Below are 57,671 nucleotides of genomic sequence, written 5' to 3' on the forward strand. Positions count from 1 at the left end.
ATACATCGTACTCAATACATCAGCTGTTTCTGCAAAGCGATCTTCTTCATAATGTACTAACCTTGTAGGATCATTTGCCTTGCACCAATAATAACATGCTTTAAAGTTACACCCGTATCCTGATTCATTTCCAAGAGACCACATGATTACAGATGGATGATTTTTATCTCTTAAAACCATGCGAGAAACTCTATCTACGTAAGATTTTTGCCATCTTATATCATCACTAATTCGATCACGATCTTTGATGTATCCTAGCTGATCACATTCAATATCTGCCTCTTCTATGACATAAAGTCCATACTTATCACATAGATCAAAAAAGTCTGGATGATTTGGATAATGTGCTGTTCTAACAGCATTAATATTGTGCTGCTTCATCATCTTTACTTCTTCTTCCATCCATTCATAGGTTACAGTTCTACCAGTTTCACAACACCAATCATGTCTATTAACACCTTTAAGCTTAATAGCCTTCCCATTAATAAGCATCAATCCATTTTCAATTTTAACCTCTCTAAAGCCAACCTTTATGGCTAAGTATTCATTAATGTTACCATTATTAAAAGTTAAAATAAGATCATATAGTTTTGGCTGCTCTGCTGACCACAAAACGGGATTTTCAACACTAAATTTTACCTGAATAATTTCTTCTTGTTGAGCTAAAAGAGAAGATATATCTACCTGCTGTTCATTAATCAAATTACCATCATCCTCTAGCCTTAACTGTATACAAGCTACGCTATTGTCTGAATCTAAATTCTCTACTTTTAGGCTTACATCTAGAATCCATTTATCTAACGTATCAAGTGGACTTGTTATAATAGTATAATCCTTAATTTGTACTCTAGGTCGTTCAATCATAGAAACCTCTCTAAAAATCCCACTCAGCCACCACATGTCTTGATTTTCAATGTAGCTCCCATCACAGAACTTATAGACTTTTACTGCTATTACGTTTTCTCCTCTTACCAAATAATTAGTAATATCGAATTCACTTGTTAGACGGCTTCCTTGGCTGTATCCTACCTCCATGCCATTTACCCATAGGTGAAATGCACTTTCTACACCATCAAATCTTAAAATAATTTGCTTATGTAATTGTTGTTCTGTTATCTCTATTTTTTTCCTGTATAAACCTGTAGGATTATGTGTTGGTAAAACAACTTCATCTAAAATAGGAAATATGGCAATAGCGTCTGTATAATGAGGTGCATCGTAACCTTGAAATTGCCATTCGCTTGGCACTTGTATCGTCTTCCACTGGCTGTCATCAAATACTTGCCCTTCGCATCCATTAGGGAAATGCCAAGGTGTTTTGCTGTAGTAAAATTTCCATTCACCATTAAGACTATGATATGCTTCTGAGTTACTGCGATTGAAAGTTAGTGCTTTCTCTTTTGTTTCATATGTTGTGTAGAAACACCTTGGTGATTGTCTATTTCGCTCTAATACTTCTAAATTCTCCCAATCATTTTTACTATTATTAAACAGACTCATATTTTATCCCCTTTCACTTTTAGCTTAACTTTTACAACTCTCTCTAATTATTAATTCTGTTGGAACAGATACTCGTACACCTAAACTTCTTGTATTTTCTATTCTATTTAACATCAGAACAATAGCCATTTCCCCTATCATTTGCATTGGAATTTTGATGGTTGTCAAGCTAGGCATAAGAAATTCTGACGTAGGTGTATCATTACAGCCAATAATGCCAATATCCTCAGGTACTCTAATATTTAATTCCCTTAACGCCTTTAATACACCTATAGCAACTGTATCTGTTACAACAAATAATACCTCTGGCAATCCCCCCTTATTTACTGCATTTTTTATAGCTTGATATCCTGCTTCACTTGAATATCCAGAACAATTGTAAAGATATTCACTCGAAAACTTCTTATGAGATTTTAAGATCTTTTCAAAATAGTATCCCCGTTCTTCACCTTCAATGTAATCTTTCATATTATCATAGGTAAAATTTGTATTTCCCAGATAACCAATCTTTTCATATCCTAATCCTAGTAAGTAATCTATTGCTTGATGCATAAGCTGTTTAAAATCTATTACAATGCAATCAGCCTCCCTGATATGAGGATCAAAATCTACAAATACTACCTTTGTAATCATTTGTTTATCTATCTCATACAACTCTTTTCTAAAGGCATCAGTTCCACCCAAAATCATAATACCATCATATCGTTCTAATACAGATTGAATATCTAATTGATCAGCATAATAAAAACATGTGATTGTACAATTCCTTTCCTGTGCCTCGTAAATCATACTATTTTTAACACCTAAATAATAAGAATCACTTAGTTCTTCAGCTTGAGAGTATAGATGGACAATAGCAAGTTCGTATTTACATTTTTTAATCGTTTCCTTTAATTTTCTTTCTTTAATTGTTTTGTATTGCAATTTATGTGCAACTTCTAATATTCTGCTGCGTGTTTCGTCTGAAATATTAAGGGTATTATCCCCATTGAGCAACCTAGAAACCGTGCTCATAGATACATTTGCTAATTCAGCGATTTCTCTAATTGTAGCCATTTCATACATCTTCTCCTTTATTAATAGTTGGTAAAATAATACTATCGTTAATTTTATAAACTAATCTCAAAAATATAATATTTAACTAAATCCTTTAATACTCATAATATAATTTTAGTAGTTTTACCAATTTTTGTCAATTAAATTTTCTTAATTTTATATTTAATTATATTCAATATTTAAATTTTAATACTAAAATAATAGTGTTATCTTTTTAACTATATAATCTCATCAAATTATCTATATTAGATCACTAAAAAAGGCCTAATCAAAATTCTTGATTAGGCCTTCTCTTTTATTAATCTTATCCCTTTTTCTTCTATACTTCCTACAGTAATTTTATCTTTATATAATTTTTTAACTATCTATAACTCTATTACACTTGCTTCTACTGGATTAATTAATCGAATGCTTATATTATAAATTTTTATAAATAGTTCTTCTTATTTTTCAGGAATGTTCTCTATATCCAAGTTCTCAATACATATATTCACTCATTTTATTTTTTCTGTATTAATCACTATTTAGATATCATCCTTTATAAACAAAAATAACTTCTAATCTTTTACATGATATGTAATCTCTTTATCTATAAATTCTACCTCTAGTTACTTTGCATATACTTTTAGAATTCTTACTGTTTCAATCTAAATAGGGTTTTCATATACTATAAATTTAGCTGAGTTTTCTACTAAATTTATCTAATGATTGGAATTCTAACGTTAATTGGTACAGATGAGTTTGTTGCATTGCCTTCAATTTTAAATTCGAAATGTGTTCTCCAAGATTCTACACCATTCATTGCTTGTACGCGCATTTTAACTTGATTTGGCTTAAGGCTATCACAGTATGCTACTGGATAAATATACATACCACATGAATTCATCATACTCACTCTGATGTAATTTCCAAAACATGTTGTATTAAATCTTGCATTGTTAATATTCATAACAAGGTCAAAGCCTTGTGTTAATTGTTGAACGGTAACACCTTTATCTACATTTGTTGTAATAGATGGTGTACCAACATGGGCTAAATCATTAATAACTTTAATCGTAATTGTTCTATCTGCGCCATCTGAAAATACAGAACCATCAATATTAATCACCCAATCTCCGTTGTATGCAATACCTGGATTTGACCAGTTTACATTCATTGAGAAGAGTTCTTTGTTGTAATGTACACCTTCTGATACGCTTACATCATAGTTATGTGTTACTGCATCACTAAACTTGTAAGGATCTGTTGTTGTTAATTTGACACCATTCAGTTTAAATTCGATATGAACAGCACCATCGCCTTTTACCATATCTGAATATCTAACTGTTGTAATATTAGGTGTAATACCTTGCATTCCTACATTTTGTTGATTAGTTACACTTGTTGCTTGTACAGGCGCTGCCATAACTGGTGTTGCACCTACACTCATTACAACTAATCCTACTGCTGCTAGTTTTTTCATCATTTTTTTCATTTCTTTCTTCCTTCCTATTCTTATAATTCTTATGAAATAGATAAGGACGCAAAAAAAGCCTATCCAATAGGAATAGACCACAGCGAATAAGGGTACAAATTGAATTTGTATCCTTAATAAAAGTTAATACTCAAATAAAAGCTTATATTAACTTTTAGCAACTGGCTGGTATAGCATATGCCTTAACCCCTATAGCTTTGCGTCGCAAGGTTTCCCTTGTTTTGCCTATTCATTTACACTAAAATTATAAACTATAGTATAATTTTAGTCAATAATTACTATTTGTTTTTTTAACGACTTCTTAATACTTAACTTTTTAATAAATATATAAATATTACCATAAGTGCAATAAAGTTCTACCTAAATGCCATTTACTGACAAATAAGTAGATCTTTATTCGCTATTCATTTTCACTTTTTTTATTTCATAAGATACATCTTATCAAACACAGCAAGAATTAATGCCTCCGGATAGCCACCTTCTTCTACTTTATTATGCTCAAAAAAGCAATAATAGTACTTTCCATCTGGTGAAATTGCAATATCTGCATACCCTGCGACTTCTGCAATCTTTTTACTATATTTCCATGTTTTTGCATTATCTTCGCTCATACGGACAGTTAAATTAATTCGTGGCGCCCAACCCCTTACATCGTTGTGTGCACAATTGACAAATAAAATGGTATCCTCTGCTTTTACAATACTTCCAAAACAAATAGGATCTGGTAAATTCATATCTGCAACAGGCTTAGAAAATTGATCTTTCCCATTAGGAGATATGGCAGTATAGCGATAATGTACTTTTCCATTGTGACGAATATTAAGCATTACACGGCCATCTGATAGCTCTACAGCTTGTGTTTCATTTGGCCAAACAAAGTCATCCTCTGTACAGTCACTCCCATAAATTATCTCACCACACTCCCATGTTTGCCCACCATCATCACTTATAATGGTACTCACCTGCGTAGGAAAATGATTATTCCCTTCTCCCCCTGCTAGCCAAATAGGCACAACTAACCTTCCATTTTGTAGTTCAATTCCATGCCCTGGACCTACTGCAAACAAAGACCAATTATATTCTTGTCTAAAAGCCTCTACACATTCTAAAATACTCACTGGCTCGGAAAAAGTAGCACCATCATCATAGCTTACTTGATAGAAAAGTTGCCTATAATCTTTTTGCCATAAAAAATGTACGTTTCCATCTTTTGATGCAATCATTACAGGATTATTGATGGCAATTTCATCATCATAGACCACCATCTGCCTTGCACCAAAAGTAGCACCTCCATCTATACTTCTTCGTACACCTATCCCACGTGTACTCCAATCACTTTCTCCCAATCTTGTTTCGTAATAGGTGATTATTGTACCTTTTGTTGTCACTACAATCCCTGGTATTCTATAAGCTTTAAACCCCTGTTCACCACTTGTTTCAACATTGACCCACTTTAATTCGCCCATCCTTATAGTCTCCACCTTTAAATATTTTTTAAGAACCCTACTTCTGTTACATAATACTTGTCTTTAATTTCTCTTAATACTTCTTTAAATGTATCTAACTCACTGTCTTTATAGTTAGTAAAAGGTCTACGTGAATACCCCGCATCAATACCTTGCCACTTAATCATATTTCTCATCAGTGCTATATAGTCATATTTTAATGCTGCAAGAATAATTTCTGTTGCAATTTTTTGTAGACGCACACCTTTGGTAAGTTCTCCATTTTGAACAGCTTGGTTAATCTCTTTGAATAATTCTGGCATTACATTATAAAATGAACCAATAATACCATCAGTTCCTAAAGAAAGCCCGGAAAATGACATTTCATCACATCCTGAATAAATCATAAACTTTTCACCCAAAATCTCTTTAAGATGTCCCATTTGATCGTGGTCTTTGCCTGTAAATTTCAAACCCTTTACATTCTCTAGTTGGGATAACTTTAAAATAAGTTCTGTTCCCATCAGGCCAGCTAATGGCACATTATAAATAATCATTGGAAGAGGTGTCGCCTCTGCAATATCTTTATAATAATTATAGATATTTTGTTCGCTAAACTTCCAGTAAAAAGGTGGCACAGAAGAAACTGCATCTGCCCCGACTTCATAAGCATGTTTTGCAAGATCTATAGATTTTTTAGTCCCAATATCCCCTATATGTACAATCACAGGTTTTCTTCCTGCTACTCTATGAACAACAGTTTCTACTACCTTTTTTCGCTCCTCCCCTGTCATTAAAAAGCCTTCTCCGGTACTTCCTGTAAGATAAAATCCATCTACATCTCTTTCTAATAAAAAGTCAACGAGTGCCTCTGTTCTTTTAACATCAACTTCTTCATTTTCATCAAATAATGTAAGCATTGCAGGAATAACACCGCTTATACTTTCAATATCAAACTGGCTCATTATATAATCTCCTATACATCTTTTTTGTTTATTTGTACTTTGTCCTACAAACTACTATTATAATACTTTAGTATAAATTTAAATGTCAATACGTTTGTTGACATTTAAATCAAACTTTAATACTATGTTCATGTACTTAATTTCAAAAAGCTACAAATATTTTAATAAAGGTTGTGTCTAATGTCTCATACAAAAGCACCTACTATGAAAAACTTAAAAAGTCGCAAACTCTATTTACAAGTTTACGACGAACTCAAAGATTATATTGTTCAAAATCAACTTAAACCAGGTGATAAACTTCCTACAGAAATGGAGATGTGTACCCTACTTGGTGTCAGTAGAAATGTATTAAGAGAAGCTATCAAATCTTTAGAAATCTCTGGAATCGTTAGCTCAAAACCAGGTGTTGGTATTATTATACAAGAGTTTAATACAGATTTTTTATTCCATAATTTACTCTATAATTTAGCCGGAGATAGCGAAAAACTTTTATCTCAGACTTTGGCCGTTAGGCGCACTTTAGAACTTGGTTTTCTTCAAGAAGCCTTTGATCATTTAACCCAAGAGGATCTCATTCTACTACAGAACCATCTAGAAATAATGCAAAATATTCAAAAGGAAAATAGTAAGCAAAAGAATCTTCAGCTTATCTTTGGAGCTGAATTTTATGAAGCTGATGCGAACTTCCATCAAACACTTTTTGCTTCTACAGGGAATACTATTTTATCTTCTATTATCCAAGCCGTTTGGGCATGTGATAAATATCATAAGCAACACATTCAGCCACCCTATATGGAACAAACTGTTGCTAAACATGAGAAAATCGTTGCAGCTCTTCTTGCCAAAGATTTTGAGGCCTTTAAGCAAGCGATGAACTATCATTTTAATGTGCATTATAAAACTTATGACTAAGCAAATAGTACAAAAATTTTTAGGTTACCTTAAAATTTTTGTACTATTTTATTTTTTTTATCAATACACTAGTAGTACAAATCATTTTATAAGGAGGAGTGTACATATGAATTGTAAAAAAGAAAATATGTATCAACTAGAAGGAAGTGTACCACTAAAAGATGCCATTCCACTAGGTATGCAACACATCCTGGCCATGTATGCTGGAAACTTGGCCCCATTACTTGTACTTGCAGGTGTATTAAGCATGAATATGGACATACGAATTATTCTACTCCAAAATGCAATGTTTGTTGCAGGTCTAATTACCCTCTTACAGCTCTATCCTATTTGGAAAGTAGGTTCTGGCCTCCCTGTTGTTATGGGCACCAGCTCCGGCTTCATTCCAGTAAGTATTGGTGTAGGTACACAGTTTGGCTATGGTGCTATTATGGGAGCTTCTCTCATTGGTGCATGCGTAGAGTTTTTACTCGGCTTTATCATCAAACCTCTTAGAAAACTTATTCCTCACGTTGTAAGCGGAACCGTTGTACTTATCCTTGGTATTTCCCTTATCCCTGTCGGTATTCAATTTATTGGTGGTGGTGTAGGTGCACAAAGCGATCCAAGCTTTGGTTCACTACAAAATCTCCTTCTAGGTATCATTGTTTTTGTAACCATTATTGCACTCAGACAATTTGGCAAAGGTTTCTTAAGTATTTCTTCTATTCTCATTGGTATTATCGTCGGTTATATTGTAGCCATCTTTATGGGTATCGTAGACTTTTCTGGTGTTGCAACTGCTCCATGGTTTGCTTTACCTAAACCAATCTTTATGATTGAAGGTCTTGAATACTCTTTCCATCTAGAAGCTATTATCCCATTTATTCTTGTATACTTAGCAACAACAGTTGAAACCATTGGTGACAATACAGGTATTGCTGTAGGTGGTCTAGGTCGTGATATTACAGACCGAGAACTTCAAGGTGCAGTTCATGCTGATGGTTTTGGAAGTGCCTTTGCAACCCTTTTTGGCGTTATGCCTAATACTTCTTTTAGTCAAAATGTAGGTCTTATTGGTATGACTAAAGTTGTTAACCGCTTCGTCCTTATGACTGGTGCAGTCTTCCTTATTCTTTGTGCACTTTTCCCTAAACTTGGTGCTATTGTCGCTTCTATTCCTAACCCAGTACTTGGTGGCGCTGTTATCCTTATGTTTGCTATGATCAGCATGAGTGGTCTCAATCTTCTTATTAATAACGGCAAAATTTCTGACCGCACAGGCCTTATTGTAGCTGCTTCTTGTGCTGTAGGTTTCGGACTTAGCAACTGTCCAGAAGTAATGCGTGCACTTCCAACACTTATACAAAATATGTTTAGTCAAGCCATCGTAGGTGGCTTCGTCACAGCACTTCTTCTTAATCTTATCCTCCCACATAAAGCTGATTAGTGTTAAATAAAAAGGATTTACTTGAATACCTCTACAATAGGTAAAATAAGTAAATCCTTTTTTCTTATCCGTTTCTCTCTATAACATCACAGATATATTCCTAAACTCCAAAATTTGAAATATATATTCTATTCCAATTGATATACTGTTATTACTTCATTAGTATAACCCTTCATATGAAATTTTTATAAGATGAATTAAAATTTTTAGTTCAGCACTTTCTTTAGTACCTAAATATATAAGTTATAAAGCTTAGCTTAACACACTCTTCTATATGTACATCACTTTCAGTAAACTTGATGTTCTCTACGATATTCATTAGGCGTCATGCCTTCTAGTTCTTTAAAAACTTTACTAAAATATTTTTCGTTATTAAATCCTACTTGCTCGGCAAGCATATATATCTTCATATCTTTAGTCCGTAAAAGCTCTTTAGCTTTCTCTATTCGAATATGCATAATATAATCGGTTAATTTTTCACCTGTAGTCTTTTTAAACAAATCTGAGATATAGGCGGGATGTAAATAAACTTGTTCTGCTATATCTTGTAAGCTAATTTTATCTTGATAATTAGTATGTACATAGCTCTTTATCTTTTGAACAATATGAATACTTCCACCTTTATCCTTATCATGGTCTAGCTGCTCGAGTAAAAGTTGAATATGATGTTTTATTGCTTCTTTATCTGTTAAAAGATCACTAGATATAAGTTTATCAAAAAACATTGTACTTTTTAATGCATTCTCTATTTTATTATTACATTTACATAAATGCATTTCTTTACAACTTAGTATACTAATTATCTTATTCTCTGCAGTAGTAATAAGAATGTTGCATTTTAAGGTACATGTCTTTTGAATAATTGTAGTTAATTCATTCTTTATATCATCTAACTTTTTATGACTTTTACCAGCTAGAATCCAATACTGATTTTTTAATTGTATTTTATTTAATGCAGCTTCAAGTTTTTCTTCACTTAAATAAGGTACGTGTAAAAGTTCATCTAAATACTTCATTTTAAGTTCTTCTAGACTTTCTAAACTTTTAAAATATTGTAAGTGATTTTGTTTAGCTTTTTCTAATACTTCTACTATTTTAGCTGGCATAATAGGTTTTAAAATATAGCCAATTACATTATAATGGATAGCTTGTTGTGCATACTCAAATTCGCCATAACCACTTGCTATAACAAATTGAATATGTGAACTTACTTCCTTTGCATGACTTATAAATTCAAGTCCACTCATATGTGGCATTTTTATATCTACAAATATAATATCTGGTATAATAGATTTCATTAATTCTAAAGCTAATAAACCATCTTCCGCTGTATATACATCCGCATCTTTTTCTACCGTCTTGATGAGTTTCTCCATACCTCTTCTAATTTTAGGCTCATCATCTATTATCAAGATTCTCATCTAAGTCATCCCTCCTTTCTAAAATAATACATATCGTTGTTCCTTCATCTACCTTACTCTTAATTTCCATACTACTTTTTTCGCCATAGGTTAGCTGAATACGTTGATTTACATTAGCAAGTCCGATATGTACTTTTTCATTCCCGTCTACTATTTTATCTGCTATTGCTATTTTTTGTCTTAATTTTTCAAGACGTTCTGGTTTAATTCCTAATCCATTATCTTTAATCTCAAAAATAAGTTTATCATCCTCTGCTCTCCCACTAATTCTTACAAAGCCCTCTTTTTGCCTATTTTCAACTCCATGAATTACCGCATTTTCTACAATGGGCTGTAGCAAAAGTTTTGGGATTTCATTTTCTAAAATATCAGGTTGTATTTGTATTTTATAGTTTAGCCGTTCTTCAAATCTACTTTTTTGGACAAGTAAATAATTTTGTATTTGTTGCAGTTCTTCTCTTACTTTAACTTGCTTTTTTGTATCATCAATGCTATACCTTAAAATATCTGATAATGCAATAACAATATGACTCATCTCAATATCTCCGTTTTCAATGAGGGCCCAATTAATCATATCTAATGCATTATATAAAAAATGAGGGCTAATTTGTGCTTGCAATGCTTTAAGTTGAGCATTTTTTTCACTAATCTCTAGCTTATAGGTTTTATCAATTAGATGACTAAGTTCTTCTTTCATTTCTTTAAAAGATTGGGTTAGGCTTCCTATTTCATCTTCTTTTTCCACTTCCACTTCAAAGTTAAACTCCCCTTGTCGAACCCTTTGAAAATGACTAATAAGTTTCCTTATACCTTGGATAAAATTATAAGAAACACCTATTGAAAAACAAATAGATAAAGTTATAATAATTAGATTCATTTTAATATATAAAGTATCTATTTTCTGAAGCTGTAAGTGTACTTGTAGTGCATCATTTGGGGTTAAAGTAGAAAGTATCATTTCAATAATGGTATTCATCTCATTATAAATAATAGCACCTGAAAATAAGCTAGGAATAGTTCCTAGTGCTAAAAATCCCCAAATAAGTTTGTTTTTAAGGCTCATATTGCCTATTTTCTTCCACATTCCTTAGCACTTCCTATCATAATCTCTAAGCCATGTGTAAGGGAAGGTAGAATAAAGCTTAAGTTCTCCTTAACAGCTTTGGGACTTCCAGGTAAATTAATAATAAGCGTTTGATTGCGAATACCAGCTACTGCACGACTTAGCATAGCCCTTGGTGTAATTTGCAGACTATAATATCGCATAGCCTCTACGATACCTGGCGTTTCTTTAGTGATCACTTTTTTTGTAGCCTCTGGCGTTACATCTCTTTTCGAAAAGCCTGTCCCCCCTGTTGTAACAAGTAAGTCTACATGATCTTCATCACACATCTTTATCATACTTGCTTCTAGTTGTTCTTCTTCATCCGCAACTATTTCATAAGTAACTACTTGATAACCAGCTTCTTCTAACAATGTACGTAATAGTGCACCACTCACATCTTCTCTTAATCCTTGTGAACCTTTATCACTTGCGGTAATAATACCTACTGTAAACATATATTCCTCCTTATCTAAAACCATATTTTTGCATTACTTGTCTACCTTGTTCAGAAAGAATAAAGTCATAAAGCTGTTCAGCTTCTTCTTGATGTTTGGTCTGTCTTAATTGACCTATCCAATATTGTGTTTCAACCTTTGCCTCTTCTGGAAGGGGTAGTACACGTACTTTGTCTCTCGTTTCACCCATTAAATCAGAATTATAGACAAATCCACAATCCCCTTCACCAAGTACTATTTTAGTAAGTACTTGCTTTACATTCGTTTCTTTTGAGACTACATTTTGTAAGCACTGCTCTTTAAATCCTTCACCATAACTAAGTTCTAACGCTTCCATAATCTGTTTAGCATATATGCTTATAGGTACACCTTCTTCTGCTAAAATAAGTTGACATCCCTCTTTTGCTAGATCTTCAATTTGATTGATTGTATTTTGTGATTCTAAAGAAGCTATAAGTACGACATCATTATGTGCTAAAATTTGTCCTTTCAAGAAGTATCCTTTTCCTTCTAACTCTTCATAAATATCTTTATTCGCTGATAAAAACAAGTCAACTTCTGCACCTTCTAGGATTTGCATTTTTAGTGTATTCGTACCCGCAAAATTTAATGTAATCTCAGCGTTTGGATGTTGTGCATTATACATATTTATGATCTCATTAAGTGGCTCCTTCAAAGAAGAGGCTGCTGAAACATTTAATGTGACTTGGTCTAAATTTTTCGGGCTACACCCTGATAATATAAACATAACTAAACTACTTAATAGTATAAAAAGTTTTCTATACTTCCACCACATATATTTCATCCCCTTCATTTAGTATACCACCTTCTAATACACGTGCAAAAATACCTTGTTTAGGCATAATACATTCTCCCATTTTATAATAGATTTGACAATGTTTATGACACTCTTTTCCTATTTGTGTAACTTGTAATAAAATATTACCAGAACGTAATAAAGTGCCTACTGGCAAGTTTACAAGGTCAATACCTGCCACAACTAAGTTTTCTCCAAAATCTCCATCCTTTACTTGTGCACCACGTGCTTTAAAATCTTCTATTTTTTCAAATGCTAATAAACTTACTTGGCGATGCCAATTCCCTGCATGTGCATCTTCTTTAAGCCCATGCTCACAAATAAGTTCACAACTTTTAACCGGCTGTTTTTGTGTACCTTTTTTCTCGCTCATACATATTGCCATAATTTTTCCCATGTTTTAACTCCTTTTCTTAGCCTCCTATTTGAGACATCATTTTATCTTCTAATTGTTGTACTTGTGTAACATGATTAAATTGATGTTGCTTAGGTTTATTTTGTATAGCTTGCCTCATCACTTCTTCTAATGTCTTTTCACTACTTGCTAAATAAGGTTTTAAATCAATACCCTTATTAGAGTGTAAACATAATTTTAAATAGCCCTCACAGGTAATCCTTACTCTGTTACAGGTGTTACAAAAATGTTGTGATACCGCATGGATAAATCCTATTTTTACATCCTTAGTTTGTAATGTATAATATTGTGCTGGCCCATTACCCAATGTATTATGATAGGGGATTAATGTTCCATAGTTTCTTTCTAAAATTTCTATAATTTCCTGTTTAGAAATCCCTAAAAAAGCTTTTCCTCCTCCAAAAGGCATCAGCTCAATAAATCGAAGAATAAGTTGTTCTTGTTTCGCAAATTGTACGAGTTCACTTATTTCTTGTTCATTCATATCTTTAAGAGGTACTGCATTTAATTTAATTTTTTTTAGACCTGCTTCTTTGAGTATGTGTATTCCTTTTAATACTTTTGAAAGACCATCGTAACCAGTAAGTGCAGCATACTTTTTTCTATTTAATGTATCTAAACTAATATTAACTGCATCAATACCTGCTTCTACTAAGGCTTTCCCATAAGTATCTAATAAAATTCCATTTGTAGTAAGGGTAACTTGTTGTATCCCTTCTATCTCTTTAATTCCTTTAACTAAGGCAACAATATCTTTTCGTAGTAAGGGTTCACCACCTGTTAGTTTCACTTTTGTTATACCTACAGAAGCTGCTACTTTAACGACTTTAAATAACTCTTCTTTTGTAAGGTATTCATTTTGCTTACAACAAGCTAAGGTAACCCCCTGTGGTATGCAATAAATACACCTTAAGTTACACCTATCTGTAATGGAGATACGTAAGTAATCTACTTCTCTACCTTCTAAATCATGCATCTTACTTGCTCCTTTTTAAATAATTCTCAATCACTCTTGCTAAAGCTTCTATATCCTGTAATTCATATTGCTGAATGGTTGTATCTAAAAGGTAGTCTGAGGCATAAGCCAGTACTGTTTCTGGGTTACATACAGGTGGAATATGGGTTGCTTCCCTTACGACTTCTATTTTAGGATAAACACTTTCTTTAAAACCTTCTAGTAATACTAAGTCCATCCCACTGAAATAAGCTAATAATGTTTCTATCCCTTGCTGTTGTTGATCTTTTACCAAACATAGCTTTTCAGTATCATAAACCAATGTTCTGGCTGCCCCAGCTTGCTTATGCCTATATGAGTCAGTCCCCTTTACATCTGCTTCAAACAAATGACCATCATGCTTAATGGTACCTACTTGTAGACCTTTGGCTGTAAAATAACCAATCAGGTTTGTCATTAACGTTGTCTTTCCAGAATTTTTACTTCCACTGATCGCTATATAGGAAGGACACTCTTTGGTTAGTGCCACATAATGTATAGGCGTATTAATATTCATAAAAATACGAGATGGATCAAAACAAGTATAGTTGAGATAAATTTTTTTAATATGTAAGGATTCTATAAAGTCTACCATTTTATATTTTTCCTGTTTAATGTACGTCTTAAGCTTAGGTAGTATCCTCTTATGATAAACACTCCCAAAAGGACTTATCTTTCCATCTGGCATACATATCACATAAGCATCATAAAGATCTTCTTCTACATAACTTAGTACATAGTTCATAAAGTCTTTACAATGATTTGGCATATCACATGCCCATAAATATACATAATCTTCTACTACAGATGCTAATGCAGTATACAATCCACCTATAGGCCCAATCTCTTTTATTAAATCGCTTAAGATAACTACCTCTTTCCTTACATAATCTTGCTGGTCGTTAAGTACAACATAAACGCTACTAGCAGGTTGTAAAGAATTAACAATTGTATCTATAAAGCTTTCTCCCTCATAAGTAAGATACATTTTATCTGTACCCATACGACTGCTTTTGCCACCTGCTACAATAACCCCTGCTACTTTTTTCATTTTTACCCTCCTTCATATTTTCAAGCTTCTTTTCTATGAGTTAAATACGTTACACTTATAGTCAAACCAAGTGCAAGTAAAAGGAGTATAAAGGCAATTAATAGGGCTTCACTCATACTACTTTCCATGGCACTATAAATGGCTAGAGGTAGTGTCTGAGTCTTTCCTTCTATATTACCTGCAAAAAGCATTGTTCCTCCAAACTCTGCTAAAACCCGTGAAGATGTCATCAAAAGTCCATTGATAATACCATATTTTACAAGGGGTAATAAAATATAATAAAATGCTTCTACCTTTGTGCAGCCCTCTAGTTGTGCACTTTCTAAAATTTCACTATCTACTGTATTAATATGCTCTTCTATTGTCTTTATAAAAAAGGGTAATCCAATAAAAATCTGAACCAGTATAACTGCACCAGATGAAAAAGTAAGTTGAATACCATAATCTGCAAGATATTTACCCACCATACCTTGTTTTCCAAATGTTAAAAGTAAAAAGATTCCTATTACTGCTGGGGGAAGCATAAGGGGGATGGCAAGTAACTGACTGACATATTTTTTCCACTTAAAATCATACATCGCTATACAATAACTTGTGCCTAAACCTACTAATATAATCACTATCATCGCCACAATACTGGTTGAAAGACTTACACCTAAAGCTGATGCGACTCTTTTGAAATGAATTAGCTCAATCTCTTTAACATATTTAGATGTAGCAACACCTATTAGAGGAAGAAGTACTATGCCTATGCTCATACCATATGTACCTAGCCCTACTACTTTCCAAAACTTATCTTTCATTTTTATACATACCACTTTTGCCACCCATTTTTTTTGCTAAGTAGATTGTTTCAATAGACATTCCTTTATCTAATGCTTTACACATATCATAAATGGTTAAAAGACTTGTACTTACACCCATAAGCGCTTCCATCTCTACCCCTGTTTTACCTGTTGTGCGTACTAAACAACTACAATGGATACTTCTTGTTTGTGCATCTAACTCAAAGTCTATTTGACATTTAGTCAGCATCAAGGGATGACACATGGGAATCATATTGCTTGTTTGCTTCGTTGCCATAATGCCTGCTACTCTTGCAACCCCTAATACATCTCCCTTTGTTACTGTACCTTCTTTAATGGCTAAAAATACGGCTTCATTAACCCTTATGCTTCCCTTTGCTAAGGCTTCTCTAGCTGTTTCTTCTTTTTTAGAAACATCTACCATAATGGCTTGTCCCTTTTCATCAAAATGCGTTAATCCTGTTTCCACAATATGCCTCCTATTAAACTATAGTTTAATTACTTTTACGTTAGTTCCTTCTAATATATTTGGGGTATCAGCTTCAATATCTATAAGACAATTACATCCAATCATACTACTTAATACACCGGATGCATGTTCATATGGAATGGTTACATCCCCCTCTTCATAAAGTCCTCTAATCATTCTTCTTTTCTTAGAAACTTTATTAAATGCGCCCTTTAAAACGCCTTCTGCCTTCACTGGATAGACATAGCTTTGACCACTCATCTTACCTAATACAGGCCTTGCAATGCATTCAAAGGTAGCTAATGCTGCAAAAGGATTCCCTGATAAACTAAGAATTAATTGTTTACCTAGTTCCATGGCTAATATAGGCGTTCCAGGCTGCATATTAACTTTCCAAAAAAGCCTTGTTGCTTGAAGTTTTAATATAACTTCATGCATAATATCTTTTTGTCCTACAGATACCCCACCTGTTGTTAAAAGAATATCTAATTGAGGCATCATCTCTTTAATCTTCCTTGCTACATGATCAGGATCATCTTGTTGTGCTTCTAAAATAAGAGGGATCATCCCTAATTCTTTTAATCTCGCTGCAAGTAATGTGGTATTCGCATTATAAATCTTACCTTCCTCAAGGGGTAAGCCTGGCTTTATCAGTTCATCGCCTGTACTCATAAGTCCTACCCTCAACTGTCTTCTAACGCGTACTTTGTTGCATCCCATACTCGCTAAAACACCTAGATGAATAGCTGTTAAAGTGGTACATTTTTCAATAAGCAACTGTCCTTTTTGGATATCTTCTCCTTTATAGCAATAATTGCTATAGGGACTCACACTTTTTTGTACCATTGCTTCCTCACCTTTAAAAACCACCTCTTCTTGACGTATCACTGCATCACTTCCCTCTGGGAGTGGTGCACCTGTCATAATGCGTACAGCTTCACCCATTCCTAGTCTTTTTTGAGAAGCCATCCCTGCAAAAACAGTTTCTATAATTTTAAAAGTCTTTGGATGATCTGTATTTGCCCCTACTGTATCTTGTGCTCGAACAGCAATCCCATCTAGAGGTGAACGATTAAACGGAGGTTGATAAATGGGTGCATAGAAATCTTCCACAAGGTTTCTTCCTAAGGCTTGCTCTAGTTCCACTTCCTCATAGTCCTCTATAAGATTGATCTTATTGCTTAATAATTCAACTGCCTGCTCTAATTCGATTCCTATCATACTTACACACCCTTTCCAAGGCTACAACTTGGGAAAGTACAAGTTGAACAGTTTAGGCATAATCCTCCATGGCCAAGGGCTGCTATATCTTTCTTTTCTAGACGTTCACCTGCTATAATACGTGGAAAGAGTAGGTCAAATACTGTACGTTTAGCATACATTACACAACCTGGCAAACCTAAAATAGGTATTTCTCCCTTATAAGAAAGTAAGAACATGGCACCAGGTAGCACAGGTGCACCATAACTTACAATCTTTCCACCTACTTGTCTAATTGCAGCTGGTGTAACATCATCTGGATCTACACTCATTCCCCCCGTACAAATGACCATTGTAGCCCCTTTTTGAATCCAAGCTTCAATAGCTTCTGTAATCTGATTTGCATCATCTGGTGCAAAAGTTTGACCACAACACTCTAGACCATATTCTTCTAACTTTCCTTTAATTACACTTCCAAAAGTATCCTTGATGCGTCCATAGTAGACTTCATTACCTGTTGTTACAATCCCTACACGATGTTTGGTATAAGGCTTAACACTTATAAGTGGCTTAGTACCAAAACGCTCTCTAATCTGTAACATTTTTTCTTGGTCAATTACTAAAGGAATAACACGCATCCCTGCTAATTTTTCACCCTTTTGAACTGGTGTATAACGATGTCTTGTTGCAACTACAATTTCTTCAATTCCATTAAGTTCAAGCAGGCGGTCAACATCTAAATCTAAAAGCCCTGAATACTTAGCAAAAAGTTCAATTTTACCTTCTTGAATGGACCCATTCGTGCAAGTACCTTCTCCAGCACATACCTCTTTTAAAATAAGAGCAGCTTCATTCTCATGCATTTTAGATGAATCATATTCCCATACATAGAGATGATCTTTTCCTACACTTAGAAGCTTTTCGATATCCTCTTCCTTAACTTGATGCCCTTTTTTAAAAAGTACGCCTTTCTTTTCATCCTTTATAATTTGAGTGATATCATGACATAAAATATGTCCTACAGCCTGTACTGTCTTTATTTTTCTCATGTTTGCAACCTCTTTCTGTTAGTTATCACTTAGAGAAATTTATGCTTATAATAAAAATGCCCAAATCTCCTTAATCTAGAGATTTGGGCACACAAAATAAACTCATAACGTTTATAATCCCCTTTACAAATAAGGAAGGTCAAGACGTTTCCAACTTGGCCCTGTGAACGACTCTCTAAGTGTTCAGTCTAATCTTTCATAGAATATTCCGTAGAAATATTAGATCGGAGACATTTGTTAAATGTACTTTATTTTAGCATGTACTTTCTATTCTATTAAGTATTTGCATAGGTATTCTAAAGCTTTTATACCTTATCTATAAATACTATACTTTTATTGAGATATTTTATATTTATTCTTCCACTCTCTTAAAATTAAGATAACACCTACAATAATAAGAACAGTACCAAAAATTTGATTTCCACCAATAACTCTTTTTCCTTCAATCCATACCAATGCAATATTAATAATAGGCCCTGCATTTAAAAATAGACTAATGCCTGTTGGACTTAACTTTCTTAGCGCAAAACTATTTAAAGTATACGCTATTGCCGACCCACCTATCCCTAAATATAATAGCTTCATAGTTAAAGACCAGTCTAATGGGATTAAAAAAGTTTCATCCATTAAAACACTTGGTAAAAATAGAAGTGTATTCAATAAGAATTGAAAAAAGATAATCGTTGTTGGGCGGTATTTAAGAACCAATGGTTTTTGGATAAAATAATAAATAGCCCATACAACGGTTGCAGAAACTTGTAGGATATACACTCCTAGTGTTTGATCTGTACTTATTGTATCAATTAAAAAAATACTGCCTATTACACTTAAGGCAATGCTAATACTTTCACGCTCTGTAAATAAGGTACCTATTATTAAGCATTCTATAAGCATCATTAAAACGGGCTGCATACCTGATACAATAGATAAATCGACTACTGGAAGTAAGGCAGTCGCTCTTCCACTTAAAATATAATAAAATGCTCCACCTAATAACCCTCCTACAATAAGCCTTCCCCTATCTTGTTTAGCAATCTTTTCTCTTTTTCCTATTGTAATCCACCAAGCACCTAGTACAACAGTAGCAATAAAAAAACGATTAAAAGTTAAGACTTGATAAGATATTTTTTCAAGTAAATCTTTTATAAGATAAAAAGATGTCCCCCACAAAAAAGCTGTGAAAGACATCCCTAATATAATCAATCTATAGATATTCATTCATAGTCCTCATCTCATATAGTATCTATGGTATTATATCTTTTTAACTACTCATTATCAACCTTGTTTCTAAATATAAAAATCCCCATATAAGCAAGTAAAATGGTAAGTAGCGGATTGACTAGATTAAAAAAAGCATAAGGTAAATAATCTAAAGTTGCTACACCTAATGTATTGCTAACAAAAGCTGCCGCCGCCGTCCACGGAATAAGTGGATTACAAAGTGCTACACCTTCTACAATCACTCGGCTTAGCATGCTTCTTTTCATATTTCTTTGATCATAGGCCTCTTTATATAAGCTACCACTTAAAATGACCGGCAAATACATATCTCCCATTATTGCATTGCTCATAATTCCTGTTCCAATCGTTGTTGTAATGAGTGTTGCATCTCTTTTAATAGGTTGAATAAGACGGTTAATGAGTACATTGAGTACACCTAACCCTTCTAACACTCCACCTAAATTTAAGGCTAAAAAACCTAAAGTAAAGGACCACATCATGCTTGAAATACCACCTCGCATAAGAAGTGTATCTACAATTTCATTCCCTGTCGGTGTTGTATAGCCTGCGTATAAACACATAAGTGCTTCATTGATAGGTGTTTTTTGTATAAGGATTGCTACAATTACAGCTACAAGACTTGAAATAGTAAGTGCTAATACGGCTGGTACTTTTTTAATAGACATGATCAAAAGAATGATCATAGGAAGTAAGGCCCAAATACTTATATGAAATACACTGTCTAACCCTTGCATTAGCTGCTCTATACCCTCTTGATTACCTACCCCACCAGAATACTTTAATCCAATTACTCCATACATGATTAAAGCTATAAAGAAAGCTGGGACTGTTGTATAACTCATAGTTTTAATATGGTCATAGAGGTCTGAACCTGTAGCTGCTGTTGCAATAACAGCAGTATCTGAAATAGGAGACATTTTATCTCCAAACCAAGCACCCGATACAATCATTCCTGCAATAAGTGGTTCAGGAATCCCCATATCCATACCAACACACATACTAAATACTGCAACACCTACCGTTGCTACTGTTCCCCAAGAAGTTCCCATAATAAAAGACGTTAAGCAACATACTACAAACCCTGCTGGCAAAATAATATCTGGATTTATTATTTGTAATCCATAATAAATGATAGCAGGTACAGTACCAGAGGTAATCCATGAACCTATTAAAGTTCCTATTAATAGGAAAATGATTAACCCTTCTGCTACTTTCCCCGTACTTGTAGCCATCCATTCAACAAGTGTTTTCCACTTATAACCTGCTAAATACGCTGCGCCCCAACTAAAAAGTAATGTGATAAATACAACCACTACAATATCTAATTTAAGCCAGAGAATACCCGTTGTTAAAATACCTATTATGCTTAATAATGTGATAACTGCAAAGTGAAAGCTCACTTTATTTGTTGTTTCTTGCATCTGTAGTCCTTCCTATCTAGCTCATTAAGAGATTTTTTCAATATTAACTTCTACAGATTTAAGCGCTGGGAATCCTGAGATTGGGTCACGTCTATCATCTGGCATAATAAGGTTAACATTGGCGTCTTTCCATCCATGGGTAATTTGTACAGAACCTGGATGTATTTCTTTTTCATGAAGTACCAATACTTTAATTTCAAGACTTCCAATTCTAGAAGTTACTCTTACACGGTCTCCTGTTACAACACCTAATGCTTGAGCGTCTACTGGATGCATTTCTATTTCAGCTTCTGGACAAGCTCTGTTAATTTGAGGAATATCTCTGTATCTTCCATGGAAATACATATGTTTACGTGCACCTGTCATAAGGAGGTATTTAAATGCATTATCTTCTGCTAAATATCTTGGACGTTTGTATACAGCTAATGCATCATAACCAAAACTTGCCACATAGTCTGAAGTAAATTCAATTTTACCACTTGGTGTATTGAAAGATTTTTCACCTTTTTGAGCTTTTACTTCATATTTTTTATAAGTTATTGGCTTATAGTTGTAGCCTCCTGGGTATTGTCTAATTGTTTCTAATGATACACCTGTTGGTTCTACTAACCATTCATTTAAGGCATGTTCATCTGCCCATGGGAAGTACTTGCCTGCTCCTAGACGTTCTGCCAGACCTTTAAGGAAGTCATATTCATTTTGTAGTCCAAAATCTACTACTTTCTTTGAAAGTGTAACACATTGGAAAGTACTTTGATAATGGAGTTCTTCTCTTTCTAAATAAGACGCTGCTGGTAATACATAGTCTGCAAGCTCAGCTGTTTCTGTCATCATAATATCCTTAACAACTAGTAAATCTAATTGTTTAAAAGCATCTATAACTTTGTCTGCACGTGCATTGGTTAAAACAGGGTTTGCTGCACTCAAAATTAAGCCTTTCATTGGATAAGGTTTTTCTGTTAAAATAGCATCCATTAGTGTAAGGGTATCACATTCACCACGCATATCATAAATAACTGGATGCTTATCTGCACCAATTGGTTCAAGATGTTTAAGTGGTATTTCATCATTTAATTCTAAGTGAGATGGACCAAATCCTTCAGTACAAAGCATACCACCTTTAATATCAATAGCCCCCATTAAGGCATCTATGTAAGTTGCAACACGTGTATTATTGACACCATTTTCTTGATGTTCAAGACCTGTTCCTACCCAGCTTGTAATATGAGGTGCTTGAGAAATAAATAATTCTACTAAAGCAAATAATTGCTCTTGTTTAATCCCTGTCTCAGCTTCTACAAATTCAGGTGTAAAGCTTTGTGCATAAGCTTTAAGGTCTTCATATCCTACTGTATATTTATTGATGAAGTCATGATTTACTGCATCTCTTACAATCAATTCACGAATAACCCCCCACGCTAGAGCACCATCTGTCCCTGGCTTTGGTTGTAAATAAAGATCTGAAATTCTTGCACTTTCGTTATACTTTGTATCGATTGTAACAAATTTCCCACCATTTGCACGTGCTTTATTCATTTGTTGTGTCCAGTCAGAATGTGCTACTGGTGCATTCGTTCCCCAGTTTACAATAAGTTTTGAATTGTCATAATCTGCAGCTGGCCAAGTTCCATATACTAAGTTAAAACCTATGTAACGTCCTGCATAGCACTGTGTATCATTTGAGAAGTAGTTTGGTGAGCCAATTGCATGGATAAATCTTCTATAAAGTTCTTCTTGTTGACAAAAACCAATCCCTTCTCCCTTCCAAACACCAATAGCTCTTTTGCCATACTGCTCCTGAATGGCTTGCATACGCTCAGCAATCTCATCCATTGCTTGCTCAAGCTCTATTTCTACAAAACCATTCTCTGTCTTTTTAAGTGGTTTTTTTAATCTTTGAGGTAAGTTAATCCATGTTGCACCAGAGCTTCCTTTAATACATGTTCTTCCTCTACTTGCAACATGTTCTTCCATACCTTCAATTTCTACTACTTTTCCATCTTCAACATGAACATCAATACCACAAATGGTACCACACATTCTACAATAAGTTTTTTCAATTTTTCTTTCACCCATTATTGTTCACCTCTACACTCTTTAGTCTTTTCTATAATTGCAGTATCTGCTTGTTGTCTTCTAAACTTAAAAGCTTCTTCTGATTCTACAAATTGAAGTGCACCACCAATACAATGTTTTACACATTTTGGATTTCCATTACATAAGTTACATTTGCGACTGACTAATTTCTCATGATCAAAATGGATATTTCCATATGGGCATGCAAGCATACACATTTTACAGCCTGCACAACGTGTTTGGTCAATAATAACAGCGTTTGTTTTTTCGTCTCTTGAAATAGCCCCTGCTGGACAAACATTTAAGCACCATGCATCTTCACAATGAAGGCATGTCATAGGAATTACAACACGTTCATCAATATAATGATTAACTTTAATATTGGATTGTGTTCTCTCACATGTATCGCCTGTTTTTGCAAAAGCACATGCTAACTCACAGTTTCTACATCCTACACAGTTATCAGGATTCATTGTTATCATTTTCATTTTTTAGTTCCTTCCTTCTATATGTTTAAGTTTCTAGCAGAATGAAATGCTTTAATTTGTAAAAACATCTCTAATTTCTCAGGTACTGTATCTACTTTCACCTTGTTACGAATAAGTGGTCTAAGTTTCCCTAATAATGAGACAGCTTCTGTACTTCCTACTAAACATGCACCAACAACATACTCACCTTCATAACATACTTTTAGGTAGCCGCGTTTGCCATCATCTTCAAAAATATGTATTGTTTCAACTTGATTGTCCGTAAACTTACCAATAGATGCTACTGTTTTATCGTACATTTGCGTTACATTCATATTAAGGCTACCTTCATATTGGTACTCTATTCCTAACATATTAAGTGCAGCTACTTTACCCATCTCAATTGCTGTTGGCCAAAGTGCATGTATCACATTTTTCTCTCCAAAAGTAGTTGGACCTTGTGCTACATCTCCTGCACTATAAATATCTGGTATATTCGTTTGCATGTAAGCATCTACTAAAATACCTCTATCTACTGCTACACCACTTTCACCTATAAGTTGGGTATTGGGACGAACCCCTGCACCTACAATGATAAAATCTACTTCTACTGCTTCTTGTTCTTTTAAATAAACTTTGAAAGTACCATCTGCTTGCTTTTCAATACGATCTGTCAAAGTACCTAATCTCAGGTCAACACCATTTTTACGAATACTTTCTGTAAGCACATTCGCTCCATGCTCATCTAGTACACTCGGCATAATACGGTCTGCTAGTTCAACTACTGTAACTTTAAGATCTTTTACAACAGCTGCCCACGCTGCTTGGAGGGATACAAATCCTGAACCAATAACAAGCACACGATTACCTGCTTTATAGTAAGGCTCTAATTGTTCTGCATCTGTTTTGGTCCACATATGGTAAATACCTTCTTGATTAATCCCTGGAATAGGTGGACTCATAGCTGAAGAGCCTGTAGCAATGAGCAACTTATCGTAAGCTACTTCATTTCCTCCTTCAAGGATGACATTTTTATTATGAGCATCAATCTGTGTAACGTTGCCTTCAATGTATTCTACTTTATTGTTTTCATAATACGCTTTATTGCGTATAAGTAATTTATCATGTGATAACTTCCCTCTTAAAAAATAAGGTAGAAGTACCCTTGAGTAAGCAAGTCCGCCTTCTTTTGAAATAATGGTTATTTTACTGGTTGAATCATATTTTCGAACGGTTTCTAATGCCGATAGTCCTGCTGCGCTATTCCCAATTATTACAATGTTCACGTTTCAATCACCTTCTTGTTATTTTTTTATCAGGGTAATTATAGCATTTTCTCTTTTTGTATCTTGCTAAATCAAAACATGTCCTAAATAAATTCTACTAAATATAAAAATTTTATCCCTTACGCCCATTGAGTAGAAAATAAAAAGACGTAGCTATTCTACGTCTTTTATTTTAGAATTTTTATTATTATGATTTTTTCTTAAAATCTACTGTAGCTAATGTAACACCTACTACTGTTAAAAGAATACCAATACCATTTGTAAGTGTTGGATATGTACCATAAAGCACAACACCTAGTACTGCCGTAATAATTGGTCCTGCATTTAAGAATAAAGAACTTGTTGTTGCACCGATTCTTGGAAGTGCAAAGTTGTAAAGTACAAAGCATAATCCTGAACAAACAAGTGCGAGGTAAACTAAGTTAAACCATTGAACACCAGTCATAGCTGACCAGTTGTTATTTTCTAAGAAAAATGATGGTGACATTACAAGTGTACCAATAGCAAATTGATATACATTCAGTGTAATAGGAGAGTATTTTTCATTCAATGGCTGTTGTAACACTGTATATCCACACCACATACATGTACTTATAAACATTAAGATATAACCTACAAAGCTACCACCTTGGCCGTCTATTACACCTACTGTTAATAAAGCCCCTACAACACTAAGGATAACAGCTATTGCATTTTTCTTTGTAATCGCTACTTTAATAACAACTGCCTCTAATATAATAATAATAATAGGTTGAATTGCTGAAAGTACTGATCCTGCAGATGCTGGAATTAAGTTGATTGCATACATACTCAATGGATAGTAAATTGCAATTCCAATTAATGCATTAATAAAAACTTTTTTTCTATCTTCTTTAGCAATCTTTTTATCTTGTTTTGAAGCAAAAAGAATAACTATAAAAGCTAATGTTGCAATACCAAAACGAGCAGTTGCTAACGTAAAGGGACCAATTGTAGTTCCAATTTCTTGAATACTATAAAATGATAATCCCCAGAAAAGTGCAACTAATGCCATAGATATAATACCCAGTATTTTTTGATTTTTCATAGTGCCTCCTTAAAATTCATGTATCTACATTGTTATTTTTTTAACTTCATCATTATAACAATATACCTATTATCATTCAGTCATTTAGGATAAACACTTAAATATTAAATACTAAATCTAAAATTATTATACCTTTTATTATTTTAAATAATATGATCTCTTAATCTCATCCTGCATAAAAAGCTGATTCATACCAAATAAAAAGGATTTACTTGAATACCTTCATAGTAGGTAAAATAAGTAAACCCTTTTTCTTATACTTTTTTTTATAACATTACATCTGCATCCCCACACTCCAAAAGCATATCGCTGCAACTAAAGATAATGGCGTCATTACATAGCGTTCCTTTTTGCTTTTTGAAGATAAATTCATAAGCGTATTCAAAGATAAATAGACTGCATAAAAAATACAAATCACCTGGGTTACTTTAGCTGATAACCATAAGTCCATATAACCACCTGCTTGTAACACAATGATAATGGCAAAGATTTGAATCACTAAAGAAACGACCGCCATTATTCTTAAAGCCTTTGGTAAAACTTTATATTGTCCTCCCATAGTAAACTCACCTAATGGTGCACCACATGCTACCAATACTGTCATGATCACAATTATTCCAAATAAAATAGCGCCTGTTATTGCCAACATCCATTCCCCTCCTTAGTTTTCTTTTTCTTTCTGAAGAATTCTTTCATAAAACACAATATCCTGTTCAAGACGTGCCAGCCCGTATTCTAAACTATACATCTGATAATCATAAATATTTTGTACTGCCTGATGAAGGGAATCTTGCTCAGAAATCATTAACAAATGATGTGTTAACTGCTCATCTTCTTTTATACGCTCTACGTTGACTTCAATCGCATGCGCTTTGTTCTCTTCTACATATGCTTGTATAGTACAAAGCTTCTCTTTTTCTTTTACCAAACTTTGAATATATCCCTCTAGAGATTGTATACGTACTTCTTTAGGTACCATCCCTAAGAAAAAGAATTTACCTTCCTCCATATTTTTAACTTTCTCAAGGTTCATAGGCACTTCTATCCATTCTCTAAACTGTTGTGTTCCTTTATCCGTTATAGAATACTCCTTTTTCAGTAAGTTATTTTCAATATACTCCCTAACCTCTACACACTCTTTACTTAATAACTTCTTAATCGCAGTCTGTATACTTCCTAAACTATCACTACATACTGTGGTTAAATTTTGCCCAATAAACATTTTGATTTCGTATACGGTCATGCTTTTTATTAAAAGTAAACTTAAAATAATATGCTCCATCTATTTTTTCCTCACTTTTACAGTGTATTTATATACCTAATAGTAATATTACTATTAGGTATATTTTTTGTCAACATTACCTGTAAGCACTTTTTATGATAAGAGTCAAAATGATAGTACATAATCATATCAATAAAAAAAGCTGGTCTATAACCGAAGTTATAGACCAGCTTTTGATAAAACCACTATAGGTTAATCTGTATGTTTGAACATCCTTTTGCTTGGCAATACGTAAGCCATTTTTGTTTTTCCTCTTTAGTAGGCTCTCTAAAAGTTTCTTGCCCCATTCCTACTTGTAGAGCTTTAGATACCCCTAATTTATGATAGGGTAGAAGCTCAATAGATTCTATATTGGTATAATGCTGCCCCATTTGTATGATCCCATCAAAGTGTGCTTCTGTATCATTAATCCCAGGAATGATGGGACATCTTAAGATAACTTTTTTACCTTTTTCCCTAAGGAAGTTCATGTTTTCATCAATCAGTTTCGGTGAGACACCTGTGTAAGCTAAATGGGCTACTTCACCTGTTATTTTGTAGTCTAATAAGAACAGGTCTACTTGATCTACAATACGTGCAAGATTTTCTCTTTTTCCAAATCCACTTGTTTCTACACATCTATGAATGCCTGCTTGGCCACAAGCTTCTAGTATTTCAAGGACAAAATCTGGATGGGACAGGGGTTCTCCACCTGAAAGGGTCACGCCACCTTTAGATTTTTTGTAAAAAGGTAAGTCCTCCTTAACAATCTTCATGACTTCTTCTACAGTCATGACTTTTCCAACTTGCTCTAACGCTCCCGTCGGACAAGCCTTGATGCATGCACCACACTGGATACACTGCCCATGTTCCACTTTATGTTGAAGTTTTCCCTCTTGGCTTATAAACTGATGAACCCCTTGTGTACAGGCAAGAGCACACTGTCTACAGTCTATACATTTTGCCTCCATATAACGGAGCTCGGGTAAGAAGCTTTGAGATTCTGGATTATGACACCACTTACACTTTAAGGGGCATCCTTTCAAAAAGATGCTTGTTCTAAGGCCTGGTCCATCATAAATGCTACAACGATTGATGTCGAGTATATAACTTGTCATAGTCCCTCCTAGTAAGCTGTTCGTGCTAAGATTTCTTGTTGTGTCTCTGGATCTAAGGTAATAAATCTCGCTGAGAATCCACCCACACGTACCATAAGATTTTGATACTTTTCTGGTTCTATAAGTGCTTGTTGCAAGTCTTGTTGGTTTACCACAGAAATATTACCTTGTTGACCGCCCAGTTCAAGGTAGGTTTCTAATAGGCATTTAAACTTTTCCCTTTCACCGTTAAATAACGCATTAGAGAATTTAAGATTGGTATTGGCACCTGCATGAATAGAAGTATCTAGTTTTACTAAGGATTGCATTAAGGCTGTAATTCCTTCTTTATCCATACCTGAATAAGCTGCATTTCCATTAGACAGATAAACACCATCCTTACGCCCGTCTGGTGTAGCACCCACCCGTTTACCCAGTAAGACATTCATATTATTATTAATCATGACCACAAGTAAAGAGTCTAGATTGGTCTTAAAGCGTTGATTGCGAATACTATGACAAACATGCTCATGGACTTCAACAGCCATCTCATCTGCTAAATCACTATTATTACCATACTTAGGTGCTGCTACAAGAAGCTGTCTTTCCTTTTCATATCCTTCAAAGTTTACTTGTATCATTTTTACAAGGTCTTTCATACTAAAGGCTTGATCTTCATAGACCACCTTTTTGATTGCGGCTAAGGAATCTGAAACCGTAATATTGCCATAAGTCTCTACAGTCCCTCCTAAGTGGTATAATCCCCCATTAAAAAGTCCTTTCCCACGTTTGATACAGTCATCATGTAAAATACTTAGAAGTAAGAAATTACTTTGTTCACGACATTTGTTATAAACAAGCTCTTGGACCTTCCCACAGTAGTCTGTAAAGAAATCTATCTGTGCTTTATAGCGGTCCATCATTTCTTCAAAAGTAGTCGTCTCAGTAATCGGTGGCATCTTTAGCCCTATTTGCTTACCACTTACTGGGTCCACACCTTCATTTAATACAAGTTCAAGCGCTTTTGGCATATTTAAACAGGTATTCGGTGTACCAATACTCTTATTGGCAAGCATATATTCACCACATCCAAAGAAAGCATATTGCTCAGCTACTTTTCTTGGAACATCCATAGCACGCATCGTACTTGGAATATTCAAATCATCATTGTACAGAATAGGGAATGTATTGCCTTTACCCAGTACATCTAAAGCTTTATTATAGACCTCTTCATTCATCCCTTTATAATATCTTAAGCTCACTTGAGGATATAAAATTTGTCTACCATCAATAGCCTCTAAAATAGCCAGTGCGAGTTGGTCAGCTGCCTCTTCATCTTCTCTGCCATAGCCTCCAATAATACAACGGGTATCACGTTGGAAGCTTTCTTCATAAATTGCAAAATAGTTGATGATATAGGCTTTTGCTTCTTCTTTCGTTAAGATCCCCTTTTGTAAATCGTTTACATAGAATGTGCCTAAATAGTCATCCATACGTGCAATTTCTGTTGTACCTGCACAAATACCATAAAGTAAACAAAGTTGCATCGCTTGATGGAAGGAATGAGGTTGTTTTTCACTAATATGTTCTAAGGAGTGAATAATCAGTGTTAAACGTTCTTTTTCTGTCTCATCACTTTGTAGAAGTTCTTGTTTGAGTAAATGAGCACGGGATTTAGCTAGTTGTTGCATGGCTTTTAAAACCTTTATCATACCTTCATATAACGCTAATGCCTCTTCATCTTTGGTACTCACTTTTGCCTTTTCAACTTCATCAATAAGTCCTTGCAAACCAAGTCGAGTAAGCTTTTTAAAATCTAAGTGTGCCCCTGCTATACGATACAATGGATAAACAGCGCCAATTGCGGTCATATAAGTATCTTCTGTTAAATGTTGGTGCCAGTCCTTAGGAAAAGCTTCTTTAATATGATGATAGGTTTCTTCTTGCTCCCAAAAGCGAATGGCATCTAACGCTTCTTGTATCTCTATTTCACTATATTCATTGGACGCTTTCATTTGTTCAACAATGGCATAAGAACCTTTAACATCACAACAATAGCATAATTTATCAAAGCCATCTGCAACACCCTGCCCAATGACAAGGGGATAAAAGCCTATGCGATTCCCTTTAAATCTTCCTCCAAAATAGTCCCCTTCTTTACGTGCCCCTAAAGTATAAGGCATTTGTACTTCCATACAAGCAGCCTCTCTTAATGCTTTAGGTGCTGCCTGATACTTTTGATACGCTTTTGTAAAAGCTAATTCGGCTTCAAATAGTCTTTCTTTTTGCATAGCTCTACTCCTTTTATTATGTAATCACCTCTAAATAACTGTCTTTATTATAGCTATAAAAAAAAGACATATCTCCCTCTTGGTTGATATGCCTTATACTATATTGATATTTCTTTAATAAAATGTTTTTCTATAACGTTCCCTGTATTGGGTAGGGGTAGAACCATATTTTTCTTTAAATCGTTTATTAAAATAGGCCACACTATTAAAACCACATTGATAAGCAATCTGGACAATAGATTCCTTGGTGGTGGTCAAAAGTGTACAACTGTATTTAAGTCTATGGGCATTGATCAGCTCTGTAGGCGTCATCTGGTAATACTGTTTAACCACACGGGTTACATGCTCTTGAGTTTTCCCGCAACTTGTAAGAAAAGCTTGAAGGCCTTCTTCCATAAGCTGTCCTTCTTCTAACTTCTTACAGGCTGCTTGTAGCCAACTTGGACCTTTTCTCTCTTCATCGCCCTCATAAAGTTTTTGAAGTAAAAGGTCCATCAGTAGACTTTCTACAACATAAGAGGCGAACTCCGCTTCATAATGTTGAATCAACTTCTGACTTTTACTTTCAAATTGTTCAAAAGCGCCTGTACCTAACTCATCTACCTCCCACATTTTCCTACCTATGAGTTTGGCAACAGGCTGAATAAGAGACTCAAAGTACTGCTTTTCTATAGCTATATTACGTAATCTATTAGGGGCCGTCTCAAGAGCATAAACACGGTGAAAACATTGTGGCTTTAATACTTGATACATTCCCTTACTCATTTGCTGCCTTTGCCCATCCCATTCATGAACAAAGATTCCTTCAAGAATGACAAAAAACTCATAAAAATCATGGTGATGTCCTAAAGTATAATCATGTGCTTCTAACACCAAATCGGCAATATGAATCTTACTACAATCTAGGCAAAAATCCTTGAAATATAATTGCATATTTACGTTCCTCAGTTTAAGATATTGTTTCATTTTTATATGAATACTTATTTATACACTTTAGCATGTTAAGTACTGGTTCATCAATAATAAACTCCAACTAAAAAAGATCTACTTAAATACCTACCAAACTAGGCAATATGAGTAGATCCCTTATAGATTATTGACGCCTTATGGGTTAATGGGCTCAGCCTCCAATTAAGAAGTCTAAGATATTCCATCCATCACTAGACTCGGCTTTGTAAAGCTCGGTATACCCACATCTGCTACAACTGATTGTGATGAACTTCTTATTTTGTACATCAAAAATCTTTGCAAAGTTACCACCTGTTGCTTGAAACTGATCAGATTCATAATGTTCATTCCCACACTTTGGACATATGTATTGCTTATTTTCCATATGTTTTCCTCCTTTCTTAATAGATACAGTACATCACATGAAATACTTACACCTTTTAATAGTACCATATTCTATTTTATTTAATCTTATTATACTCTATTTACACAATTTATTAAGTCCTTAATTTTTGCTTGATCACATACATCATAGGATTTTTCCATGGCTTCTAAGGCTTTTTGATCTGCTTCGGACTTATTCTTTTGCTTCTTAAGTATGGTCACAAAACATTTCATCATAAGCTTATCTTTAAAGCCCATTTTTTCATAGTTCAATCCACTTCTAAAATAGAAGAAAGGTATGTCTTGGTTTTGTGATAAGTTACTTGACTTTACACGTTCCACTTCTTCAGTCTGTTCTGATCCTGCACCTGTTGCAAAAACAATGAACTTTTTATTAGACCATTTGGCAAGGTACTTTTGCATCTTCTTTAGTCCATTGATCCTCCCCGCATAAATCCCACCACCAAATACAATCACCTCTGCTTGATCTATAGCTGCTTGATCTACCTTATCTAGTGGTATAGCCTGGCATTTTAGTCCCTTTGCAATCCACTCAGCATATTTTTTAGTAAAACCTGTTTTTGATGCATATAAAACAACTGTCCCCATTAGAATCATCTCCTTCTTGAGTAGTATATGCCCTATAATACCCTCTTTACCATTAAAATCTAGTTCTATAACTTATACTTCTTTTACTCTTCCTACAATGCCGCTCTCTAGCATTACCTTGATACCATGATGGTGTTCAGGAGAATTTGTAAGAATTCTCTTCACTATACCTTCTGTCAGTTTCCCTGTGCGTTGATCTTGCTTTTGAACAACTTGAACTGTTGCCCCTATTTTAATATGACTTCTTTTTGTTCCATCCATGTTATTGACCTCTCTTCTTTTACTCCTACTCACTATACAATAAACCTAATATTTACCACAAGGCATTTACAAATGAAAATAAAAAAAGTAAGGCTTAATACCTTTCTATTCATGAGAATGGATAAGTTTTAAGAACACTTGATCTAATGAAAGAGGCGAAATTTGAAGATCTAGTATACCCATTCCTTGCTTTTGCAATTGCATCATTAGGAGTGGTAGGTTTTTAGCAGGTTCATTACAGTTTGCCACTATTCTATGGTGATTGGATAGGGTTGGTTCAAAGGCTATAGGCAGCTGTCTTGTAAATATCTCTAAACTATTTCTTATGGATCCATCTATTAAAAGACTTATTTGATGAGTATAAGGTAGAAGCTGCTTGATTTTAGGAATACTCCCTTCTGCTAAAACCATACCCTTATTTAAAATTGTCGCATGATCACAAAGGAGTTCTACTTCTTCTAGATAGTGTGAAGTATATAAAATACTACAGCCTTGTCTATTTAAATCCTTGATTTGTTGTAAAAGATCATCTCTAGATACGGGATCTAGGCTAGCTGTTGGCTCATCCATAATAAGAAGTTTAGGCTCATGAACAATGGCACATGCAATATTAAGGCGCTTTTTCATTCCTCCTGAAAAAGTGTACGGAAAACCATTACGTACGTCCCATAAGTTAACCTTTTTCAGTGCATTTTCTACTTTTGCTTTAGCTTGCTTATAGTCTAGTCCATAAAGCCTGGCAAAAAGCATTACATTTTCTATAGCTTTTAAATCTTCATACAACGCATATTCTTGAGGAACAATACCCATTTGTTTTTGAATACACTGTCTATTGGTTTGAATAGGCATATCAAAAAGTCTACACGCTCCACTATCAAAAGGTAATAATCCACTTAATAAATGAATAAGTGTAGATTTGCCTGAACCATTAGGCCCTAGTAACCCATATAGACTACCTTTTTTAACTTGAAAGCTAATCTCTTTTAGAGCACAATGATGACCATAATACTTGGTTACTTTAGAAAGAGAAATAATATTATCCAAAATCTTTAACACCTTGCCTTTCTAGTGTCACTTTACCTATTGTAAATAGTATGATACATCCTATTAAAAGTAGTACCAAACTCTTTGTCCATGTACTATAAGGCTGATTCTGTTCAAGCTTAATGGCGATATCCATTAGATAATATTGAGGAAAGTACTTACCTACCTGCTCAAGTATAGGATGCATAGAATAGGTAGGCCAAAGACAACCTGATACCATGGCACTGGGTAAAATAATAAGCATATTTAAAAGGGCTAAGTGTTCTTGTGTGGTACTCAATGCAATAAGTACTACACCAAATGCCAAGGAAATCACTAACATTAATACCAGTAAGAAAACTAAATGTCCCAATGCTATAGGATAAGAAAGGGGAATAAGGCTACATAGTACTACTAATAAAATGATTTGAAACATACCTAGCCCACTTATCCATAGAAGATGCCCCTTTAAATAGGTAGAATAAGAAGTTGATGTACTCAAGATACGATGATAAATCAAATTTTTACGTTCTTCTATCATACCGCTTAATACCGTTGTAGTCATTAGGCTCATTAAAATCATAGTAAATCCTACATTCTTAGAAGGGATACTGGATTGATCATTGGTCTCATAAAGCTTAATTTTTTCACCATTAGAAAACAGAGCGGCTGTAGAGGTTAGCGTCCCTAGAATTTGCCCAACTAATACCTCTTCTACGCTCTCTTTAGTATAAAAAGTATGTAAAGATAAAGGTGTTTTTGATTGTAGTGAAACTTGAAAGTTTGCTGGAATATGTACGACTACTTGCACTTCTTCTGTAACCAGTGCCTTCTCTATCTGCTGGGAAGTTAAAGGCGTAATAAAAAAATGATAGTCTGTTTCAAGTCTTTTTATAAGTTGTTTAGAAGCTACTGAGCAATCTTGGTCCCAAACACCAATAGAGGTGATGTTAGATTTATTTAAATGCCCAAATAATAGAGGTAAATATAAGGCAATAACAGGTATAAAAACATAAATGAATAGGCGTATCTTATGATTTAAGGCCTTTTTAAAAAGATTGATAGCAAGAACAAATGCCTTCATCTTCTCACCTCCAATTCATAGCTGGTACGCCAAAGAAGTATGAAGCTTATAATACTTTGTATAAGGATTAATATCCATCCAAGTCTATACTCCTTTTCATAGATACTTGAAAATAAAGCTGTATTGGTATAGGTTAATGGAGATAAAAATGTAAGAGGATATAAGCTAAGCTGCTTCATCTGCCCCAAAGGAATAAAGGCCCCTCCTAAATATCCCCAAAACATAATCATGCCTAGGAGTATAAGCCAAGCACTTTTAGTATCTTTCAACCTATAACCCATCATTAAACCTAAGCTAATGGCAAAAAGTCCTTGACTACTTAAAATGAGTAGTGGCATCAACGGATAAACTCCCCAATTGATACCATATATCCTATGACTCAATGCCATGATACACAGAATTTCTAGAATAAGAAGAAGTCCACTTCCTATCCATTTCCCCATCACTATGTTCCTTGTAGAAAGACCTACACTTTCTAGCTGTTTGAAAGTTTTATCTGTACGTTCTTTAATCATACTATAGGCTCCTGTAACACTCCCAAACATAACAGTCAGTGTAATAAGTGTAATCCCATAATACTGAATAATCCCATCCCTCTGAGTTGGATAAAGTAAATGTTTTGAAATAGTAGATGTTGTATATGCATCTGTTTTTTCCTTTAATAAATTGATAAAACGAACAAGATCAAGAGTATCCTGTTTGAGTGTATTATTATAGTAAATAGAAAGTGCACCTTCTTGGTCAAATCTTAAAATAATATCTTCATAAGGATGATAGGTTGCTCTCTCAAAAGGTGTTACTTGATCATAAACTGATTTTAAACCTTCTACTAGATACGAAGCATTTGTATGCCAAACGGATTCTTCTACTGCATATTTTAGACTTACTGCGTCAAGCTTTTCAGACATAGGCTCCATATTTGAAAAGCTTAAATTCAAGATTCCTATAAAAAGGAGAGGCATTCCAAGCATAATGAGAATCGTTCGTGCATCTCTTACTCCTTGAATAACTTGCTTTTCTATAAGAATGATTAATCTTCTCATCATTCATTTAAACCCTTAAGGAGTGCATGGATAGGAACTGGATACTCTTGTGTGGAAGTAATACAACTTGACATACACTCACACTTTGAACAAGATAAGCATGGAAAGTGACCTTCTGGTAATTGTCTATATGCACCTACAAAGTTACCAACAGCCATTCTTCTTAAGATGCCACTAATAGGCATATGTATAGGACATCCTTGCTCACAGCTAGGCTGTTCACAAAATTGACATTTAAGAGCTAAATGGGCTAGGTCGTCTTCTTCTTTCACTGTACTCATATGAAGCTGTTCTTGTTTAAATGGGGGTGGAACAATTGTAACATAATTAGCTTTACAATCCTTACTACTATAGGGTTGGAGGCCTAATTGTTCCAGTATCACATGAGCTGCTCCAATCCCTGACACCGTAACAGCTGGTGTGCCTGTTCCCATTACCGTACCCTCCCCACAGCATACAAGCCCTTTAATAGACGTTAAGGTATGCTGGCGACGTAACATATGCTGTCCCAACATTTGCTTCGGACCTGCAACAGCACCTTCATGCTTAAGTATATAACGTTCTAAGGAAGATGGGGTTGCCAGTTCTAAATGACATAAATGCTTAGAAAAACCTGGAAAACGCTTCTCGAAAATTTGTAAGATACGCTCTATCTCTTCCTCTTTTTGTACTTCATAACTTGGAGAATGATAAGCAGACTCATCTGAATGCGGCCATTTTCTAAAGCTAGGTCCAATAGCAACAAGTACATGAGCGTCTGGTGGGCAAAGTGTTTCATCATCTAGACTTAAAAGATACATAGTAAGTTCACTCTCAGCAATATGACTTTTCTCTGTAATAAACATCTCAATAGGTAAGGTATCTTTGGGAATAACAGATTTTTCTACTTGTGCAAAAAATACAACAGAAGGATATGTAGGGGCTAAACTTTGTGCCCACTTCAATGTTTTAGGAGAAACTTCATCCTTTAATAAAGTATCGTAAAGTGACCATATGTTCCCACCATATACAATATGATTACTAAAGTAAGTCTCTCCCGTATGTGTGGTGACACCATAGGCGGCGCCTTCTTTAACTAAAATACGGGTAACTTTTTGGTTATAATAACAATCTCCCTTATTCGTCTCAATGACCTTTTCTAATTTCCCTACCAAATGAAGCGTTGAACCGCCTGGATAATAACTGCCACCATAGTGGTTATCTACAAACATGACTGATCCAAGCACAGCTGGCGCTTCCTCTACTGTAGCATAGCAATAGGTAGAGGTCATCTTATCAAAAAATTCTAGTATTTTTTCTCCCTTAAAGTATTTTCTTAAAAGGGACTTAACATTTTTATTAAGGTAACTTAAAAATTTAATGTAGCTAAAAGGATGTTGTTTAAATTGAGCAAAATTTTGTTCTTTAGGTACCACATCCGGGGGGATAAAACAAGGTGTTTGGGCAATCACCTTTTGATAAAGATCACCCATATCCTGATAAAAAGCGTGTAATCCTTTTTCCTCATCGGGAAATACGCGTACTAACTCTTTAATAAATGCATCCACATCCTCATGAAAGATAATACGCTCTGAACCAAAATGAACAGCATATAATGCCTTATGCTTAACCATTGTAATAGGTTCTTCTAATACATTAAATACAAAACGATGTGGATTAAAGCCTGTTTCGTTGAAACCATATAGCATTGCCGCACTTTGTTCAAAAATTGCACCATTTCGCTTAAAAATCCCACAAGAACCACCAGACTTAGAGTGGGCCTATAAGAGTGCTACTTTAAGGCCCCTTTTTGCTAAGAGTGCACCACATGTTAAACCTGATACCCCTGCCCCTATAATGATTGCATCATAATGTTCCATACAATCCCCCTTATATTAAGCTTGTCTTTTCTTGTAAGATATATGCCTTCGATATAATATTTNCTTAAAAATCCCACAAGAACCACCAGGCTTAGAGTGGGCCTCTAAGAGTGCTACTTTAAGGCCCCTTTTTGCTAAGAGTGCACCACATGTTAAACCTGATACCCCTGCCCCTATAATGATTGCATCATAATGTTCCATACAATCCCCCTTATATTAAGCTTGTCTTTTCTTGTAAGATATATGCCTTCGATATAATATTTATGAATAGCTTAATAAAATAAGTTACCTATAAGTATTTACGAAGATCTTTGCCTAACGTTTCTTCTATAGAAGCTAGTTGTATGCAAATATCCTGAGCTTTCTGATCAGCTGCTTTATACTGATTGAGATATTTATATAAGGATTTTACCCCCATATTGCATCCATCTGTAATAAGGTCTGCAACAGTAGCATCACTATTATCCATACTCATTTTCATGTTCGTTTTAATCCATGACATTCCCTTTGCAATACTATTAGGCTCTTTTTCTTGCCCTTTCTGTTTTGCCAATAATAGATGAATTTCATAATCTATCTTTTCATGATGGGCTTTACTTTCACTTAATAAGTGTTTCATCTGAGTATCTGTAACTTTCTCTAATATCTCATCAATTGAAGCAACTGCCATTTTAGTACCTGCATCACATTCTTGAAGTAGTTTTATTGTATCTAAATTTTCCATAGTCATTCTCCTTAATATTTTATTTCCACTTATAGGCTCTATTCTACTCGAACTAAAACATACCCCTACCATCAAACCTATCTATTCTGAATAAGTCTAAGTCATCATCCTTTTCACCTTTATAGAGCTTAGAGAGCATGAGCCCACCTAATATAGCAAATAAGATACCATTTGCTCCATATCCTAAGCAGTACCAAAGATGCTGATGTTTTGTATCTGGACCTATAAAACCTAAGTTGTCTTGAGTAGATGCAAATGCACCACAATAGGTATACTCTTTTTCAATATCCGGTATATTAGGGAACATCTCCTTTATCTTCTGTTCTAATCGATCATAACGTTCATCTGCTGCTTGTTCATCAAATATACCAGGATTAAAAGGTATATCCTCACCACCTGCTAAGATTCTATGGTCTTGTGTGGTGCGATAATAGTGATAAGGATCATTATTATCGCGAATGAGTACCTTATTCATCCATCCCTCTAAGGTACTTACTGGTTTTGTTGCTATATTGTACGTTACTGTCTTCGTACCAAAATTTCTATTACTAAACCTACCTGTATCATATCCTGTGGCTAAGATCACCTTCTTAGCTTTAACCTTGTGTCCATAAACTGTTTCTAGTTCCACCCCTTCTGCTAAATAGTTGATTTTAATAACCTCTGTGTTTTCATAAATGTTTAATCCTTTTTGAGCACTTACTTCTAGTAGTTGATGTGTATATTGATAGGGATCTAGCTGAGCCCCTCCTTCATGTGAATAAACACCTCCCTTTAATTCAAAACTAAAAGGATTATTTTCACTACCTATAAAATCTACTGGTAATCCAGCCTCCTTTCTCACCTTATACTCTTCTTCCATTTGTGCACTTTCTGCTTGTTTGTTGGTGTAAAGAAGTGTATCTCTTTTTGCATACTCACACTGATTCCCATAAACCTGAATAAAGTTATCAATCTCTTTTAGTGCTTTTAAGCCTAACTTATAAGAACGAACAACATTTTGTAGAGATGTGTATTGTTCTAGTTCTCTTGCATTACTATCTAACTCGTATTGCAACAAAGAAGTTGTAATACTGGTGCTTCCATGAGCAATACGTGATTTTTCTAACAACGTACATCTAATACCTGCTTCACTCATATAGTAGCTTACAATCGCACCTGTTACCCCGCCACCTATAACTACAACTTCTGTTTCTATATCTTCTGTTAGATAAGGATATTGCCGAGGTACTTGATTTACTTTTGTAAAAATAGCCTCTCCTTGTGCATAATGTAAGTCCATTATTATACGCCCTCTCTTTATATAATTGGTTTTATTTCTAAATCTATTATTTGTAAATGTTATATCTGTATGCTGTATAATAAAGGTAAAACTTTATAGTTTTTAAATAAAAATACCTCCAAGTTATCCATATACTTGGAGGTATTTCTATTATTATTTGTTAGGCAAAATAACTGCATCAATGACATGAACAATACCATTACTTGCCATAATATCTGTTGTAATAATTTGCGCATTGTCTATAAAAACTTTGCCATCTTTCACTTGTATCTTGGCTGGCTTTCCATTTACCATTTTAATTTCTTGGCCATTGAGTTTAGCTACTTGTTTGCTATCTATCTTGCCTGGTGTTACATGATAAGTTAAGATATCTACTAACATTTGTTTATTTTCAGGTTTTAACAAGGTATCTAATGTCCCTGCTGGTAACTTACTAAAAGCGTCATTAGTTGGTGCAAATACTGTAAATGGTCCAGCCCCTTGAAGTGTATCTACTAATCTAGCTGCCTGCAATGCTGTGACTATCGCATTATTATACATCTATTTGTAGTTGCCAATAGCTCCAAAATCGTAGGTTTTATCATACATTGGGTCATTAGAAATAAAATGAATCAATACCGGAGTACTATCAAGATTGGGGTCTATCTCAAATAAAAAGCGATCTGCCCGCCGTAGAGCCTGTAATGCTGTGGGCATTTCATTATAGAAGATTTTATTTCTAATGGCAGCATTTCCTTTTACACCATCACCAGATACTAATACAGATCCTATTAAAGTAAATCCCTCCCTATTCTTATTCCAAGCAATTCTTACCTCGTCACGCATGGAGGTGATTTGATCTTCTGCATAGTTTTCAGCTACAAAGACAAAAAGTTCGGCGGTAGTATCTGAGTGGGTAATCGTATACTTTCTATTTATAATAGGTTCATAGGGGCGTATAGTATCTCTATATTGTACAAATACCTTCTGAGGATTCAGTTTATCCACTTTTCATCACTCCTCTAAAATAATTACTTCTATTCTATTCGAGGAACGAAAAGGGTTATGCTACTATATAATATATTTAATTTGACCCTCTTTAAAAATATGCCCAATCTCCTCATTGAAAAATTCCTGGATCATCTTCATTTCATCTTTAGGATAAATCCATTTTCCATATCCAAATTGCCCATATTTAAATTTTCTTTCTTCATCATTCATAGGAAGAGTCGTTTCAGGGAATATCTCCAAAATACGATTTTTAGCTGTTGTCGTATAACGATGAGAAATAATTTCAAAGGTAATGGGATAGTCTAATGTATTAGGCAATTTTTCTTTTAAAGTGTGTAATACTTCTCTATACTCTTCTTGCCAGTTAGGATAAATAAAAACAGGGGCTATTAAAAAACCTACAGGATACCCTGATGCCATCATTTTGATACTTGCCTCTATGCGCTTATCCCATGAGGCAGTAAAATGTTCATATCCCTTAATAATGGTATCCGTATTAATACTAAACCTTACTTCTGTATGTCCATGATGCTCTAAATTGCAAAGGCTATCTACATCTGTATACTTGGTTACAAACCGAAATCTGTTATGCTCCTGCTCACCAAAATACTTTATGCACTCTGCTAAGGCGCCTGTATAGGGTTCCACAGGAATAGGATCTGAGGTGGCGGACCCTTCAAAAATAGTTATCTCGGGTAAACGCTCTACCGTATACTTCTTAGCTTGCTCCAAAATTTCTTCTATATTGACATGAACTTTTATAAAGGGTTTATCTCCTAATTGTGTATTCAAATAACAATATTCACACTGCCCCATACATCCTGATACCAAGGGTAATTGATAGTGGGCAGAAGGTTTACAAGTTTGAAATTTAAGACTCTTCTTTACACCTACTACCAAAGTCTTTTTACCACTTCGATATTGTTCATGTAGCGTATCTCCAGGAATATAAGATTTAATTTTGTTATTGCTCATTTCTAAAATCTCTATTTTAGGATTACTTTGAAAATAATCTTTAATCTTGTTCGCTCTTTCATACTCTAAAACACCTTTTTCAAAAATAATGCGTTCTGGCTTAAACATAATTTATAGAACTCCTCTAATCATACAGTTATTCGTGTTATAAATAGCTTTAGCGCAACATCTCTTTACTATTCTAAAAAACACAAAAAACTACTTATTTACCCATGATCAGGTAAATAAGTAGTTTTTTATCTAGCATTCATAAATTCTATAATGGCTTCTACTGCAATATCTTGTTGTTCTTCACTTGTTATGGTTGCTACAGGGTCGCCTTTTTGCTGTCCGTAATTTCCAAATTGTGCATGGTTTCCCCCTTCAATTTCTACGATGTTTTCTGTATAATCTATATATTTTTCTAAATCTGAGTTATATGTACCATAGATTGTAAGGGTTTGATCTGGTGGGTAATCCCCATAAATATAAGCCCCCAGTAATACCAACCCTTTAACTTTATCTCTATTTTTTGAAGCATAATCACTTGCCATTGCGCCACCCATAGAATGACCACCTATATACCAGTTTTTGATTTCTGGTAGCTTATCAAATACTTCTTCAGCAGCATCTGCATCAAATATTGCCATATTAAGAGGCATTTTAACTAAAACACAAGTGATTCCATTTTCAGTTAATTTCTCTAATAGTGGCAAATAGGCTATATTCTCTACTTTTGCACCTGGATAGAAAATAAATCCCACATCACTTTTTTCTGGTGGTGATACAATGGTTAGATTCTCATAAATTTCAACTCGGTCTTGCTGCTGCATGATTTGAATAGCGATTTCATCAGCTGGATAATAATCTGATGCGTAGATTAAAAAGCCTCCTATTGATAGTAAAATACCCATTACTAAAATGATTAAAATCGTTATTATATATTTTGTTTTTCTAGATTTGGTTTTTATCATATATTCTCCTTATAATATTCATTTATTAGGTACTTCTTTTAAATAAGATATATGATCATTGCTAAACTAAACATGATCATAAATCCAGCTATCATCAAGCTGAGCTTCTTAGAATAACCATATGGTGTTATTTTCCCCTTTTTGTCTAACCCCCTAATAATGGGATAGAGTTTCCAATAAAATGAACCAATAGATAGTATTAGAGCCACTACACTCAGTATCTTGGTGAGTGAACTTCCCGTAAATAATATGACAAGAAGTAACACAATAAAGATTAGCTTTGTCCCTGCTACCCAATAGACTAAATATTTAACAAACTCATGTATATCTTTATCCTTTTTAGATTCCTCCCATCCATTAAATACAGCAACTCCATTACCGAGTTTTGAGTCTGGCTTGAAATATAAAATGATTATATTGGATGTTTCTAATAGAATAAATACAATCATTACCAGTGATAAAATATCCATTTAATTTCTTCCCTTCATACCTATTTTTCGTTACACTTGTTCCTAATTTGACTGTATTATATAATTTAAAATAGCTGCAATCAATACTTTAAAGACTTGTGGTACAGGAGGATATAATATGTATCAGAAAAAGAGAGATAAACGGTCTATCCAGTCTAGTGATTGGATTTATGAAGCCTTAAAACAGCTTATGACTGAAAAAGACTACTCACAAATTACGATTACTGAAATTGTTAATACAGCTAATATTGGTAGAACCACCTTTTATCGAAACTTTGATTCCATAGACGATGTTTTAAGGCTCCGATGTCTAGATGCTTTTAGCCATTTCCGCGCTTACTGTATTGATTACTATCTTTTAAACCCTTTGGAGAGTAGAACTTTTCTTAAGCCTTTTCTCCAATACTGGTATGAGCATTCAGAGATTATAGAGCTCCTTGTAAAAGCCCATCGTGAAAACATCATTAAGGAATGCTTAGCTGCAGAAGTTGATTTTTTCATTCAATCTTCTACGATTAAAGAAAATGAAATTATTTGTACCCATCTCAATTATTTTATTGAAATGCGTATAGCAAATTGTATGAGTATTTTAACCGAGTGGATTAAAAATGGGAAAGATATTCTTCCTGATACATTAGCTGAAATCATCGAGTTACAAGTAAAAGAATCTCATAAATTCACCCTGTTTATATAATCTTTCTGACTTATATACTTGGTCTATGTCCTAAACCTTCCTTATTATATTATGTAATTTTCGATCATCTATCTTCTTATAGTTTGTACCATACAATAAGGACCTTCTACTGTATATATCCTGAGATATATTCAATAGAAGGTCCTTTATAAGTTATATTTAAATTGACATGTATAGGGTAACTAAATGAATCCCTCTATGACCGTTTCGTTTGAACTATAGGTAAATAAATGTTTCTTAATAATTCACCTTGATTAAATACATTAAAAAATGCATGTTCTACAAAATAGACTTTATCCTCAAAATCATACTGGTTTTCATATTTTTCCCATATATTTTTAACAATCTCTGGTACCTTATCCAATGATTCTAAAGTGGTTATAAGGAGTGCTTGAGGTAATATACATATAGACCCCTCTTCCATGGCATCATTTTCATTACATAAATGACCTATAATTAGATCTGATACATCTTCTCTATTTGTTAAAATCCAATTCTTCCCTACTATTTTTAGTTTGGAAATATGATAAGTTCCCGTAGGCGCATTTTTAGATGCTGCCATTTTTGTTATATCACCCTTTTCATAATCAAATTCCCCTTTATGAAATTTGAATTTAACATCTTTAACAAGTGTGATTGAATTAGGATTCTGTTTATAATTCTCTAATGCTTTTTGGAAATAACTAAGGAGCGTTTTTATATATGTCCAATAATTAATTCTTTGTGTTACTTTCTCAATTTGTTCATCTAAAAGTTCCCCATAAGAATCCATATCTTTGCATTGTAGAAATCTTGGAATTTCTTGAATAGGTACCTCTATTGCTCGTAAAAATAAAGTAACATTTAATATTTCAAGATCAGCAATAGAATAATATTTATAACCATTATGTTCATTTCTTTTGGGCACTATAATGCCACTACTTTCATAATATCTTAAAGCATCTTTAGTCGTACCTAAAGCCTTGCAAACCTCTCCTATTTTATATCGCGGCTTAAAAAAGTATTCCTCTCTATCTAAAATCATTTACTATCCCTCCCTTTAACATCTGCTTTCCCCATCCTAGTTCTAAGCATTCCTTCCTTGAGTTTGCTGGATAGTTATTAGTAAAGCTCTGCTTGACTTTTGCATATATAAAAATGATAAAGATTGCTTATTAATGCTCTAGATTCATCTAATTTAACTTCTATTTGCTTATCTTCCAAGATTTGATTATTCATTAGAAGTTTATCTTCAATCATTGAAGTGATAATTAATAGATTTTTAATACTATACTTACTTGCTTTCCCTTCCATTAGGGCTTGTGCTTCTTTTTTCATTTCATTAATTGTAGCTTGATACATATTAATAAGGTAGTTGTTATTATCTTCTAGATTATAATGTAAAATCAACTTATTAATAAGTGTTGCGATTATTAAACCTATTATAACAAAGAAGATCCTATTAATAGTAAGCACCTGTATTTCACCTGTTAAAGATGCGCCACCAATGGCTAGGGTGGTGAAAAAAATACTTGTATATCTATAGCGTGTAAAGTACATATTAATATATCCTATAAGTAATAGGAGTACAGCTTTGGTTAAAGTATCTGTAAAAATGCTAAATATAATAAGTGCCAAAATACATCCTGTAATTGTTGCAATGACTCTATCTTTAGATTTTTGTTTAGACACTTCATAAATAGGAACAACTAGTGCAAGTATAGTAAATACCATCCATTTACCTTGTGCTAAATTAAAATACTGACTAATAAAGGTTGTGAGTGTAATTCCAATAGCTAAACGTATAGCAAATGAAAACTTGACTGTATCTATCTTGATATATTTTTTGTTAAATAAGCACTGGTATCTTGTAGAAACCTCTTCCACATTCTTGACCAAGTTATATTTATCTTTGTCTAACATATGCAGTTCTTGTAACGAGTCATTTAAAAAGGCTATGTTATAGCCCATCTCTACTACAACCTGATCAGATACTTTTTCTTTATCATATTTACTTACTAAGTTTTTACCCAAATGATTGATTTGTTCTATTTTAGTTTTATCTTTAAAGACATCTTTTGCTAAATCTAAAAACTGATAGACATCTTCTACACATTCTTTTTGTAAATCTATATAATCCATCTTTTCTAAACTAAGAGCTATTTTTTCTAAGGCAACAGATAAACTAAGCTTAATTCTTGCTTCTTCTGTCAGATGCAGTTCATCTTTCCTTCTATCAGATATCATTTTTCTAAGCTCTCGCAATAACCCTGAGATTTCGTTTTTGCTATCTGATATCCCTATTCTCATATCTTCGATTTTCTTCATAAGTATTTGAATAACTTGCTCTACAAGTTTATCTCCTGATTGAGATAATTTATTTTTATTAACAAGTATCTGTACAAACATAATGGCTAATGCACCTACAACAAGAGCAAGTAACCTGTTTGGTAATTGACTAAGGGTGATAGGTGTAAATAAAATGAATAAATACTGTAATATAAAAGGCATATATATTGGTTTTCTCAAATCATAGAGTAATGAATGCCCTAGTATAAAAATTAATACCAAGTTAATTGGTATGGCTAACCATAAATTACTTGTAGCAACAAATGCAGCGATTCCTATTACCAAATTAAGTCCTACTAATTGTAAAGTATGTTTAACAGGATGTACGGTCAAGTCTCTTTCTAAAAGCATCAACATTAACGCAACAGACATGACACCAATTAATAAATTTTCATCTCCAAATATGCCATTAAAGAGCATGATAAGGACGACGATTCCAATAAATGTTACTGTTTTGGATATAATATATTTTATATTCAAGTATCTGCACTCCTTTTCTATTCTTTCTATATTTTACACATTAAACACCATCATACACCAGGGTGTTGCCCCCTAGTCAATCCGCCTTAAAAATTTCTTTTTATTTTAAAATAATATAGATAATCAAGGATTAATCATTCTTTATATTTCTCTCTTGACAATTAATTTTTATAAGAGTAGTATGACTCACTGATAAACGACGTTGCTTATATGCTTCTATATCTTTTTTAGAATCCAATGAAGCCGCATAATATCTTGAACTACAACAAAAAAACGTATAGCGCTAGATCAAATCTCTAGCGCTATACGTTTTTTGTCTATCTCTATCAACTCATGGTATCATGAGCTACCTTTTTATCTTTGTACATATTATCATCAGCCTTTTTTAATAGCTCTCGCAGTGTACATCCTGGATAATCTCTATCTAAGGCATATCCACTTGCATAACTTATAGCTATTCTAGAATCTTTTTCATTATATTTTGCTACAGCTTGTGCAATATCATGTAAGGCTTGATCTATAGATTGCTTATTTTCCTCTTTGATAACAGCAATAAATTCATCTCCACCATACCGGCCTACAAAATTCCGACTGGCTATATTGCTTCTTACAATATGAGCAAATTCTGCAATTAATAGATCACCTGTTTCGTGTCCCAATAGATCATTGGCTTGCTTGAGTCCATTCAAGTCAAACATAATAATTCCAAGTGGCCCTTGTATCACTTCATTTTCTTCTAGTATCTCATTACAACGACTTTTATTAAATAGCCCTGTATGCATATCTATATTAGCTTTTTGATTGATTTCATTAATAGAGATATAACCCATAGTAATAATATAAATCAAAACTGCTATAAGCGCACATAAAATGCCAGAGGAATTCCCCTGAATATAATAAACTAACAGATCTAGAATTGCACCTACTGCACATAGTAAAAGACATGCATAGAGTATTTTTGCTTTTTTAGTTATGCGTACTCTTTTCCCTTCATAGATAGCCGCTCCCACAATGGTTACGACAATCACCCCAACGACTATATGAGTAATCCACAGCGTTTCTCGTAAATCTGCAATATTTGCCATTTGTAGTATCATAATAATCAGTGCCGTTGTGCATGCAAGTACACTAATCCATTCTAATAAACTATAAGATTTCTTTAAAAATTGCTTTTTGATACTTAGCATCCACGGTGCCACACCCACCACGAGCATGCTTATAGAAATATAAGATAACGCTAGAGGATTTTGAGGAAACATTAGTGAGGCAAAACGTATATCTGTCAGCTTCCAAAGTCCTATAGCAAAAGAAAAGATACCTAAATAAGTCAAGTTTGCATTCTCTTTTCCTCTATATTTATGAAACATGGAAATAATAATAAAAACACTTCCTATTCCTATTGCAAGCAGACTTAATATAATCTGTGGGAGATCATTTTTCAACTGGTCAAAATATATCCTAAATTTAGAGCCTACATAAAAGTTTACCGGTCTATTGCGAACAACCTCATAAGCCGGCGTAATCTTTACACATATTTCTTTTCCCTCATCCTCTGGATAAAGCGGTATCATAATCCAGTTACTTGCTGTTGTTTTCCCTACTTTATTATCGTCTCTTAACTTCAGATGATACATCAACTCTCCATCAAAATAAACTTCTACATATTGATGGACGACATAAAATGCCAAGTAATTTTCACTTGGTGAAATGGCTCCTTGCACCCATCTATACTCCCTCTTCATTCCTAGAGGAGTATCTTCATCTATCACCATACGACTTTCGGTCTCTTGCATAACTGCATAGTCAGCATTAGGCCTTGCCGTATACACATCTATATTCTGAGAAATTGATATACCTATTAAAAAGAGCACTGTGATCCCTATCACTGTAGCATAAAGTACTCTGGCGATCTTATCTGGTCCCACTTGACCTATCTTTCCATTTAGTCCTTTTCTTTTCATAGTTTTAGTTATATGTACACCTTTCTATATTAGTATAATTTTTTCTCTTCTAGTTTATCAGAAATTTCCCAAAAAGCAACTAAGCTTCGACAAGATATACCCAATTAATATTAATCCCCTCTTTATCCTTGCATTTTAAAGATTTTCAAAATATCTTGCCCGTACTTATTTACTTTCACTTCACCAAAGCCACTCACTTGTTGAATTTCCTCCAATGTTTTGGGAGCCTTCCAAATCAGATCCTCTAATTGAGCATTGTTGTAAATAAAGTAGGGCTTAATGCCCTCTTCTCTACTCTTTTCCAGACGATATTGCTTAAGTGCTTGATAAACTTTTATTTGAGCACTATCATCTTCTTGAATCCTTTCTTTCTTATCCCTACATACTTCTTTGCTTTCTATTTTGTATGGCTCATATTTGCCTGTATACGTTTTTAGCTTGTCTTGATGAAATCTCAGATAAGAATTTGCACATTCAAAGAGCTGTGTCTCTGAGATTTCAGGTTCCTTTGAGGCTTTATAGGCTTCTTTTATATAGGTTATTAATTGATCTAAGCGTATGACTTGTTCTTTAACTTCTTTTTTGGCATATCTATTGTTTAAAACTGTTTTAGGATTTGCCAGTACCACTATAGATTTGTTAACGCTTTCAAAATACTTTTCTGCTAATTTTCTCATCACAATATTTTTCTGTCTATCACTTTTTAGCTTTTTTAGTAGTTCTAAATGCCTTTGATTTTGGGTGACAGGTGAATAAATCCCCTCTTTTTTCTTCTTCCCACCAAAGTCCATTGTACGTATAAAGTCTCCTGCTGCATTAATCTCTATGTCGCCATACAAGTTTTTACATTCTACTATAAAATTGATTTTCCTTGTAATGATTAAAAAATCGATTTGTGCACTGAGTTCACCATCTTCTAAGTATAGGTCTTGTAAGATATACATAGGCATATGACTATGCTTGAGCTCAAATACAATATTCTGCTCACCCAACAAACCATATTCTAGACATTTTATATCTTGTCTAAGAAGTGCTTGTCCCTCTGCATTCAACATGGATTCTAATGCTCTAATCTCTTCAAGTTGACTCCTTAGACTGCTTCCCTCCTTTAAGAAAATTGGTTCTTTCATCTTATCAAATATCCCCATCCTTAATTCCCCCTTAAAATAATAAAAACTTACGACCGACTTGGCATTTTAGCTTGTTCAAGTCAGTAGTAAGTTCAGTATGCTATCATTCTATTCCTAATTATAGTATATCAAATTTTATACTATAATACTACGTTTATAAAGTTTATTCTTGAATGTTCTTCCACTCTTTCTATAAATCCATCTTATTCAACATTTCTTTAAGCTGTACAAGCTCTTCTTTACTAAATGTTACACCTTTCCCCATTTTCTCATGTGCTGGATCCCATTCACGAATATCATATTTCGGTTCTTTGTCATTCCAAGAGATTAGGTTAAGTTCCTTTTTCCATCCTTTTGAACCCTCTGCTAAAACACCTATTGTTTCTTTGATTTCATATTTGATTCCTGCCATAATTATACGCTCCCTTTTGTTTCTTATTTGCCTAAAAAAGGCCTCATGCCTCAGTATTCCATTTAATCCTATTATATCAAACTTTGCCCTCTTTATGTTATTCTATTCTTCACAAATCCTTACTTTCTAATGCACGCCTTCTCAATGAAAAAGTAACATCTGAAGTGATTTATCTTGGCAATCAACATACCCCCAAAAGAGAACTTTAAAAATATCTACTTATTATTCTTTGACTACTTCATAGGGCCAGTCAACAATGCCACCAAAGTCATACACCTTTGTGTAACCCATCTCCACTAGCACTTTTGCTGCTGCTTCGCTTCTACGACCACTTCTGCAGTACACAAGAATGACTTCTTCCTTGTCATATAATGTGATTTCTGCCTTATTCTTAATCTCATTATCCGGTAATAGGGTTGCGCCTTCTATATGGCCTTCATTATACTCCTCTAGAGTACGTACATCTAGAATCACACCATACTCACCCTTGTCTATCATTTCCTTAGCTTGTTGAGCAGATATCTTTTCATAGGCTGCATCCATGACTTCTACTTCTATGGCTGTTACTTGTACAGGATAAGTTTCTCTAATCTCTGGATGGATTGTGACCGTAACGTTCCCCCCTACTACTAAATCACCTTTTATTTTAGCCGTGCTCAGTCCAACACTTGCCTTATCAAAACCTATGTCTCCACTGGTGGTTACCATCATACTCTGGTCACTCACAGATTCTATTTGTGCCTCAAAAGTTACGTTTTTTTGTTTTGTACAGCCCGTTAATACAAAGAGTAATATGACCAGCATTAAAATAAGCTTTTTCATTTCTATCGTCCTCTCTCTTTATCACTTTCTTATGTATTCTTGGTTTTGACCTTATTGTACACTAAACTTATTCGAATTTGAATGACTTGAGTTAGTCGTTTGCCTGCTTTATGTGATTCTATTCTACAAATCCCTTACTTTCTAATGCATGCCTATTCATTATCCGATACCCTTTCCCCTCTTTTTGTAGTATCTTTTCTTCACATAATACTTTTAGTATCCTTAATAGATGTCTGTAGCTCATCCCTATTGCACTGGCTACATTGGTTAGGGTTTCATCTAGTCTATCATCAGGTGTCACTTGTAAAAGATATGTACACAATCGTTTTTCACCATCATGTAGTGCAGTTGCTACACCTTTATTAGAGCATCTGATAAGTTTTGCAGCAAGCTCACGCCCAATGTGATTGAGAAAGGTAACATTCGTTTTTAGTCGTTCTGACCAGCTCTTAAAGGGCAGGGCTATACAGACAAAATCGGTTAAGGCAATCATAGTTGTACTTGCAATATATTGATCGCTCATCAACTCTACGTCTCCTACAATACCATCTGCTACATAATAGCTCAGTAACAAGTCACGCCCATTAGCAGCACTGGCATATACCTTTGCTTTTCCTGCTACTACAACCAATAGATACGCCATAGGGAACCCTTCTCTTAAAACCTCTTCACCCTTTTTATAGGTGAATAACCTTATCTCAGATTCATCCTCTATGGTTATGCCATAAGTTAATAATTTTTCTATATGTCTAAGCTGAACTTTTTCTTTTTTCATCCCTATCACCTCTTATTTATCTCAGTGTGACATCTGTCATACTCGATTGTCAATTTATTTTGTTATACTCGACGAGGAGGTGATTGAATGTATACTTTTTTATCCTTATTTGTGGGAATGATTATTGCTATTATGGTAGCCATTAATGGTGAATTGACTGCTTACTACGGTATGTTTATGGCAGCTATCATCATTCATATTGTAGGTTCACTCTTTGCTTATCTAACGATGAAACTTACAAAACAAAACTTACAGCTTAATCAAAGGATTCCACTTTGGTTTTATCTAGGAGGTGCTTTAGGCGTTGTGACCACTTTTTGTAACAACTTTGCCTTTGGAAAGATTAGTTTAACCAGTATTATCGCGATTGGCTTACTGGGTCAAACCCTTACCTCACTACTCATTGATTCCTTTGGATTGTTTGGCATGAAGAAGTACCCTTTTCAAAAATATACACTTATAGGACTTAGCTTAGCACTACTGGGTATGATGATGATGTTAGATTCCTCTACCACAAGTGGATTACTTGCGGTGCTTCTTTCCTTTATTGCTGGTCTATCTATTGTTACATCTCGTACCTGTAATGCTAGGCTAGCGCATCATATTGGCATCTTACCAAGTTCTTTAGTCAATCATTTAGTAGGGCTTCCTCTATGCATTGTACTCTTTCTAGCCTTAGATACCAGTAAGCTCTCTAGCCTTGTCCCTTTTGCACATGGGCCTTGGATCTATCTTGGTGGCGTACTCGGCGTTGCTACAGTACTCTTATTTAACCTTTTGGTCCCTAAAGTTGCCGCGCTTCCTTTAACCATTCTCTCCTTTATCGGTCAAATTTTTACGAGCATGGTGCTGGATTTAGTCTTATTACATACCTATGACCCTACTACTTTTGTAGCTAGTTTAGTGATTGCTTTAGGAATCGTAATCAATATGTTTCTTACTTTATTTTTATCTACTAAACAAAAAAATTAGCGCTTTTTAATATGAAGAATCTCCTATTCCATTAGACATAGCGAAAAAGTTTTGTATAAACAGATTGAACTTTAAAGATAAGTTCGATAAAATAAGTGAATAGTAGCTTATACTTGGATAAATAGTTTTAAAATAGGAGATTACTCATGAAACGTACTAAAAGCCAATCATGGAAGCGACTAGATAATGCAGCCAAAATTTTCCCACCTAATAGTAATCGACACGACACAAAAGTCTTTCGCTTTTCATGTGGTTTAAAAGAGACAATTAATGCGGATGCGCTACAAATAGCTTTAGATAAAACTATTGTGGACTTCCCGCTCTATACATCTATTATTAGAAAAGGCCTTTTTTGGTATTACTTTGAGACGACACATCTAAAACCAGAAGTCAAACCTGAAAGTAAACCGCCTTGCAGTGTTATCTATGATGAAAATATAAAGTCACTTCTTTTTGAAGTCACTTATTACAAAAATCGTATTAATCTAGAAATCTACCACGCCTTAACCGATGGTGCTGGTGCCTTACAGTTTTTGCGTACTTTGGTACTACACTACCTAGTTTTACAACACCAGGAAGATTTTGCTGATCATTTACCTAGCATTGATTACGATGCTTCACAGACTCAAAGAGAAGCGGATAGCTTTAAAAAATATTTTGATACAGGAGAAATCCTAAAAAAGAAACCCATCAAAAAAGCTTACAAAATACATGGGGAAAAGCATGAAGGCTATAAACTACAAGTGATTAATGGGTCAGCTTCTGTTAAAGATGTCTTAAGAGAAGCTCACAAGTATAACACCACACTAACCATCTTCTTATGTAGTATCCTTATTTGTGCCATAGGAAAAGAAATGTCCATAAGAGATAGGAAATACCCTATTGTACTTTCAGTCCCTGTCAATCTACGTACTTATTTCCAATCTGCTTCAGCTAGAAACTTCTTTAGTGTTATTAATATCTCACATTCTTTTAAAGATGACGAAATGAGTCTAGCCCAAGTCATCCAGCATTTAAATGAGATGTTTAAACAGGAATTAACGACCAAACATCTTCAAGCAAGACTGAACAAACTCGTTTCCCTAGAACGTAATTATGCAACACGGGTTGTTCCATTATTCCTAAAAAAACCTACGTTACGTATTGCCCATCGTTTAACGAATAAAGAAATTACAAGTGTCCTTTCTAATATTGGCCAGGTACGTATGCCGAAAGAGGTAGAAGACTATATTGATTCCTTCGATGTATGCGTCAGTACGAACAATATACAAGTTTGTGTATGCTCCTACAAGGACAAACTCTCTATGAGCTTTACTTCTCCTTTTATAAGTACAGAAGTACAAAAAAACTTTTTTAGAGAACTGATTGCTATGGGCATTGACGTTACAATAGCCACCAATATAGGAAATGAAGCAAAGGATCAAGAAGGGTGATAATCTATGAAGTATTGTGAAAAGTGCAAGGCAAATGTAGTAGGAACCGCTACCTACTGCCCTTTATGCCAAAACAAATTAGTCCTAACAGAGATTAAAGATGATGAGATTTTTCCAGTTTTACCACCCACTAAGGATAGGTACTCTCTTCTTTTTAAAGTACTAACCTTTTTCTCTTTGGCAGTCTCTATTCTTTCTATAACATTAAATTTCCTTCAACCACGAGAAGGTTGGTGGTCCATTCTAGTGGTTGGAACCCTGGGATGTGTCTGGTTAAGTGTGGTCGTTGCCATCATCAAGCATCGTAACATCTTGAAATACCTATTATATCAAATTCTCATCATCCTTCTCTTTACCATCTTTGTGGACTACCGTATAGGTTGGTATGGCTGGTCCATTACGTATGTCTTACCTATTATCTTTACAGGCGCCATGATTGTTATGTATAGCTTATCGAAGATTTTAAAGCTAGAAACAGGAGATTATATGATTTATCTCTTGCTAGATGCCCTGTTTGGGATTATTCCCATCATCTTTATTGGCTCAGACATTGTACAAACAGATCTTCCTTCTATGATTTGTATCATTGTAAGTCTTGTGTCTGTTACAGCTTTGATCGTCTTTGAAGGGCGCAATATGTATAATGAATTAAAGAGAAGATTACATGTCTAAAATATAACAGATAAAGACCTACTTAAATGCCTCTTGCTAGACAAATAAGTAGGTCTTTATCTGTTATAAAACCTTTACCGTCGCATACGACCTAAGTCCTATGCGACTTACGTGTTAATTAGCTCACCCTGGGATAATCCCAATTATTAAGGCTCCAAAAAGATTATCTCTTCATAACATTTTAAAAGTTTCTTCATTGGTCTTTACTTCACACGCTCTAGTATTTAGTCCTTTTTAATTATTTTCTCTTAAAGATGAATGATTTAGGTAACTGTATAGTATATTTTATCTATATATCTTTTTAAACATCTATATTTAGGTAGGGAGGATAAGCTATGAATCCATCTAGAAAGCCATCTACTAGAAATCCAAATGCCCCGAATATCCCTAGTAGGGATACTCACAATGACTGCCCATCTGAACAGCTAAATTTAAATATCCTGAGTGAAAATTCATCTTTAAGCAATCCTATGAGCCCAGACTTTAATTATGCTGAAGCATTTAATCGATTACCTCTTAATAAAGTAAAGGAAGATCTATACCATTTAATCACTACTTCACAAGATTGGTGGCCAGCGGATTATGGCAGCTACGCACCATTTTTAATCCGTATGGCTTGGCATAGTGCCGGGACCTATCGTGTAAGTGATGGTAGAGGTGGGTCAAGTAGAGGCACTCAACGTTTTTCTCCTCTAGATAGTTGGCCCGATAATGCCAATCTTGATAAAGCACGTAGACTCCTATGGCCTATCAAGCAAAAGTACGGTAATCGTATCTCTTGGGCAGATTTAATGATTTTAGCTGGTAACAGTGCACTAGAATCTATGGGATTTAAAACCTTGGGATTTGCTGGTGGACGAGAAGATGTGTGGGAGCCTCAAATAGACGTTTACTGGGGAACTGAAAAATCTGGTGCAAATGCTGACATGAAGCCTGCACCGGGACAGCTAGAAAATCCTCTTGCTGCTGTTCAGATGGGGCTTATTTATGTGAATCCTGAAGGACATAATGGCGTACCCGACCCCCTCAAGTCTGCTGAAGATGTCCGTGCTACATTTTCAAATATGGCAATGAATGATGAAGAAACGGTTGCACTCATTGCCGGAGGGCATACATTTGGTAAAGCTCATGGTGCTGCACCAGCAACTTTTCTTGGGCCACCACCTGAAGCAGCACCTATTGAGGAGCAGGGACTTGGCTGGAAAAATAGCTTTGGTACCGGAAATGCTGATGACACCATTACGAGTGGCATTGAAGGTGCTTGGAAGCCCCATCCTATCAAATGGGATATGGGCTATTTAACAACTTTATTTAAATATGAATGGGAGCTTGTAAAAAGCCCTGCTGGTGCTTATCAGTGGTTGGCTAAGGATGTTGAGCCTGATGATATGGTGGAAGATGCACATGATCCGACAAAGAAACATCGTCCGATGATGACTACTGCTGATTTGGCACTTCGTGCGGACCCTATTTATGAATCTATTGCGAGAAACTTTCTAAACAACCCCAAACAATTCCAAGACCAATTTGCACGTGCATGGTTTAAATTAACCCATCGTGATATGGGGCCTGTTTCTAGATATCTCGGACCAGAAGTCCCCAAAGAACAATTTATTTGGCAAGACCCTCTTCCAAGTCCTACTTATCCTATGATTAACCAAAAAGATATCGCTCAACTCAAAAAAATGATTATGCATTCAGAATTAACCATTCCTCAACTCGTAAAAACAGCTTGGGCATCTGCTTCTACCTTTAGAGGATCAGATAGACGTGGTGGAGCAAACGGTGCCAGATTACGCCTTCATCCCCAGATTGGATGGGAAGTAAATGAACCTGATGAGCTTTTACCTGTATTAAAACAATTAGAAGCTATTCAATCACGTTTTAATCATTTTAGTAAGTATAGAAAGGTTTCGATGGCAGATTTAATTGTATTAGGTGGCGCTGTTGGTATAGAAAAAGCGCTTAAACAGGCTGGTTACACGATGGAGGTTCCATTTACTCCAGGCCGCACCGATGCCTCACAAGATCAAACAGATAGTGCTTCATTTGCTGTATTAGAGCCTAAAGTAGATGGTTTTAGAAATTATGCCCAAGAATCGTATAAAGACTGTATCTCTTACATGCTTATCGACAAAGCACAATTACTAACCCTTACCGCACCTGAAATGACTGCCTTATTAGGAGGGCTACGTGTATTAGATGTGAATTATAACGGCAACCAAGCAGGCGTTTTTACTCATAGAAAAACAGCTCTAACAAACGACTTTTTCGTTAACCTACTCGATATGAATACGATTTGGAAACCATCCATAAATAACAGCAATCTTTATGTAGGCTATGACAGAACCACAGGAAAGCCTTTGTGGACAGCTACAGAAGCTGATCTTATCTTCGGCTCCAATTCACAACTTAGAGCCATTTCAGAAGTTTATGCTTCTAACGGCAATGAAAAGAAATTTTTACAAGATTTTATAAATGCGTGGAATAAAGTGATGAATGCAGACCGATTTGATATCAAATAGCTTTTTTAATGTATTGAACTCAGGCACAGATAATCTTTTATTATCTGTGCCTGAGTTTTGTAGGAGGATTTTTGCATAACAAAAGACCTACT

General features: G+C 34.5%; 57 protein-coding genes and 2 riboswitches (1 of these 59 cut by a window edge). Of the genes, 7 read left to right on the forward strand and 50 right to left on the reverse strand.

Annotated features, from left to right (window positions below; all coding sequences use genetic code 11):
- From BN2390_RS06890 to BN2390_RS06910, 5 genes are all read right to left on the reverse strand, one after another.
- Positions 1 to 1,500, reverse strand: the beginning of a protein-coding gene (locus BN2390_RS06890) for a glycoside hydrolase family 2 TIM barrel-domain containing protein (protein ID WP_053983621.1). It extends 1,581 nt beyond the left edge of the window; the window shows 1,500 of its 3,081 coding nt (coding positions 1–1,500); its start codon is at positions 1,498 to 1,500; the stop codon falls past the left edge of the window.
- Between the two features lie 24 nt (positions 1,501 to 1,524).
- Entirely contained in the window at positions 1,525 to 2,556 is a 1,032-nt protein-coding gene (locus BN2390_RS06895; protein ID WP_053983622.1) for a LacI family DNA-binding transcriptional regulator, read from the reverse strand.
- Positions 2,557 to 3,253: 697 nt separating this feature from the next.
- Positions 3,254 to 4,030, reverse strand: a complete 777-nt coding sequence (locus BN2390_RS06900) for a hypothetical protein (RefSeq protein WP_053983623.1) — start codon at positions 4,028 to 4,030, stop codon at positions 3,254 to 3,256.
- Between the two features lie 153 nt (positions 4,031 to 4,183).
- Positions 4,184 to 4,266, reverse strand: a riboswitch (cyclic di-GMP riboswitch).
- A 183-nt stretch (positions 4,267 to 4,449) separates the two neighbouring features.
- A complete protein-coding gene (locus BN2390_RS06905; protein ID WP_053983624.1) occupies positions 4,450 to 5,496 on the reverse strand; it encodes a sialidase family protein in 1,047 nt (348 codons plus the stop codon).
- A 17-nt stretch (positions 5,497 to 5,513) separates the two neighbouring features.
- Positions 5,514 to 6,440 carry a dihydrodipicolinate synthase family protein gene (locus tag BN2390_RS06910; RefSeq protein ID WP_053983625.1) on the reverse strand — a complete coding sequence of 309 codons (927 nt, stop codon included), beginning with the start codon at positions 6,438 to 6,440 and terminating at the stop codon, positions 5,514 to 5,516.
- Positions 6,441 to 6,620: 180 nt separating this feature from the next.
- Here BN2390_RS06910 and BN2390_RS06915 point away from each other — a divergent pair, with 180 nt between their 5' ends.
- Positions 6,621 to 7,352 (forward strand): FadR/GntR family transcriptional regulator, encoded by a 732-nt coding sequence (locus BN2390_RS06915; protein WP_053983626.1) that lies wholly within the window; start codon positions 6,621 to 6,623, stop codon positions 7,350 to 7,352.
- A gap of 106 nt (positions 7,353 to 7,458) precedes the next feature.
- A complete protein-coding gene (locus BN2390_RS06920) occupies positions 7,459 to 8,781 on the forward strand; it encodes a uracil-xanthine permease family protein (protein WP_053983627.1) in 1,323 nt (440 codons plus the stop codon).
- Between the two features lie 287 nt (positions 8,782 to 9,068).
- On the opposite strand, the gene BN2390_RS06925 is transcribed toward BN2390_RS06920, so the two are convergent.
- The 38 genes from BN2390_RS06925 to BN2390_RS07105 form a co-directional block, all read right to left on the reverse strand.
- Positions 9,069 to 10,202: a response regulator transcription factor gene (locus tag BN2390_RS06925; protein WP_053983628.1), complete on the reverse strand. Its 1,134-nt coding sequence runs from the start codon at positions 10,200 to 10,202 to the stop codon at positions 9,069 to 9,071.
- Positions 10,180 to 11,286 (reverse strand): sensor histidine kinase, encoded by a 1,107-nt coding sequence (locus tag BN2390_RS06930; RefSeq protein WP_053983629.1) that lies wholly within the window; start codon positions 11,284 to 11,286, stop codon positions 10,180 to 10,182. Before BN2390_RS06930 ends, BN2390_RS06925 begins: the two co-directional genes overlap by 23 nt.
- A complete protein-coding gene (locus BN2390_RS06935; RefSeq protein WP_053983630.1) occupies positions 11,271 to 11,762 on the reverse strand; it encodes a MogA/MoaB family molybdenum cofactor biosynthesis protein in 492 nt (163 codons plus the stop codon). The genes BN2390_RS06930 and BN2390_RS06935 overlap by 16 nt, the downstream gene beginning before the upstream one ends.
- 10 nt (positions 11,763 to 11,772) lie before the next feature.
- Entirely contained in the window at positions 11,773 to 12,576 is an 804-nt protein-coding gene (gene modA, locus BN2390_RS06940; protein WP_082238651.1) for a molybdate ABC transporter substrate-binding protein, read from the reverse strand.
- Positions 12,542 to 12,976, reverse strand: a complete 435-nt coding sequence (locus BN2390_RS06945; protein WP_053983632.1) for an MOSC domain-containing protein — start codon at positions 12,974 to 12,976, stop codon at positions 12,542 to 12,544. The genes modA and BN2390_RS06945 overlap by 35 nt, the downstream gene beginning before the upstream one ends.
- 16 nt (positions 12,977 to 12,992) lie before the next feature.
- Positions 12,993 to 13,970: a GTP 3',8-cyclase MoaA gene (gene moaA, locus BN2390_RS06950; protein WP_053983633.1), complete on the reverse strand. Its 978-nt coding sequence runs from the start codon at positions 13,968 to 13,970 to the stop codon at positions 12,993 to 12,995.
- 1 nt (position 13,971) lies between these two features.
- A complete protein-coding gene (gene mobB / locus BN2390_RS06955; protein ID WP_053983634.1) occupies positions 13,972 to 15,039 on the reverse strand; it encodes a molybdopterin-guanine dinucleotide biosynthesis protein B in 1,068 nt (355 codons plus the stop codon).
- A 20-nt stretch (positions 15,040 to 15,059) separates the two neighbouring features.
- Positions 15,060 to 15,842: a molybdate ABC transporter permease subunit gene (gene modB / locus BN2390_RS06960; protein WP_154668792.1), complete on the reverse strand. Its 783-nt coding sequence runs from the start codon at positions 15,840 to 15,842 to the stop codon at positions 15,060 to 15,062.
- Positions 15,832 to 16,314, reverse strand: a complete 483-nt coding sequence (gene moaC / locus BN2390_RS06965; protein WP_053983636.1) for a cyclic pyranopterin monophosphate synthase MoaC — start codon at positions 16,312 to 16,314, stop codon at positions 15,832 to 15,834. The genes modB and moaC overlap by 11 nt, the downstream gene beginning before the upstream one ends.
- 18 nt (positions 16,315 to 16,332) lie before the next feature.
- Complete coding sequence (locus BN2390_RS06970) at positions 16,333 to 17,535, reverse strand: molybdopterin molybdotransferase MoeA (protein ID WP_053983637.1); 1,203 nt, start codon at positions 17,533 to 17,535, stop codon at positions 16,333 to 16,335.
- A gap of 2 nt (positions 17,536 to 17,537) precedes the next feature.
- A complete protein-coding gene (locus tag BN2390_RS06975) occupies positions 17,538 to 18,563 on the reverse strand; it encodes a molybdopterin-binding protein (protein WP_053983638.1) in 1,026 nt (341 codons plus the stop codon).
- A 102-nt stretch (positions 18,564 to 18,665) separates the two neighbouring features.
- A riboswitch (molybdenum cofactor riboswitch) is annotated at positions 18,666 to 18,805 on the reverse strand.
- Positions 18,806 to 18,896: 91 nt separating this feature from the next.
- Positions 18,897 to 19,781, reverse strand: a complete 885-nt coding sequence (locus BN2390_RS06980; protein WP_053983639.1) for a DMT family transporter — start codon at positions 19,779 to 19,781, stop codon at positions 18,897 to 18,899.
- Between the two features lie 47 nt (positions 19,782 to 19,828).
- A complete protein-coding gene (gene nhaC, locus BN2390_RS06985) occupies positions 19,829 to 21,226 on the reverse strand; it encodes a Na+/H+ antiporter NhaC (RefSeq protein ID WP_053983640.1) in 1,398 nt (465 codons plus the stop codon).
- A gap of 24 nt (positions 21,227 to 21,250) precedes the next feature.
- Complete coding sequence (locus BN2390_RS06990) at positions 21,251 to 23,302, reverse strand: molybdopterin-containing oxidoreductase family protein (protein WP_053983641.1); 2,052 nt, start codon at positions 23,300 to 23,302, stop codon at positions 21,251 to 21,253.
- Positions 23,302 to 23,790, reverse strand: coding sequence for a 4Fe-4S dicluster domain-containing protein (locus BN2390_RS06995; protein WP_053983642.1), 489 nt, complete (start codon positions 23,788 to 23,790; stop codon positions 23,302 to 23,304). Before BN2390_RS06995 ends, BN2390_RS06990 begins: the two co-directional genes overlap by 1 nt.
- 17 nt (positions 23,791 to 23,807) lie before the next feature.
- A complete protein-coding gene (locus tag BN2390_RS07000; protein WP_053983643.1) occupies positions 23,808 to 25,055 on the reverse strand; it encodes an NAD(P)/FAD-dependent oxidoreductase in 1,248 nt (415 codons plus the stop codon).
- Positions 25,056 to 25,242: 187 nt separating this feature from the next.
- Positions 25,243 to 26,121: a DMT family transporter gene (locus BN2390_RS07005; protein ID WP_053983644.1), complete on the reverse strand. Its 879-nt coding sequence runs from the start codon at positions 26,119 to 26,121 to the stop codon at positions 25,243 to 25,245.
- 274 nt (positions 26,122 to 26,395) lie between these two features.
- A complete protein-coding gene (locus BN2390_RS07010; protein WP_053983645.1) occupies positions 26,396 to 26,770 on the reverse strand; it encodes a hypothetical protein in 375 nt (124 codons plus the stop codon).
- Positions 26,771 to 26,782: 12 nt separating this feature from the next.
- Complete coding sequence (locus BN2390_RS07015) at positions 26,783 to 27,403, reverse strand: PadR family transcriptional regulator (RefSeq protein ID WP_053983646.1); 621 nt, start codon at positions 27,401 to 27,403, stop codon at positions 26,783 to 26,785.
- A gap of 185 nt (positions 27,404 to 27,588) precedes the next feature.
- A complete protein-coding gene (locus tag BN2390_RS07020) occupies positions 27,589 to 28,500 on the reverse strand; it encodes a glycyl-radical enzyme activating protein (protein ID WP_053983647.1) in 912 nt (303 codons plus the stop codon).
- 8 nt (positions 28,501 to 28,508) lie between these two features.
- Positions 28,509 to 30,770: a pyruvate formate lyase family protein gene (locus tag BN2390_RS07025; protein ID WP_053983648.1), complete on the reverse strand. Its 2,262-nt coding sequence runs from the start codon at positions 30,768 to 30,770 to the stop codon at positions 28,509 to 28,511.
- A gap of 114 nt (positions 30,771 to 30,884) precedes the next feature.
- Positions 30,885 to 31,703 (reverse strand): helix-turn-helix domain-containing protein, encoded by an 819-nt coding sequence (locus tag BN2390_RS07030; RefSeq protein WP_053983649.1) that lies wholly within the window; start codon positions 31,701 to 31,703, stop codon positions 30,885 to 30,887.
- 187 nt (positions 31,704 to 31,890) lie between these two features.
- Positions 31,891 to 32,103: a zinc ribbon domain-containing protein gene (locus BN2390_RS07035; protein WP_053983650.1), complete on the reverse strand. Its 213-nt coding sequence runs from the start codon at positions 32,101 to 32,103 to the stop codon at positions 31,891 to 31,893.
- 89 nt (positions 32,104 to 32,192) lie between these two features.
- Positions 32,193 to 32,711 carry a flavodoxin domain-containing protein gene (locus BN2390_RS07040; RefSeq protein WP_053983651.1) on the reverse strand — a complete coding sequence of 173 codons (519 nt, stop codon included), beginning with the start codon at positions 32,709 to 32,711 and terminating at the stop codon, positions 32,193 to 32,195.
- A gap of 72 nt (positions 32,712 to 32,783) precedes the next feature.
- Positions 32,784 to 32,972 carry a YwbE family protein gene (locus BN2390_RS07045; RefSeq protein WP_053983652.1) on the reverse strand — a complete coding sequence of 63 codons (189 nt, stop codon included), beginning with the start codon at positions 32,970 to 32,972 and terminating at the stop codon, positions 32,784 to 32,786.
- A gap of 105 nt (positions 32,973 to 33,077) precedes the next feature.
- Positions 33,078 to 34,016, reverse strand: coding sequence for an ABC transporter ATP-binding protein (locus BN2390_RS07050; RefSeq protein ID WP_053983653.1), 939 nt, complete (start codon positions 34,014 to 34,016; stop codon positions 33,078 to 33,080).
- Positions 34,009 to 35,079, reverse strand: coding sequence for an ABC transporter permease (locus tag BN2390_RS07055; protein WP_053983654.1), 1,071 nt, complete (start codon positions 35,077 to 35,079; stop codon positions 34,009 to 34,011). Before BN2390_RS07055 ends, BN2390_RS07050 begins: the two co-directional genes overlap by 8 nt.
- Positions 35,076 to 36,125, reverse strand: coding sequence for an ABC transporter permease (locus BN2390_RS07060; RefSeq protein WP_053983655.1), 1,050 nt, complete (start codon positions 36,123 to 36,125; stop codon positions 35,076 to 35,078). The genes BN2390_RS07055 and BN2390_RS07060 overlap by 4 nt, the downstream gene beginning before the upstream one ends.
- The gene (locus BN2390_RS07065) at positions 36,122 to 37,810 is read right to left on the reverse strand and encodes a phytoene desaturase family protein (protein WP_053983656.1); all 1,689 of its coding nucleotides are present in this window, start codon (positions 37,808 to 37,810) and stop codon (positions 36,122 to 36,124) included. Before BN2390_RS07065 ends, BN2390_RS07060 begins: the two co-directional genes overlap by 4 nt.
- 72 nt (positions 37,811 to 37,882) lie before the next feature.
- Entirely contained in the window at positions 37,883 to 37,981 is a 99-nt protein-coding gene (locus BN2390_RS21355; protein WP_082238659.1) for an NAD(P)-binding protein, read from the reverse strand.
- A gap of 15 nt (positions 37,982 to 37,996) precedes the next feature.
- Entirely contained in the window at positions 37,997 to 38,182 is a 186-nt protein-coding gene (locus BN2390_RS07070) for an FAD-dependent oxidoreductase (RefSeq protein ID WP_053983657.1), read from the reverse strand.
- Positions 38,183 to 38,270: 88 nt separating this feature from the next.
- Complete coding sequence (locus BN2390_RS07075; protein ID WP_053983658.1) at positions 38,271 to 38,705, reverse strand: hypothetical protein; 435 nt, start codon at positions 38,703 to 38,705, stop codon at positions 38,271 to 38,273.
- A gap of 52 nt (positions 38,706 to 38,757) precedes the next feature.
- Positions 38,758 to 39,987 carry an NAD(P)/FAD-dependent oxidoreductase gene (locus tag BN2390_RS07080; RefSeq protein WP_053983659.1) on the reverse strand — a complete coding sequence of 410 codons (1,230 nt, stop codon included), beginning with the start codon at positions 39,985 to 39,987 and terminating at the stop codon, positions 38,758 to 38,760.
- A 153-nt stretch (positions 39,988 to 40,140) separates the two neighbouring features.
- Positions 40,141 to 40,527, reverse strand: a complete 387-nt coding sequence (locus BN2390_RS07085; RefSeq protein WP_082238661.1) for a fasciclin domain-containing protein — start codon at positions 40,525 to 40,527, stop codon at positions 40,141 to 40,143.
- Positions 40,528 to 40,974 carry a staygreen family protein gene (locus BN2390_RS07090; protein ID WP_053983660.1) on the reverse strand — a complete coding sequence of 149 codons (447 nt, stop codon included), beginning with the start codon at positions 40,972 to 40,974 and terminating at the stop codon, positions 40,528 to 40,530. It lies immediately after the preceding gene.
- A 63-nt stretch (positions 40,975 to 41,037) separates the two neighbouring features.
- Positions 41,038 to 42,060 (reverse strand): spore photoproduct lyase, encoded by a 1,023-nt coding sequence (gene splB / locus BN2390_RS07095; protein WP_053983661.1) that lies wholly within the window; start codon positions 42,058 to 42,060, stop codon positions 41,038 to 41,040.
- A 128-nt stretch (positions 42,061 to 42,188) separates the two neighbouring features.
- Positions 42,189 to 42,905, reverse strand: coding sequence for an alpha/beta fold hydrolase (locus tag BN2390_RS07100; protein ID WP_053983662.1), 717 nt, complete (start codon positions 42,903 to 42,905; stop codon positions 42,189 to 42,191).
- Positions 42,906 to 42,943: 38 nt separating this feature from the next.
- Positions 42,944 to 43,375: a hypothetical protein gene (locus BN2390_RS07105; RefSeq protein ID WP_053983663.1), complete on the reverse strand. Its 432-nt coding sequence runs from the start codon at positions 43,373 to 43,375 to the stop codon at positions 42,944 to 42,946.
- A 118-nt stretch (positions 43,376 to 43,493) separates the two neighbouring features.
- Here BN2390_RS07105 and BN2390_RS07110 point away from each other — a divergent pair, with 118 nt between their 5' ends.
- Positions 43,494 to 44,069, forward strand: a complete 576-nt coding sequence (locus BN2390_RS07110) for a TetR/AcrR family transcriptional regulator (protein ID WP_053983664.1) — start codon at positions 43,494 to 43,496, stop codon at positions 44,067 to 44,069.
- A 196-nt stretch (positions 44,070 to 44,265) separates the two neighbouring features.
- Here the strand turns inward: BN2390_RS07110 and BN2390_RS07115 are convergent, their stop codons facing one another.
- From BN2390_RS07115 to BN2390_RS07145, 7 genes are all read right to left on the reverse strand, one after another.
- Positions 44,266 to 45,093, reverse strand: a complete 828-nt coding sequence (locus tag BN2390_RS07115) for a MerR family transcriptional regulator (protein WP_053983665.1) — start codon at positions 45,091 to 45,093, stop codon at positions 44,266 to 44,268.
- Positions 45,094 to 45,170: 77 nt separating this feature from the next.
- On the reverse strand, positions 45,171 to 46,877 hold the full coding sequence (locus BN2390_RS07120; protein WP_053983666.1) for an FUSC family protein: 1,707 nt from the start codon (positions 46,875 to 46,877) through the stop codon (positions 45,171 to 45,173).
- A 326-nt stretch (positions 46,878 to 47,203) separates the two neighbouring features.
- Positions 47,204 to 48,838, reverse strand: coding sequence for a GGDEF domain-containing protein (locus BN2390_RS07125; RefSeq protein WP_053983667.1), 1,635 nt, complete (start codon positions 48,836 to 48,838; stop codon positions 47,204 to 47,206).
- A gap of 122 nt (positions 48,839 to 48,960) precedes the next feature.
- On the reverse strand, positions 48,961 to 49,986 hold the full coding sequence (locus BN2390_RS07130) for an HRDC domain-containing protein (protein ID WP_053983668.1): 1,026 nt from the start codon (positions 49,984 to 49,986) through the stop codon (positions 48,961 to 48,963).
- Positions 49,987 to 50,158: 172 nt separating this feature from the next.
- A complete protein-coding gene (locus BN2390_RS07135; protein WP_053983669.1) occupies positions 50,159 to 50,380 on the reverse strand; it encodes a YdbC family protein in 222 nt (73 codons plus the stop codon).
- 222 nt (positions 50,381 to 50,602) lie between these two features.
- Positions 50,603 to 51,202 (reverse strand): rhodanese-like domain-containing protein, encoded by a 600-nt coding sequence (locus tag BN2390_RS07140; protein ID WP_154668793.1) that lies wholly within the window; start codon positions 51,200 to 51,202, stop codon positions 50,603 to 50,605.
- Positions 51,203 to 51,320: 118 nt separating this feature from the next.
- Complete coding sequence (locus BN2390_RS07145) at positions 51,321 to 51,977, reverse strand: cyclic nucleotide-binding domain-containing protein (RefSeq protein ID WP_053983670.1); 657 nt, start codon at positions 51,975 to 51,977, stop codon at positions 51,321 to 51,323.
- A gap of 87 nt (positions 51,978 to 52,064) precedes the next feature.
- Here BN2390_RS07145 and BN2390_RS07150 point away from each other — a divergent pair, with 87 nt between their 5' ends.
- The 4 genes from BN2390_RS07150 (at position 52,065) to katG (ending at position 57,579) form a co-directional block, all read left to right on the forward strand.
- Positions 52,065 to 52,949: a DMT family transporter gene (locus BN2390_RS07150; RefSeq protein WP_053983671.1), complete on the forward strand. Its 885-nt coding sequence runs from the start codon at positions 52,065 to 52,067 to the stop codon at positions 52,947 to 52,949.
- A gap of 146 nt (positions 52,950 to 53,095) precedes the next feature.
- Entirely contained in the window at positions 53,096 to 54,382 is a 1,287-nt protein-coding gene (locus tag BN2390_RS07155) for a hypothetical protein (RefSeq protein ID WP_053983672.1), read from the forward strand.
- A 6-nt stretch (positions 54,383 to 54,388) separates the two neighbouring features.
- Complete coding sequence (locus BN2390_RS07160; RefSeq protein WP_053983673.1) at positions 54,389 to 55,054, forward strand: DUF6320 domain-containing protein; 666 nt, start codon at positions 54,389 to 54,391, stop codon at positions 55,052 to 55,054.
- Between the two features lie 335 nt (positions 55,055 to 55,389).
- Positions 55,390 to 57,579 (forward strand): catalase/peroxidase HPI, encoded by a 2,190-nt coding sequence (katG, locus tag BN2390_RS07165; protein WP_053983674.1) that lies wholly within the window; start codon positions 55,390 to 55,392, stop codon positions 57,577 to 57,579.
- Positions 57,580 to 57,671 lie beyond the last annotated feature (92 nt).

The organism is Niameybacter massiliensis (genome assembly GCF_001282685.1).
GTDB classification, from domain to species: domain Bacteria; phylum Bacillota; class Clostridia; order Lachnospirales; family Cellulosilyticaceae; genus Holtiella; species Holtiella tumoricola.

Coding starts and splice junctions, on each gene's coding strand:
- BN2390_RS06895 (WP_053983622.1), bottom strand. CDS start 2,556: ATGGCTACAATTAGAGAAATCGCTGAATTAGCAAATGTATCTATGAGC.
- BN2390_RS06900 (WP_053983623.1), bottom strand. CDS start 4,030: ATGAAAAAAATGATGAAAAAACTAGCAGCAGTAGGATTAGTTGTAATG.
- BN2390_RS06905 (WP_053983624.1), bottom strand. CDS start 5,496: ATGGGCGAATTAAAGTGGGTCAATGTTGAAACAAGTGGTGAACAGGGG.
- BN2390_RS06910 (WP_053983625.1), bottom strand. CDS start 6,440: ATGAGCCAGTTTGATATTGAAAGTATAAGCGGTGTTATTCCTGCAATG.
- BN2390_RS06915 (WP_053983626.1), top strand. CDS start 6,621: ATGTCTCATACAAAAGCACCTACTATGAAAAACTTAAAAAGTCGCAAA.
- BN2390_RS06920 (WP_053983627.1), top strand. CDS start 7,459: ATGAATTGTAAAAAAGAAAATATGTATCAACTAGAAGGAAGTGTACCA.
- BN2390_RS06925 (WP_053983628.1), bottom strand. CDS start 10,202: ATGAGAATCTTGATAATAGATGATGAGCCTAAAATTAGAAGAGGTATG.
- BN2390_RS06930 (WP_053983629.1), bottom strand. CDS start 11,286: ATGTGGAAGAAAATAGGCAATATGAGCCTTAAAAACAAACTTATTTGG.
- BN2390_RS06935 (WP_053983630.1), bottom strand. CDS start 11,762: ATGTTTACAGTAGGTATTATTACCGCAAGTGATAAAGGTTCACAAGGA.
- modA (WP_082238651.1), bottom strand. CDS start 12,576: ATGAAGGGGATGAAATATATGTGGTGGAAGTATAGAAAACTTTTTATA.
- BN2390_RS06945 (WP_053983632.1), bottom strand. CDS start 12,976: ATGGGAAAAATTATGGCAATATGTATGAGCGAGAAAAAAGGTACACAA.
- moaA (WP_053983633.1), bottom strand. CDS start 13,970: ATGCATGATTTAGAAGGTAGAGAAGTAGATTACTTACGTATCTCCATT.
- mobB (WP_053983634.1), bottom strand. CDS start 15,039: ATGAAAAAAGTAGCAGGGGTTATTGTAGCAGGTGGCAAAAGCAGTCGT.
- modB (WP_154668792.1), bottom strand. CDS start 15,842: ATGAAAGATAAGTTTTGGAAAGTAGTAGGGCTAGGTACATATGGTATG.
- BN2390_RS06970 (WP_053983637.1), bottom strand. CDS start 17,535: ATGATAGGAATCGAATTAGAGCAGGCAGTTGAATTATTAAGCAATAAG.
- BN2390_RS06975 (WP_053983638.1), bottom strand. CDS start 18,563: ATGAGAAAAATAAAGACAGTACAGGCTGTAGGACATATTTTATGTCAT.
- BN2390_RS06980 (WP_053983639.1), bottom strand. CDS start 19,781: ATGAATATCTATAGATTGATTATATTAGGGATGTCTTTCACAGCTTTT.
- nhaC (WP_053983640.1), bottom strand. CDS start 21,226: ATGCAAGAAACAACAAATAAAGTGAGCTTTCACTTTGCAGTTATCACA.
- BN2390_RS06990 (WP_053983641.1), bottom strand. CDS start 23,302: ATGGGTGAAAGAAAAATTGAAAAAACTTATTGTAGAATGTGTGGTACC.
- BN2390_RS06995 (WP_053983642.1), bottom strand. CDS start 23,790: ATGAAAATGATAACAATGAATCCTGATAACTGTGTAGGATGTAGAAAC.
- BN2390_RS07005 (WP_053983644.1), bottom strand. CDS start 26,121: ATGAAAAATCAAAAAATACTGGGTATTATATCTATGGCATTAGTTGCA.
- BN2390_RS07010 (WP_053983645.1), bottom strand. CDS start 26,770: ATGTTGGCAATAACAGGCGCTATTTTATTTGGAATAATTGTGATCATG.
- BN2390_RS07015 (WP_053983646.1), bottom strand. CDS start 27,403: ATGGAGCATATTATTTTAAGTTTACTTTTAATAAAAAGCATGACCGTA.
- BN2390_RS07020 (WP_053983647.1), bottom strand. CDS start 28,500: ATGACAAGTTATATACTCGACATCAATCGTTGTAGCATTTATGATGGA.
- BN2390_RS07025 (WP_053983648.1), bottom strand. CDS start 30,770: ATGCAAAAAGAAAGACTATTTGAAGCCGAATTAGCTTTTACAAAAGCG.
- BN2390_RS07030 (WP_053983649.1), bottom strand. CDS start 31,703: ATGCAATTATATTTCAAGGATTTTTGCCTAGATTGTAGTAAGATTCAT.
- BN2390_RS07035 (WP_053983650.1), bottom strand. CDS start 32,103: ATGGAAAATAAGCAATACATATGTCCAAAGTGTGGGAATGAACATTAT.
- BN2390_RS07040 (WP_053983651.1), bottom strand. CDS start 32,711: ATGGGGACAGTTGTTTTATATGCATCAAAAACAGGTTTTACTAAAAAA.
- BN2390_RS07045 (WP_053983652.1), bottom strand. CDS start 32,972: ATGGATGGAACAAAAAGAAGTCATATTAAAATAGGGGCAACAGTTCAA.
- BN2390_RS07055 (WP_053983654.1), bottom strand. CDS start 35,079: ATGAAGGCATTTGTTCTTGCTATCAATCTTTTTAAAAAGGCCTTAAAT.
- BN2390_RS07060 (WP_053983655.1), bottom strand. CDS start 36,125: ATGATGAGAAGATTAATCATTCTTATAGAAAAGCAAGTTATTCAAGGA.
- BN2390_RS07065 (WP_053983656.1), bottom strand. CDS start 37,810: ATGCTATATGGTTTCAACGAAACAGGCTTTAATCCACATCGTTTTGTA.
- BN2390_RS21355 (WP_082238659.1), bottom strand. CDS start 37,981: ATGGAACATTATGATGCAATCATTATAGGGGCAGGGGTATCAGGTTTA.
- BN2390_RS07075 (WP_053983658.1), bottom strand. CDS start 38,705: ATGGAAAATTTAGATACAATAAAACTACTTCAAGAATGTGATGCAGGT.
- BN2390_RS07080 (WP_053983659.1), bottom strand. CDS start 39,987: ATGGACTTACATTATGCACAAGGAGAGGCTATTTTTACAAAAGTAAAT.
- BN2390_RS07085 (WP_082238661.1), bottom strand. CDS start 40,527: ATGTATAATAATGCGATAGTCACAGCATTGCAGGCAGCTAGATTAGTA.
- splB (WP_053983661.1), bottom strand. CDS start 42,060: ATGTTTAAGCCAGAACGCATTATTTTTGAAAAAGGTGTTTTAGAGTAT.
- BN2390_RS07100 (WP_053983662.1), bottom strand. CDS start 42,905: ATGATAAAAACCAAATCTAGAAAAACAAAATATATAATAACGATTTTA.
- BN2390_RS07105 (WP_053983663.1), bottom strand. CDS start 43,375: ATGGATATTTTATCACTGGTAATGATTGTATTTATTCTATTAGAAACA.
- BN2390_RS07110 (WP_053983664.1), top strand. CDS start 43,494: ATGTATCAGAAAAAGAGAGATAAACGGTCTATCCAGTCTAGTGATTGG.
- BN2390_RS07115 (WP_053983665.1), bottom strand. CDS start 45,093: ATGATTTTAGATAGAGAGGAATACTTTTTTAAGCCGCGATATAAAATA.
- BN2390_RS07125 (WP_053983667.1), bottom strand. CDS start 48,838: ATGAAAAGAAAAGGACTAAATGGAAAGATAGGTCAAGTGGGACCAGAT.
- BN2390_RS07130 (WP_053983668.1), bottom strand. CDS start 49,986: ATGGGGATATTTGATAAGATGAAAGAACCAATTTTCTTAAAGGAGGGA.
- BN2390_RS07135 (WP_053983669.1), bottom strand. CDS start 50,380: ATGGCAGGAATCAAATATGAAATCAAAGAAACAATAGGTGTTTTAGCA.
- BN2390_RS07140 (WP_154668793.1), bottom strand. CDS start 51,202: ATGAAAAAGCTTATTTTAATGCTGGTCATATTACTCTTTGTATTAACG.
- BN2390_RS07145 (WP_053983670.1), bottom strand. CDS start 51,977: ATGAAAAAAGAAAAAGTTCAGCTTAGACATATAGAAAAATTATTAACT.
- BN2390_RS07150 (WP_053983671.1), top strand. CDS start 52,065: ATGTATACTTTTTTATCCTTATTTGTGGGAATGATTATTGCTATTATG.
- BN2390_RS07155 (WP_053983672.1), top strand. CDS start 53,096: ATGAAACGTACTAAAAGCCAATCATGGAAGCGACTAGATAATGCAGCC.
- BN2390_RS07160 (WP_053983673.1), top strand. CDS start 54,389: ATGAAGTATTGTGAAAAGTGCAAGGCAAATGTAGTAGGAACCGCTACC.
- katG (WP_053983674.1), top strand. CDS start 55,390: ATGAATCCATCTAGAAAGCCATCTACTAGAAATCCAAATGCCCCGAAT.